The organism is Leyella stercorea (assembly GCF_021531655.1).
In genome coordinates, this window is record NZ_JADYUF010000018.1 from 1 (window position 1) to 57,671 (window position 57,671).

The following is a 57,671-nucleotide window of genomic DNA, read 5'->3' on the forward strand; positions in this document are numbered from 1 at the left end:
TGTTCTGGGATTCCAGAAGAGCGAAGAATCTCTTATGGGTGTCTGCCTGATGAAAACGCACATTCGTGTTGCCTATGAAGAACTTAGTGAAGACAGGGATGAACTTTTGGAAAGTGATCCATTTAGAAAAGAAGCTATCCCTTTATATCAGGTTATAACAAATTATTTAAAAGAAAATGACGTAACATTTGTCAATATCTAACATTAGTTAAGGGAACTTTGTCTTGTCCTGACCGAAATATGGAGGTTTTTTTATCAACTTCGTCACCATGAGGGATTACGTCTACTACCCTCTGTCTGTGGCCAGAAATTAATTCTGCAGACCCTAATTGATGTTGTAATGTCACCTTTTCATCCAGTGACCTTGCCTCGGCAAATCCCCCACAATCCCTTCCAACTCCCTGTCCACCTTGGATAGTTCATCCTTGGACAAAGCATAGATGCAGTCAATCGCCAGTCGGTTGGCTGCTATTTTTCTGTGTGCGAGAATGGTCTCTTTGCCACCGATGGAGGGGCGGTTAGCATCGCTCGCCTCCAGATAGTCGTTTACTGCGTCACGCATGGTGAACTGTCTCATACCTGTCTTTGCCCAGTAGATAAGGGCATCGACAGCTGCTTTTCTTGTCTTGCTATAATCGTGTTCTGTCATAATTCTGATGTTTTGAGTTTGCTAAAAAAGTTTGATACATATCCAAATGGTGATTTCAACAAAGATGATAGCCCAACTTAGAAAAGCCAAGCCAAACATCCAGGCATAGGTGCGACCGTTGAAGTATGCACCCTCCTCGATATTGCGGATTCGTTTAAGCTCTTTCAGCTGGTGAGTGAACATGTCGTTTATCCTCTTCTCGTGCTCGTCAAGGGCTTGCTTGAAGGCAGAAATGGCGGTGCTGTTCCGCTCATCCAACAGGGCAAGTCCTTCATCGTTGATGCCAACTTTGAGGTTGCTCTGCTCTGCCTTGACAATGGCATGGCAGATTCCGTCAACGATGTTGTCCGTACTCCTGTGGGCAGCCACAAGTGCCACTTTCGCTGATTCCAACCTCCTATAGGCATTGCCCAGTTCCTCCTTTGCCTCATAGAGAGCTTTCTTGGCTGATTCAATCTCTTCCAGGGTCACTTTGATTTCTTCCTTGCCACTCTCGATGTTCTCGTCCTCCTGCATCTGATTGTACAGGTTAAGCACATCCTGTGTGGCATCTTTCTTGTTTCTTCCCATACCGTTCTTGTTTGAAAAGTTATCGTTTCATGCCTCTCTTTATCGGCTTGCAGAGTGTGTTTGCTTGCATTGCGCAACGTCTTGCCCATTCACGGTCATCATCGTCCTTATCACGTCCCCAGCCACTGCCAGGACTGCCACCGCCACCACATGACTCAGACATCGATGTGGCAGCATCAAGGTAGTTCATGAAGAGCAGCATGGCTACATTCAGAATGTCAGTGTGGCTTGCGGATCCATTCTCGGGAACTTCGATACAACTGTTCATCGTGTCGTAAGCAGTTCTCGGCATGACTATGCTGAAACGCTCACCATCGACTTCAATAATCTTTCTCAATCCGTCAGGCAGGTCAGGTTTGGCAACATTGCTTGTACGAGACAGACCACCTTGCGATGCCGTATTTCTGCTGTCCAATGTGGTAGCGTTTGAAACAGAAGGAGAAGGTCTTTGACCAACTGCAACAGGTGTTGGCTGAGGGTGCAGCTTGCGGAAGGTATTCCCGATTGTCGATGCGGTGAGATTCCTTCCTACACCCAGTTCGGAAGCCTTGATGGTAGTTTTTCCGAACTTGAAGCGGTAGCCATGCACCCTGCCTTGACCATTCTTGTCACGGATAAGCTCGATGTCATATCCCTTTGCCCTCAATCGGTCGGCATATTCATTCCAATCAAAGAACGGCATTGAACGCAGCACATCCATACAGGCTTTGGTCACCTCTGCAATGCGTTCCTGACGAATATCCATGGCATCCTTCCAACCATGACGCTGATTGATGGCTTTCGCAGCCATCACGGCACGCTCACCGATGAACTTCACATCATTGAGATTACCGTCCATGTCGATGCGGTTCACCACCAGATGCAGGTGGGGAATGCCACTCTTGGAGTCACGGTGAAGGGCGGCAAAATATTGTGAGTTGGCTATGTTGGTCGGCTTGACCGAAGTTGCAGCCTTGCCCTTCTTCTTCCCGATATGGTTCACCTTGGAGATACCATCCATCTCACGAATGAATTCGTCAAGGAATCTTCTCCAGTCCTCCATAGTCCAGTTACGTGCCTCCTCCTCAGATGGGGAAAGCTCAAAGCGGATGGACGTCAGTTCGATGGGCTTCTTGGCATACCTCTGCTTGAACATGGACTGATGCAGCACCATCTCGTCCCACATGCCCATCGGCGGCAGACCCTCGCTGAGATGGTTGGTCTTGACGATGTCCGCGCGGTTGTTTTTGGTTGCGTAATTGGTCATTGCCTGACCATGCTGAATTGCTGATGCTTTTGCTATCATAACATATCCAAGAATTTGTCTCTAATGCGGCTCAATTCCTCTATCAGGGTGTTTATGCCTTGAAGCCAACGTTCCATGAAGTCGGCTCTCTTGAAGAGTTTTAGTCTCTCGGTCTGTGGCAGGGCATGAAGCGCATTGCGCACATAAACCAGTTCAGACCTTGCCCCGATTAAGCCCTTCAAGGCTTCCTCCTGTTCTGCGGTCATGGGGAGGGATGGCTTGTGTCCGATGCCTAAGTCATGAAGATAGGTGCTCTTACTCCTGCCTGACAGTCGGGCATTATGTACTACCAGGTTGTATTCTTCTTCTGTGAAACGAACGTCAATGTGTCTTATCTTCGGAGGTCTCTTCCTTGAGGTCTTCTCCGTGTTGTTATTCTTGTCTTTTGTCATTGTAGATGGGGTTTATATAGTTTATACTTGATATAACAGGACAGCCAATGTGAGCCTGCGAACATTCAAGAATGCCAGTAGGAAGCGGTGGGCGAAGCGAAACCGTCTGACACTGGTACTTCTTGTTTAGACCTCCGAAAAAAAACTACGGCTAATAGAGGTAGCGGCTTCTGGATAGCTTGCCTGTCGGGAACGTCAATAGTCGAAATAAGGGAAAAGTAGAGATGACATCATGAGTGACTTGGGGTGATATGCGCGCCATGTCTCTCCGTGTGATCCTCGCATCGTCCTTCATGGGGCGGTGGCTGCAAGAGGTTGCCCTCGTCATCATAGACAGGAGACGGCAGCAACTCAATGGGTGATGCCCCTTCTCCTTGATTGCAGTCATCTTCTGACGGCTGTCCAACCTCATACTCAAAATGGTCATCACCTTCCTTTTCCCTTTGTTTGAAGTCTTGTGGTATCGGAGAAGGATCTGAAAGTCCATCCCCGATAACATGAGAATTAACGAAAGGGGAAGAGGTATTATAAGAGGCAGGAACATGGGGCTGCAGAATGTCAGTAGTGGCAGGATTGACGCTGCTGTCTTTCTGCTGACCTATGCCATTGGAAAGATTGCCTTCCGAAGAGCAAGCGGTATCGGATGGGACATTGGACACCGATTCCTCTTGGGTGGCGGAAGTCACGGATTGACGGTTGTAGAAGGGGTTCTTGATGGCTTCCTTGATGCCGTCAACGTACCAGAAGGCGATGCATAGTATCGTATGTATGGAGGTGCGGTTGTTCCTCTCGGTTGAGAGGATGCCCACCTGATTGAACAGTTCCACCACCTTTGCCGCTGTCTTGCGGTCACACTTCCAAAGGGCAGACAGCTCAACGGTAGAGATGGCAAACTGCCCGATGGAGAGAGAAGCGGAGAAGCCTGTCTTCAGATAAACACTTGGCTTGGTGGATGCCATTGATACAAAAGTGCCGAAGGCGGTCATGCGGTGGAAGCCCTGCCTGTCATCCTTCAAGAAATCGAGCTGTTCCTTGGTCAGCAGGATTCCGTATTTTATGCTTTGGTTACTCATCTTGAAAAACTGATTATTAGTGAAACGGATTACTCAGCAAAGAAAGAATGAATAGTTTCTCTTTCCCCTTTCGTAAAAAGTAGATTACATGATTCTCTTATCCGTCATGCCATTCTTCCCCATCAGGATTTTTCTCGCCCTTGACCCTCTTCATGGAGGCAGGCTTGTTCTTCTTGCTTTTCTGCAACATTGCCAGATGAGCCTCGAAGTCTGCCTGTTCCTCCTGGGTCGATTCGTAAGGCTTGTCCCATGAGCCACCTGCCTCAATCCATTTTATCAGCTGGTCTTTGAAGAAGTAGAGCGTGTTCCCTCTCTTGTAGAAAGGAATGCGCCTTTCAGATGTGTAAGCATAAAGCGATGAGACTTTCTTTCGGACGAAGGCACTTGCCTCTCTGATGTCCATAAGAACATGGTCATTCTCGCTCGGAGCATTGCCTATTCTCTGACCAATGTCATCAAGACGAGTCATCATCGTATTGACCTTTGTCAGAAGTTCGCCAACTGCACTGGGCAGTTGGTCGAACGATAATGATTTGTTTTCTTCCATTTGTTATCCTGATTATGTTTTTCACTTATGTCTGGTCACTCTCTTCCTTTGTTGGTATTTTGAGCGAGATACGTTCTGCCGCATCACGTTTGAGTTCGTCCACCACATCGGCATACACCTGAGTAGTGGCAAGATTGCTATGGGTAAGCAGCTTGCTCACGGTGTAGATGTCCGTTCCCTCTGCCAACTGCAAGGTGGCAAAGGTATGACGGAAGCAGTGGAAGGTGATGTGTTTCTCGATGCCGGAAGCCTTTATCCACGGTTTGAGATACAATGCCACTGTACTGTTCGTGAGATTCTTGAACACCTGTCCAGTGCTTCGCTCGCCACAGAGCTGCAAAGCCTCTTCGCTGATAGGCAGGATTGCAGCGGTGGAAGTCTTCTTTGTGATAATGTCCATTCCCCAGCCGCCATCAGCCAACTTGACGATATTCTCCCACTGGAGTCTGATGCAGTCAGAAAGGCGAAGACCTGTAAGGCAGGAGAAGAGACCTGCACGGCGAAGGACATCACTCTTGCAAGGAGTCTGAGACAACTGCAACAACTCTTCCTTGGTGAGGAACTGCCGCTTGTTGCCATGAGCCTTGGCACGCACAAGTTTCTTGGCGATATTCTCTTTGAGCAGTCCGTCCTCGTATGCGATGGCAAGGATGCACTTCAACTTGGTAAGGTTGTTGTTGGCTGTTGTTCCCATCATGCGCTTGCCGTTGTGCATACAGGCATCCGACAACAGGTAGTCGAGGAATCCCTGGCAGTACGGAACGGTAAGGTCGCAGAAGCGGCACTCGCCATGCGTGTAATTGTGGAAGTGCATGTAGGCGGTTGCCCAGTTCTGGCTGCTGCCACGCTCAATCATGAGGTTCTTGAAATATTCCAAGAAGCTCTCCTTGCCCTTGTTGCGGTCGAGGAAGCCATACTCCTCATTGATGATGGACTCAGTCCTGCGGCACTTGATGATTTCCGCTTTCTGAATCATACTTTTGTTGTACTCCTGCTGAAAGCGTTCAACAGGGTTGGTGTAGATGTAAAGACCAAGGTACTCCCTGCGTGAGAGCTTGCCTGTCTTCGGGTTGCGGATTGGAGGATAGAAATCCAGATAGAGGGAAGTCTGTCCGTTCTTGATAGGTCGTTTCCGCACGGTGACCTTTGTACAAATGTTCGTCATATTGTTATTCTTTTATTATTCTTACCGATGTGTATCTGTGGATGCGAATAGCCATGGTCGCAACGCTTTAACTCTCAAATCCGATGCAAAGTTAGATTGCCGTGAAAAGAGAAAAGCAAAGATGGCTTCAAATACAGCCAGAATTTAACCTGAATTTGCTTTTGAGTATGATTTTACGCTCAAAATCAGACTAAAAGCAGGTATTGGATGCGTTTTTTGTCTTATATCCGTTACTCTGCGTTGTGGGTTTGTTTCGACCGACATGGATGGGTGCTGCATAGCAATTGCAACGGCATGGGTCGTATATGAGTTTGTTTGAACCATCTCTTGACTTGTGTCTCACTTCCGTTTTGCCTTGGTCGTAGTACTGCTTTTCTCTGCCTTCTTGCGTGCAGCCTCCCAGTCTGCTTTCAGATAGTAGTTGGCTCTTCCGCCTTTGAACTTTCGGATTCTCACTCCATGGGTCTCCGCAAATCTGCGTACCTGTGTCTTGCCTAATCCGTAGAGTTTCATGATGTCGAAGCAGGTGTACCAGTCATCGGAAATGTTCTTACCCTGTTCTTCATTATAAAGCCCGATAACCCTTTCCACGTCTTCTTTCTTGAAGCAGGTCGTTCCCCATGCGTGAACTGACTGGAGTTGGTAACGATTGCGGACTTCATAGAATCTTCCATACTTGATATTAAAGGTGCTCAACACCTCTGCCATTGTGTAATGGGTGTCGTGGGTTACTCCATCAGGTGCTCTTTCACCAGCCCTGGGAGTCTTGCGACACTTTGCCAACTTGTTGACTGAGCCAGTCTCGGCATCTTTTAGCCTCTGTGCTTTCTTGGACGTTGCTCCTTCTAACGATAGGGAAGAAGGGAGAACCACCTGATAACCTTGTCCCTTGGCTATTTCAAGAAGGTCTTGCAAATAGATCCTGGTCATGCGTGTACCGAAATTTACGGCTCTTAGCCTGCCTTGACGAATAAGACTGCGTACTGTCTTGACGCTGATGCTTACTGCCTGCGCTGTTTCCTCTACGGACATCAGCACGATTGGAATGCGAGTTGTAGTATTCATTTTTACCGTTATTTTTGAATTTTGCAGTGACTCATGGGGGATGGTCCTTGACGGAAACTTTTAAGAGGAAACAAGGGGAAATAAGAGGAAATAAGAACCCTCATTAAGAACCGTGTGTCCCTCTGCCCATGGTACAACCGTGGTACAAAATTACTATAAACGGATGAAACTCGCAATAGGCGGTTGGAGCGTTATGTTAACGAATATGTATTGAAAATGAGCTATTTATGACGTTTCTCTAAGTTTTGTTTGGAGTTCTTTTCGATGCGTTTTAGTCCATATGACATGCATGTGGAACGACTTGCCGCTGCCCGAAGGACCCAAACAAAAAAAGTTCGAGTTGTCGGTCAGCTTCTCCTTTCCCTCCTTTCCTGTGATGTCGATGGCTACGGGCACACCTTGGCGGTCGGTATAGTATATCTTCAGCGGGGTGTCCTCATTATGCACGATGCGCTCCTTGTACATCAGACAGGTGGCGGCATCGCCGAGGGTGAGGAATCGGTCGTAGTCGGCATTCATGCCATAGCAGTTGCCGGGGAAAGAGTTGACGAACAGCTCCAACTGGTTGTAGGCCCGCTTGCTGATGTGGATGCCCATGCGCGAGAAGGAGTTTTCGAGATGGTTGGTGCATTTCTGTATGTCGGTGTCGCCGCTCACTGCCACCACGAGGTTGTAGTGGGTATAGACGAGCTGCTTGCTCTCACGGGCTATCACCTCCTGCACACGCTTGATGTCCTCTACAGCCATCAGGTTGCTGGGGTTGGGCATGGAGGCATGGCGGTTTTTCTTCTTGTCGAGTAGGGCAAGCTCACGCTTCTGGTTGGGCACGAACACCATCTGGTTGAACACCACGCAGTCGGCTCCGGGCACGCTATCGACGATGCTCACGAGATCAACGGGCATACTGGTGTTGTTCACCTCGATATTTGCGTAGGGACGGATGACCGACGGCAAGTTGGCATAATCCACATCCACAAGGCTATACACCTTGCAGCTACGGTCCCCCATGCCGATGGTCTCGTCATCGACCTTGAAGTTGGTCATCGACACCACCTTGTCACGGAAGTTCATGGAGAAGAAACGGTCCACATACTCGCAGGCTTCCGTTTTGCCGAGGAATCGGGACTTCACGCCGGCATCCCTCAGCTGGTCGTGCACCTTGCGTATCTTCACCAAGAAGTCACGCCATTTCTTGTTGTCGAACGACATCAGACGGCTCTTCTTGTTCTCCTGTGTGATGGTGAGGTAGCAGACGCTGTCGGTAAAGGGTCTGCCGTTGAAATAGCGGAAGTAACTCTCGCTCAGGAACTCATGATTTCCACCGTTCTCTTCCTTGAATGCCTTCCTCACAAACACGTCCTGCTTGTGCAGCGCATAGCCTTCGCCCAAGGTCTGGGCAAGGGCGGCGAAGAGGTGGGTGAACTCATAGTAGGCCTCGATGTTGGCGGAATACTTCTGCACAGGGTTCTCCATCTTCAGAACAGCGGAGTATTCGCCCGTCTTGGTATAGAGCACGCCGATGCCATCCACTTCCTCGATGGAGAAGTAGATGTCCTGGAAGATGCGCTTGCGCTTCCCTCCCGTGCCGAATGCCTTGACACTGATGGCCATGCCCACGCAGATGGCTGAGAATATGAGTATGATGTATAGGGTCATTGTTCTTTTTCTTTTTTAATCGCAAAAAGGCGGGCGCACCCTCATGCGTGATGCCCCCACCTCCATTCACTTACAATCATTGATAGCTTTCCACTTGGACATAATGGATTCTCTTTTTTGTTTTACACTTTCTTTGAATAGGCATAGATGAATATGCCGTTGTCACTCTTCTTGCTGTGCAAGCCCTTGCGCTGCTTCATGACGATGAGAACGCCACCGACAGCTACGGCGAGGACTAGCAGCACGAGTCCTGCCACGAAACCGAAGATGCAGTAGCCGAGGATGAAACCCGCAACGGCTCCTCCTGCGGTGGCTGCCGCCCAGTAGATGTAGCGTCCCTGCAACCCGAAGAACTCCAATGGACGTTGCAGTCCCTTGAAAATGGGATAATCCGGAAAACGCTCTTGCTTTGTATCTGCCATAACTGTCAGTGTTTTAACGTTCTACATACTCACAATCTCACGCTGCGTTTAACCTCCAATGCCGAAGAACAGAGGCAGTGCCTGGGCTGCTGCAATGAGGAAAATACATGCGCCGACGACCATCATGATCTTCTTCTTGACGTCCTGTTCCTCGTTGTTCATGGCGATGTAAACGCTTATGGCTCCGACAATTGCAACGACACCTGCAATGGCATAGCAGAGCTTCACCACGATAGGTACATACTTGGCAATCTCCTCCGTCACTGTGGTAAGCGCGGTCGTTCCTGCCGAGTAGTCGCCGGCTGCGTTCTGTGCCATTGCTGCGGTGGTGCCGACAAGCAACATCAGGGCGAGCGTTTTCATGCGCTGTGAAGAGAAGAATCCCTTCACCTTCTTGTTAATCCTTTCAAACATTCTTTTTACCTTTTAATTTGTTACACTTTGAGTTATCTTATCTCGTATCACCTGTATCTCAAATCTGATAACCGAAGAAAGCGGGGAAGACGATGGTCGCTCCTATGAGGAACAGGCAGGCTCCCACCAGCATCATGATGTTCTTCTGCACTCCTTCTTCGCCCGTATTCATCTTTATATATATCTGCAAGGCGCTGACTATGACCACGATGCCCGCCACTGCATAGCACAGATAAACGATATAGAGCATCATCGTCACGGCATAGTCATGGGCACTCGCAAGTGCGTCCGCTCCCCAGCTGTAGTCCACGTTGCCACACTTAGCACTGGCCAGAGCTGGGGTTAAAGCGGCATATAATGATAGAAATGCACTTCTTGTTTTTGACATCATATCTCATTATTGAGTGATTCCACCTTGACCATGTCACGTCCATTGTGACGAAGACCGCGGGCGATGATGGTGTTGTTCAATTCTTCCGAATACATGGGGTCGGAATAGGTGGTATTCACTTCCTCCATCTTCTTCTCGATTGCGCTTTGTATCTTTTCAAGCACATGAGGCTTGCTCTCTTCCGCAGTGGCGGCTGCCTCCTCTGTAGGCTCTGCAAGCTGCTTCTCCTCGTAGGCTGTCTCATATTGGTTGTCGCCTACGCTGAAACCACCGTCGCTCTCGCTGACCGCTATCGACTCTTCCTCGTCGGTCATGTCACTGACATCAAACGACTCGCCCTGTGACTTCTCGTCCTTGGGCTTTCCGTACAGATCCTGCACGATGATGACCGTATAGTAGATGACATAGATTATGGTCACGACAATGGCGAATATTACAAATGACTTCATATTTTCAAGTTTGATTTTACTATGGTTTGGCTTATTGCCGATGCAAAGGAACTACCTTTTCTTCAATCTTAAACCGAAATGACTTTCCGCGGAGCCAAATCTTAACTCTAATTTTGATTACACTCGCAATCATACTCAAAAATCAAACTCGAAAGGCACAAAAAAAGCCCTTCCGATAGGGAAGAGCTTGTAAAGAGGGTGGATGAAAAAAATGTGGATGGCTATATGGTCAGGTACTTGCCATGGGAGAAGTCCTGATGTTCGTTAGAGAAAACATAGCCCAACTGGTTGGACAAGCATTGGGTGTTGCCTATCCTGGCATCGATGTTGGTGTGCGAATGTCCGTATATCCAATAGTCTATGCCGCTATCGGTGATATAGTCCTCCAACTCTACGGTGAACGCCACGTTTGCCTTGCTGCCTTGAAACTTTGGGTGGAGCATACGGAACGATGGTACATGATGGGTGACAACAATCTTATGGGCTGCTTGCGAATATGCCACTGCATCCTTGATAAAGGTGAGGCAACGTTCATGCTCAGCATTGAATTGGGCATGGGTCATCAGCTCACCTTTATATAATATACGGCGGAAGTCGCTTATCACTTGCTCGGTGAAGTAAGCGTCCTCCAAAGGAATCCTCGACCAAAGGGTGGAGAGGATGATGTCGGTGTCGCCAATCCTCGCAATACCGTTGTAGTGGCTGAATACATTGGGACGTACCTCCAAGAGATAGCCGTCGGGCAGTGTCGCCACATCATAATATTTGTAGAACTCATGGTTGCCCATGCAGCAATGCACCTCCTTGTAGTTCTCCGATGCCCAGTCCCAAAAGGGATGCTTGGAGTAGTTGTCATCGCCGAGATAGCCGATGTCGCCGGCAAGCAGCAGTATGTCGCCCGTCACCTCCAAGGGGTGGGCTTTCAGATACCGCCAATTGTCGGCAAACTCCAGATGCAGGTCGGATGCGTATTGTATCTTCATATTGGTCATGCTTCTATAAACAATTCATCCAGTTGATCTAACAGTCCGGTCACAAATGCCTCGTCTTGACCGAGTGACTTTGACAATGGTTCTGCGAGAGTTGACCAGTCGGCTCTGATGGAGGCGACAAACTCCCTTATACATGCCACTATTGAAGCAGGAGCCTCAATGTTGTCCTCAGTCATTATGACCACATTTTTCAGGATGTCCGAACGGTGCTTCTTGATGTCTTTGGTGTTCACATGCTTGCCGTCCCGCTTGTCTGCCATGAGATTTAGGTAGGCTCTTGCCTTCAGTGCTATCAAGGCAGCGGAATTGGCATGGCGTATGCCATCAGTCAGTTGGCTGTGTGCGATAGTAAAGTGATAGTAATCATCGTCCATGATGATGGCACTAAGACTCGACACATCTTCATCGGTCGGGATAGGTTCTATGACAAATCCCTTTGGCTCTCCAAGCACGTCGGGGTGGCGTGACAGCAGTTCTATCATCTCGGGATAGCCGTCTTTACCATCAAGGAAACGATACATTTCATACCTTGGTGGCTCACCAGCCTCCTGTTTCCTCTTTTCAGGTCGATAGCCAGCCTCCCGCACAAACTGCCAGAAGCGATTGGCGAAAGCCTCGGTCATGTTCTCTACGATGACTATCATGTCGATGTCGTGTGTGGCGCGTGGACGCACCACGGTATTGGTCATGGTGATGTCACAGGCTGCTCCGCCTATCACCACATAGTTTTCTGAGTATTCCGCAAATGCTTCACGGAACTTGACTAATCCTTCCATTTCTGTTCACTGATTATTCGTTCTACTTCTTTTTCTACTCTCGGATCATCATCATCTCTCAACGAAAGGACAAGGGAAAGGCGATCAACCCACTGGCTTTTGTCGCCCATTTTGCTGACAACAGGGTATTTCCATACCTCTATGATATAGTTGCCGTCATAGATGTTGGGATTCTCCATGACATCAGCCGACTTGACGGCACGATATTCCTTGCTTGTCATCATTATCATCTCTTCCCGGTCACGATTAAGCATGGAATAATGTGCCAGGGCATTGATGCCGCATACGGGGTATTCCGCATCCAAGCGTATGTCATCGCAAAAGATGCGGTTCTCCACAGGTGACAGCAAGACGTTCTGAGCCTTGTCCCACAGTTCCTTGCCCTTCAACTCGAAGTGTACCACCTTGCTGCGCTGTCCGTTCTGAATCTTTTGACACAGTCCTACATCTTCAAGACAGGTGACACCCAACGTGACGCTTTCGTAAGAATATGGAAGCAACGGTGCAATATCCCTTGGCGACATTCCTTCAATACTGCCCACCTGTAGGTGATAGAGTAGTATGTATTGCGCCACAGGGGTCAATACTTCGGCAATCTTCCTGTTGCTTGTCTTCTCCAATGCTATGATGTCTGGCAGATGGGCATATTCCTCGGACATGACAAAGAAGACTCCTTTGTCTGCCAGTCTGTGTCGCTCGTAGGTGGGTCCGGGCGCAAGGATAAACACCGCAGGCAGTCCCAGGGCTTCGGTCAACCGCTTGCCCGTGATGGCGCAAGTCCGTGGAGAGGGATTGCCCTTCTTGGGCTCAACGAACAGCAGGGGCGTGCCTTGGTATGTGCCATCATAGAAACGGTATGAGAGTTTCTCGCCAACCGTGATGCCTTTCAGGCTTTCCTTGGCACGAGGTTCCACCTCAAAGCGTCTGCCCAATATCCTTATTTCTTTTTTCAATTCCATTCTGCTACATTTTAATAATGTATTAAAACGATGCAAAAATAAGGATAATAATTGAGAATCAAGCATGTTTGGGCGAAAAAGTGCAGATTTGATATGTAATTTCAATGCATTTGAGCCATTTTTGCATCAAATGATGGTGTTTTCGTCTTTATAATGTCATTCAGATGCCGTTCGTTTCTTCCTCATCAGATAGTCGTTGACATCCTTGTAGTCGGCATATCTGAAGGACTCGTCCGTCACCCTGTACTCGAATACATTGCTGATGCTCTCAACCGTCTTGCGTCCTGCCTGGTCGTTGTCGAGGAAGCAATGGATGTGGGTGTAACGGTCAAGGTAATGCAATGCCTGTTTGAGGTTGGCGACTGAGTTCAGTATCATATAGTCGCAAGGGCTTTCAACGACAAACCATCGGTCTTGCTGTTTAACGAGGGTCATATAAGCAAGGAAGTCCATGAAGCCCTCAAAGACCAGACAACCGTTTTGCCACTCGTTGAACGTATGGGCAAGCAGGGTGATGTCCTTATGCCCGATGCAGCCCTTGAAATAGGGATTGCGCACCTCATGTCCTTCACTCAGATTGCCAAAGGCAATGCCATAGTAATGTTTTTGCTCAACCTTGTAGTGTATCTCCCTGCAATACATCCTGCCAATGGTGATGTCTATCCGTCGGCTACTGAAATAGGACAGCAGAGAATGGTTGCTCAGTGGGAGCAGCTTCACATCGTTCATCTTGGTTGTCGTGTATTCCTTGGCTGCGATAGCGGTCTCGATTGCCTTATCCACAGTGGCAATACTCTTGGACGCAAGGTAGGCAAGGGCATCGGAAACGGATTGTTTGTTATACATACGCTTTACCAGCTCCACAAGGTCACCGCCCTCCTTAATGGCGTAGTCGTACCACAGGTTCTCCTTCTTGCTGACCTTGAACGATGCGGTCTTCTCGTCCCTGAAGGGTGACAGATACCAGTAGGCATTGCCCTTCTTCTTTTTCAGCGTTACATTCTCCTTGTCTAAGAAGTCTATAATGCTCAGTTTCTTCGATTGTTCAATATTCATTGTACTTTCATTTGTTCGGTTTTACTTTGTCCATGGAAACAGTTTACTTTACCCTTTCTCCTATATAGGCACACCCGTAAACTAAACCATTTGCTAAACTACTTTTCCGCTTCCCAATTCAGCCTCCGATTTCGGTTTACTTTGGCCTTATTTCTTATATATAGGTACGGACGTAAACTAAACTGGTTTCTGAACTGTTTTTATTCCTCTTCATGGAACAGGTCAATCTCGGCAGGTGTATATCCGAAATAGTAATGATTATCCCGCTTCACTATGAGCTTTTGCTCGTTAATCAGGTATTTCAGCATTTTGATGATGACGCTTCTGCCACGCTTAAAGCCAATGTCTGCATAGGCTTGCGTTAATTCCTCCACCATGCGATCGAATCCTTTGATAGGTTTCTCCTTGAATGCAGCCGTCAGCGCCTCGTTATGCTGTTCGGATGTCAAGTCTTGGTAAGTAAACCTTGACGGTTGCTTGTCACCTTCTTCCTTCTCCGGCGTGTGCTCGACAATCTCTGGCAACCCTTCCTCATTGACTGTAAAGGCAAACGGCTTGAACTCCTTCTCACGGATGTGCATCGCCTTCACCTCGCTGATGTCGGGATTGGTGGTGCTCTTGGTGATGACAAGCACCGTCTCTGCCTTGTTGTTCATCTCCGTACCGATATGCCCGCGCACGTTATTGTCGCCCTTGTTCTGATGCAATACGCAATGGATGTGCAGGTCATACTTTGATGACCATTCCATCATCTTGTTGATGACCTCGACCGATTCTCCCGCATTGTTGATGTCGAGAAGCAGGTCTCTGATTCCGTCGATGATGACCAGTCCATAGCTTTGGTCTTGGGCAAGCGCATAGTCTATGACCTCTATCCTGACGGAGGGCGTGTACTCTCTCAGACAGATAAAGTCAAGGTTCTCGTTGTCGATGCTTGTAGGTAGACCAGCGAGCTTCAGGATGCGCTCCAGCACATTATGGCAGTGATAGCGGCTCTGCTCCGTATCTACATACAGTATCTTGCGTTTCCCCTCTGGCAGACTGGCGCGATAGTTCAGTACCTTGCCGTTGGCGAGGGAAGCGGCTACCAAGGCAGACACGTTGAAGGTCTTTTTCGCCTTTGCCTTACCAGTAGAAGCACTGAAGTTGCCCAATGTGGCTATGCTGGAATTATCAACCCATATAATCTGAGGAGGTGTTTTATAAGTATCTGTTGCCTTTATCAACGATTCGCTCAATATGCGATTGAGACGCTGTACTCCTTCCTCTTTTGAGTTAGGCTGTACATGTTTGTTATTTTCTTCCATTTTCATTCTTTCGGATTATCAATTTCTATTTTCGTTACCATTCCAATGACCTCTTGTTTGTTTTGGAGCAGCCACTTGTCGATTTCTTCTCTATTAAAATACAGCATTTTTCCCCTTGGCTTATAGTGTGGAACTTCTTTTGCGGCTGTAAGTTTGTATAGCAGGCTTTCAGAAACACCAATATACTTACATGCTTCGTCAAACCCCAAGACGGTTTTGGTCTGCTTGACCATCTTCTCCAATTCCTCGATTCGCTCTATTAGTTTGTCAATAGGTCCCAAAGCCTCCAAACTGTCTTCTATTGCGACAATTCGCTCATAGAGTCTAAAATGTCTTTCATTCATGTGTCACGTACCTTAATTAAATTGTTTACAGACAGTAGCACGGTTATATTAGCCGTCTATTCTTTCTTTGTGTAGATAGTACATATTCCTCTGCTTCTCTTTGAATCTCGTTCTTCGATTTGCCCTTGGTTCCTTGAAGCCATTCATCTATCTCAGATTTGAGGAACATGATGCGTTTGCCTCTCTTGTGAAACGGTATTTCCCGATTGCTTGTCCAGCAATATATGGTATGCTCTACCGGATGTGTTGGGAGATAAGCACATAATTCAGCAACCGTAAACCATGTTTCTTCTTTTTCTGATTGAACAAGTTCATATATACCATCAATCTTGTCTTCTAATGATGACAGCTTTTTCAGTACCCCCGTTATAGCGTTGGGAATATCTTCAAATCTTATACTATTTTCTTCCATGCTAATTATTTTTTATGATTTTTGATGCAAAGTTATGGGGAGACTGTCACTAAATAGAAAAAGTAACGTGATAGTAAGGCAGTATCAACCAAACTATCACGTTTTTACTTTCATTTAGCAGAATTATTGTGATTTATTCCTCTCTTAATATCTGTTCGATGGATTTGCAGATGGCATATTGACTTGCTGTCATGGAAACGTTTCTTCTTATCCTTGAAAGAGAAGAGGAAAGACAACTTGAAGTTATGAATTTCTCTGTTCCATCCTTTTTGATACTGGTTAAGAAGCGACCTTCTCCCATGACATATTGCCAATTATTGTTTATCAAATGGTATTGAGCCATAGCGTCAAACAGTACGGCTACATTACGTACATTCTTTACACGGATAGATGCGTCCAAGTCGCACTTGAATAGGCGACACAACTCGCTACGCACATCACTGTTGTCGGCAAAATCAAATATGTCGTGACTTTGGACAAGTTCTACCAACAAATCCATCTGTCTGTCTGACAATTGGCATCCCAAAGTGAGGATGGACGATTTCTTTCGGGTAAGGATTGGCAGACCAGTACCCACATGTTGAAGAAACAACTCAATAAGTTCCTGCTTGGAATAATCTTCTTTTTTCTTGATTATTGACACACACTTAGAGTCTCTAAACAAAGTACCAATAATGCCAATTGCCATCTGTCGCGAGTTCTTACAACGTGCACAATCACAGTCAATATATTGGTGACTGCGCTCAAATAGTTCTATGAAGTACTCTGTCTTCATATGATTCTTTTCAGCTTGAAGATACCAACTTCTTGCGATCTCAAACAACTCATACAGTTCTCTGTAGAAGTCTTCTGTACACTCCACATGTTTGTGGACACGCTTGCTCTCTTCAAAAAGAGAGAAGCCAAAAAAGGCTGTCTTTTTTCATTTTTATCTGTTTATTGTTATAAATGTTTGGTTTCCACGAAAGGTTAAAGTGCCAAAACAATAGCATCATTACATAGAATGTTGAAAATGAAAGGCACTAAAAACCACCTGTACAATAAAGGACTTATTGATACAAGTGGTCTTCTATACTAAGTGCTTACAAATGATAATCACTATTCATCTATGTCCAACTTAAAAGCTTCTGTAGCTTCATCTTTCTTCTTGTCAATTACTTTTGCGTAGATTTGCGTGGTTTTTACATTGGTATGCCCTAACATTTTGCTTACGGTATATATGTCTGTACCGTTAGCCAATTGTAACGTTGCATAGGTGTGGCGGAAGCAATGAAAGGTGATGTGCTTGGTAATCCCTGATGCTTTTACCCACCGTTCCAAAGGCCTAGATATCCATGAAGGGTCAGGCAGTCCGGCAAACACCAACAGTTCTCCGTCTTTCTTGCGCTCACCGCAAAGCTTGTATGCCTGTGGCGATATAGGCATGTATTCAACGCCCTTAGTCTTCTGCTGAGTGAAATTGAGACGGTACCCACCATTGTATTCTTCAACCTCTGACCATTTAAGCTTTTGAATATCGCTATGTCGCATTCCTGTCAGTGCAGAGAACAAGGCTGCCCGTTTTAGTATATCATCACACGGAGTCTTTGCCAATATATTAAGTTCTTCCAGTGACAGATACTCTCTTCGAGCACTCTGAAACATGATATTTTTAGCCTTGGCAGCAATATCACAATTCAGATAGCCATCCACGAAAGCTTGTTTGAGTGCCGCCTTGAAGATAGAGAAGTACGTCGATGCCGTATTCCTTGAAATAGTTCCTTTCTTAGAACCACCCTGCGGTGCCTTTATCAAGAAGGAACGGAATGCCTCAATATACTTCATGTCAATCTGCGAGAACTGTATGTAGTCACACTTGGCAAACATTGACAACAGTGTGTGCAATCTGCGCCAGTTGACAACTATCGATTCTGACGCAGTTTCCTCTCTTTCTTTGATTAACTTCTCAATATACTCCAGAACATTGCATTTTGAGCGTTCGCTTTGTTCTGCCATTTCCATTTGCTGGTCAGTAAAGAGAGCCATGTTGTCGTACTCTTTTTGACGCAGGACTCGAACGCCATCCGCATAAAGGCAAGTTTCCATATCTTGCTTGGATTTACACTGAATAACGCCATTGTCATCTCGCTTGGGCTTGTACTTTATTCTACCAGCAACGGCTCGCTCGCTTCGTCGTTTATCCCATATAGGGGTAGTAATAGACCTCCTGAGATATTCACGCACTCGTTTGGGTTTGTCATTTCCCGTCTCATAAACAGGATAAGCTTCAAGATAGATGAACCACTCATCTCTCCACTCACTTTTCTTTAATTTGACGGAGACTTTAGTATAATCTAATCTTTTCATAATGGTTTTATATCTTTATAAAGTTTGTCTATTGATTCCTTGTGAGCATACACATAATTACCGATTTGCCGGGTCGGTATTGAGTATTTTCGTATATGAGCATACACGGTGCTGTCATCCAGATGAAATTTCTTGGAAATCTCACCTATTGTATAGCAATCCTCTGGTTCCATGCGGTACATGGTAACTGGTTTCCTTGGCTTGGTGTCAAGCGGAGACTGTCTTAACGGAAACAGATTCATTAGTTCTCCTTTGCATACAAGTCGTATTCCTTTCTCTGGCTCAATGAAGGAAATCTTTTTCATGTAGATGAGCCTATAAATGGTTGAGCGGCTTGCACCAAACATAGCATACGCTTCCGTTATGCTGATATACTCTTTAGACTTGGGCATATTGCTTACAATCTTGTCCAGTTCAAGTTGGCGTTTTTCTTCATCATGCTTACGCTTCCACGCCACCTTGGAGCATTTGGGTGAACAATACCAGGACTCCAAAGTCCTTGCGAAGAACTCTTCTCCGCACACAGGACATTTCCGTACTATCTTATACTTTGCTACTGCCATAATTCATTCATTTTGTAGTTCTTAATATCTATTCTTCTCATCATATCTACTTTTTCTTACAGGTACAAATAAGGTACAGATGTTTATAATAATAACGCAAAGATAGCAATATTATTGTGTACGGCCAAAAACAAGAAAAGCGTGTAACTCATTGAGCTACACGCTTTCCATTTGATATTGTATTCTTATTTCTCTATGTGCTTATTTCACCTCCTCGAATCTAAGCACTATTGTGTATCAATGAGTTACGAATGCACGTTAACGATAAGAGGATGTAATAAGGGCGGTTGTGATAAACAAACATAGGAATCGATAAGAACGCTATTGGTGATTCTTGCCAAGTACTTTTTCTTCCAACTGAGGCAGATGGTCTATGATGTTCGCGTCGATTTCGATTGTAAACGTGCCCGCAGTGTTGCGCAGCGTCTTTTGTATGCTTGAAGGTTCGGTGTTGCTGAACCAGGCATAAAACAGATTGAGTGCAAACAGAGCCGTGGTCTTTGGATCAATTCCATATTGGTTTGCAATGTTCCAACAAAAGTTCTTCAGGTCTGCTTGCTTCAGCCACTTCTTCTTGCCGATAGAAAGAACCTCCATTCGTGTAACGCCATTGAGTTCCACAAGAAGTTTGACAGCTTCCTCTATCTGGTACAGTTCTTCATCCGTAAAGCCATAAGGCATGAGTGTATAACGAGTATATTTGAGGATGGCTTCAAGCTTCTTGGCCTCGCGAGCAACCTTTGCTTCATTCATCTGCTTGCGGTCAATCTGCACTTGGTTGATAAATATCTCCAACTCGGCATGTGCTTTCTGAATATCACGTTTGAGTTGTAGCTTTGCCAATGCCTCAGGAGTAACGGATACTTCTTCTGGACTATGAGATTCTACATTGCTTTCTCTCTTGTGAGTATCATCAGCAATAGGTGCAGCATTCATTGTATTGGTGATAGTTGCCGTCTTCTCTTGCACCTTCTTCTGTATCTGACCAAGGTTTTGAGTGATGTGCTCCTCCATCTCTTCGCGGTCTGCTATGTTGTTCCATTCCTTGCGATGAGACTTGAAGAAAACATAGAGTCCCTTCTTGATGCAATGACAGACAAGTACAAACATGGCGTAATAACCTATGAATATCGGTATTGTGAGCAGGAAGCACATGAACTCCTTTTCTGCATCATTCCCCACAATATACTGAGCCGTTTTGAAAGCCGCTACGACGTAGGTGATGATGAGAATGCCAAGGAGCCCCCTGTCAAAGTTTCTAGCAAGCCCTTCCTTCTGATGGGGTATAGGGAAAATGTCAATCTCCATACTTTTACAGTTCTTTTATTTGTTTTTGGGCAATTTCAATGGCTTGCGAACTGAGTTCTTGCTCGCCATCTACCGCATCAAGCACCTTGTCTGCCAACCATAAGGTAAGCATTTCATTCTCGTCCTGATGAAAGTACTCTGCAAGTTTGATAACCTGCTCCCGTTTTGCACGTCTGTCGCCACGCTCAATTTTACTGAACATCGGGGTATCTATCTCCAATAGCGCAGCCAACTGGCGTTGCAGTACACCATTCTCATCTCTTAGTTCTCTAATCTTATTTCCGAATAACATATTTATTTCTATTCTTTTGAATTATCAAGTAATAGATCCAATTGAGCCTGAAGCTCCTCTCGATTGGGTAGATAAAGTTGATAACGCGCTGCAAAAAGTTGGTTGTCGATACCCTGGAGCGCGTATTCCATCAATAGCTCATCTTTCTTTGCACCCAATACAATACCAATTGGGGGATTATCGTCTGGTTGGCAAATTTCATTTTTGAAGTAATTCAGATAGAGATTCATTTGACCGATATCTCCATGCTTAATTTCTCCTCGCTTCAAGTCAATCAAAACATGACATTTCAATATGGCATTGTAGAATACCAAATCAACCTTGAAACGTCTGCTCCCTATTGGTATGACATACTGACGTCCCATGAATGCGAAGCCTCTGCCCAATTCCAATAAGAACTGTTCCATATTGGTCTTCAGAGCTTTCTCCAAATCGGATTCCTTATACCGCTTTTGCTGCGGTATTCCTGTAAACTCTAAAACGTATGGGTCTCTGATGATATCAGCAGGAGACATGACCTGATGCCCTTCATTTGCAAGCGCAAGCACTCCTTCTTTATCTGTACTGAGTGCAAGTCTTTGGAAAAGAGATGAATTAATTTGTCGTTTTAACTCCCTGACTTTCCATCCTTCTTTGATGCATTCTTTCATGTAGAACTTCATCTCTAAGGGATCATCACATTTCAGTAGTTCAAAATAATGGCTCCATGTTAATTTGTGAGACAGTGTTTCACAAATTGGGAAAGCCAAGTATAACTTACGCATGTAGTTGAGATTGGAGCGACTGAATCCGCGCCCTTTCAATCGAGTCAAGTCTTTGGACAGATTAACTAATAGTTTGTCTCCATACTTCGCCTTAGCATTGCCACCTTGTTCAAACTCAACGATATACTGACCAGTCTGCCAATTCGCATTGATCAGTTCAGCATTGACTGCATATACAGCCTTGTTCTTTGCCCCATCCCAAAGGTCTGAGATATGTGAGACAAGTCTCACATATTCGGGATCATTGGCCAGAAGTTGACCAGAAGTCTCTTTTGTTATGTCAATGTTTTCTATCATATTATCATCCTTTATAAATGAGCCTTTTACCCTCATGCTCAGGAGGTCCTTATTACAGAAACATTATTAGCCCCACTAAGGCAAGTAGCCACACAAGGTCAGCAAAGCGCTTTCCTAGTTGGGTCTAAAACGAATCCCAAAAAGGAGATGACTTTTTCAAATCAGCCCCTTTGTTTTCGGACTGATTCAACTACAAGTCACCATTTACTAGAATAATATTAAAATTATCCATAATGACTTTTTGAATTATGTTACGCATCACATGTTATCATCCCTGTTCGCTTCCGGGCTGGCACCGACCTACTCTCCCGCATTTGCAGTACCATCGGCATTAACGCATTTCACTTCTCTGTTCGGAATGGTAAGAGGTGGAACAACGTTGTCATAAGCACCTAATTCTATATCGATACTCACTCATTACTCTTTTGTAGTATTTAAATCAAATGACCTTTCAAGTTCCAACTCTGGACGAGTTAGAAGGATTGGCATTTCTTCTTGTTTTGTCGTAACTGGAACATTGGAAGCATTTTTGGCTCTTTTTACAGCCCAATTTCTTAATGTAGAAATTTGTTCTTTCATAGTTGTTGAAAGCGGAACTGTAGCATTTATAGCATTTAGGATATGTATCATTTCAAGTTTGGGGGATGATGGATTCTCAATATATGCAGAAAACATAGCTTCCTTGATACATTCCTCTATTTCTGCACCATTAAAATTGTTTGCTTGTTCAGCTAACACATCTAAGGCGTAAAGAGACGGGTCTTTGCCATTTTTTTTCAGGTGAATAGAAAAGATTTTTTCTCTTTCCGCTTTTTCTGGTAAATCAACAAAAAAGATTTCGTCGAATCGCCCCTTCCTTAGTAATTCAGGAGGAAGTTGATTGATATTGTTCGCTGTAGCAACAACAAATACAGGTGCTGTTTTCTCCTGCATCCAAGTTAATATTGTAGAAAATATTCTGGATGTCACACCTCCGTCTGTTGCCCCACTTGATTGAACTCCACTTAATCCTTTTTCAATTTCATCAATCCAAAGAACACAGGGAGCTACAGCTTCAGCTGTGGCGATAGCTTTTCTTATATTGTCTTCACTACTTCCTACAATTCCTTGAAAAACTTTACCTACATCCAGTCTAAGCAAAGGCATGTTCCAATTTGAAGCAATACTTTTTGCAATCAAGCTTTTGCCACATCCTGGAACACCAAGCAAAAGTAGACCCTTTGGTTCTTTTAATCCCCATTCTCTTGCATTTTTTTCATATGCTAATTGTCTTTTTTGGAGCCAGTCTTTAAGATTTTCCATACCACCGACATCCAATAAACTTTCATTTTTCGGGAAATAATCTAAGATACCAGATTTTCGAATGATTTGCTCTTTCTCGGAGGAAACTGTAAAAGGTGAATTCTTATCAAAACTGTCCTTAACAGAGGCTAAACAATATGCTAAATCTGCTTCCATTGATGTCATTCCCAAAGCAGCATCGATCAACTTGTCTCTTAAAGATGTGCTAAGTTCTATTTTTGATTGTCTTGCAACAACATCCAAGACTTCTCCTATTTCATTTCTTTTGGGGAGAGGTATCTGCAAAACCGTTACATATTTTTCGAGTTCAGCTGGTAAATTGTAACTAGAGGATAAAATTATGGCATGTGTATTATTATTTGTTGCTTCCGCTATTTTCCTAATTAACAATTTGACTTCATCCCTTTCAAAATAGTTGTTAATGTCATCAAGGATAAAAATGTTTTTTTCTCCGGCCTTTTTAGCATTTAGAATATACCCTAACAATTCTATGGGATTCAGCATCCTTTCGATTTTTTTTTCAGTTTTATCAGGCATTATTTGTACTAGACCATAAACACAATCCCACTGAAAAAGGTTTACGGTCTTACCCTCTCTACGCAAAATATCAACAATACCCTTAATCTTTTGTTTGGTACGATAATACTCAAAACTATGAAGATACAAGACTGGATAGTATGCTCGTATCATTAAAATCAATTTTTGAAAAATGTCTTCCATATTATTTGTTTCTTAAATCAACATTATTAATTCTCCTTGGTTTCATTTTGCCAATGTATTTTGCAGGTACAGGCTTCTTCGTCATTACTCTTTTGTTACCAAGAAGATGCTCCAAAATATCCATTGCTTCATGAGCTTTTTCGTTAATGTCATTTGGCAAATAATCAGAATCTGTTACAATAGTTCCATCATAAAGTATTGTAAATTTAATAGAGGCAAATGGCTCGTCTTCTGAAGGATCATACGATTTCGCCTCCATAAAGAAGCAATACTTTTCTTCTTTAGTTGGAATAAAAGTGAAATTCGAGCGGTATGTAAAACCAGCTTTTTCAAATTCTGAAATCAAAGCATTCTTTGAGTATTCTGCATTTAACTCTTGAAATTTTACTTTTAGTTCTTCTACTTTTTCTTGCGCATTTGGCATATAATAAGTATTGTAAGTAACTTCATTGGTTGACATATTGAGTTTTAATGCAAACTCGCCATAGAAGTTGGAACCAATACCAACCTCAGTAACCAATAGTATATTATTCTGTATAGAATACTTCCATCCCAAAGCTTCACACGCTGCTTTCAAGACATTAGCATTCATAACTTGTGGATTCCGAGCGAATCTAGATGACTCAAATCTTGACATATTTATAATGAATGTAATAATTTACCAATAATTTTAGATGGATCTTGGTAATCGTTTTTATCTAAAAATGTTTTGCCAGGGAATAACTGTCTAACTAATTTATTGCCCAATTTTACATTATAAAATGAAAACAACTTACCATCAATAGCAATAAACACTCTAGAAGTGCCCTCCTCTTTATCCCTCAAAATATTATATTTAAATAACTTAAGTAGGTTTGAGTCACTTAATAATGTTACCAATTTCTCTTTCCATTTATCGCCCACATTTGCTTTTGACGCATTGTTATATAACGACAAGTAAAACAAACCTGTCAGATGCTTTAATATGGATGCAGAATCTGTGGGATTTAGTTCATAGAAGGACAATGCTAAAGTTTGATTTACATCCACGCTTTGAGCATTTGCTGTAGATTGGTTGCTAGATTCACTGTCATTGAACTTTGGTTTCTTTATAGACGCATTGATTATGTCCTGTAATTGTAGAATTACATTTTGAATATCATCGTTTATGAGCGAGGTATCACAAAAAGACGATAACTTAAACAGTTTTGCTCTATATGAGTTTACTTCTTTCTGAGACAATCCATCGTTAATCTTGCTTTCAATTTCGCTCTTTAAGGACTCTAATTCTTTCGCTAATATGTCTGATTTCGCTTGTGCTTTGCGCTCCTCTAGCATATTGTCGTAATCAATAAACAATTCCTCCAGCTTATCATCCTTTCTAAAATACTCAATTTTATCGTTATAATAGTTTTGTATTTCATTAGATGACAATGTAGAAATCTCTTGCAATGCTTTTTCAATATACTTTTCTGCAAATAGTTTCTTTGATAAATGATATTGATTTATTGCTGCTTGATAATGTGCAAGGCACATTTCTTCAGCTCTGACATGAGTGATGTTTTTAGATGTCACAGAGAAAGACAAAACGTTAAAGCTACCAGTGAAAAGAACACATTGTCCATTTTTTACTTCAATAACATTCTTTTTATGGAATGCAGGAAGTTCCACATGGAAGAATTGTTTAACATATTCGAATTCTAAAGATTCAAGGGCTTTTTGAGATTGATCTCCCACCATTTTATCTTTGTGGCTGTCAAGTCCCCCATCAGGAGCTGAGTAAGAGATAAACACCTTACCTCCTTGTTTAAGATAGTTCTTAATCAAAGGAAGACGATTACGTATGAATGTGCTATCTCCCACCCAAGGGCTAGATAACCAGATTTCATCAGGTTTGTCTGTTTGGAAAATATTATGCAATTCTGACTCAAATGCAATAGAGTCGTACAATGCTCGCTTATGAAGTCTTTCTGATAGGTCATCTGGGTTTATTTCTTCTTTATTCTCTTCACCTACTGCAGCTTGCTTATCCTCTTGTTCTATAAGTTTTTTCTCTGCGGAAATAATATTTTTTATATCTTCCTTAACCAAAGGATCCGACTTCGCAAGTTCTAAGTCATCATATATAGCAAGGTCTTCACTCTCACTAGCAACTTGCAGCATTTGTGAGAACAATGCCTGCTTTAAATCTTCATCTTCCTCAATTAATTGAGATAATGGATGTAAAACAGCCTGTGTCGTATCATCATAGACAATTGTCCTTACTTGTTTCGTTCTGATACTCTGAACAAAACATACTGTTAAATCGTACTTATAAAAATTATGATTTTGTGGCGTAGCTTCCTGAAGAATAAATCTTTCTTTTGAACTTTGCATATTAGATGCTTGGATCTCCGAAAGTTCCTTGACTTCCTCAAAAGTAAGAGGCAATAACGATTCGTTCTCTTTGAAAAAATCGGTTTCGTCAACAAGCTGAATATCGTCAGCAGAAATACAATCTCGCAATCCGGTAAAAGAATGATTATTATTCAAATACCAAAGTTCAAAATCAGAACTAAATGATTTCATTCTCTCACCATGAGCCGCGAACTCCTTGCCTTGTTCCGTTATAAAATATGCAGACTCATCACCTCGCACAAGGTTGTATCGGATCATAGTGTCGATGGCACTACGAATCATTTTTTGTTCAGCAATGTCATGCTCAATATCCAATCCCAATATTTTGCCAATATTGGAAAGGGATGTTTGTCCATCAATACTGATTATGCCAACAACAGCCTTTTCGAACGCAGAAATCTTCTCTGGCTTGTTAGTTACGCCCTTATACGACTGAGCAATGAACTTTATAGTATATGGAATATATCCGATAATAAGCTCGGATATAGCCTTGTTATTTTCAATGACTCTATTGAGGCGCTGATCTAACGTCTCTTCAATTATTTCCTTTTTATCAACACCTTTCTTTTGAGGTTTTGACTTCAAATTCTTAATCCTTGGGTTGAAATTTTTGTTTCGGCCCTTGTTATACGTATTTTGTTTCATCTTACCAAGTCTTGAAGTTGTTTAATGTCAAAATGTTCCATCTCATCAATTGATCTTTGATAGTGAGCATTCTGTCTAAAGAACTGTCTGTTTCCGACCACGATTAACAGTCTTCTTGCACGGGAGAAACCTACGTTAATACGTCGAATATCTTCTGCGAAGCCATAGCGATGCTCTTTATTGCTTCTCACCGTTGAAATAATGATTATGTTACGTTCCATTCCTTGGAACTTGTCGACAACATTAATTCGGAATGGAAGCGACTTGTCAATTTTCCCATCCTTATACATTTCTTTAATCTTGCCGTATTGAGCTCCATAGAACGTTATAATGCCAATCTCCTTATCTTCTGGTTTCTCTTGTGAATCCATAAACTTTTGGAATCCGTCTGCTTTCTGTAAAGCCTTAATAACAGTTCTAATAGCATTAAGTTCACCGTTATTTACGTAAGAAGTAGAACCACTTGGCTGACTCTCATATGAATCTACATCAACCCAGATTGCGTGTGTCTGAGGATCGATGAATCCTGGAAGGGTAAGACCGTGATATCGACTTCCTCTTGCATTGTATTCTTCATTATCCATGTCTTCATCTGAAAGACCACACTTCAATCCTTCTTCAAGTTCTTCACTGTAGAAATGACTTACCGTATTCATTATCTGCTTATGCATACGGTATTGCGTATCAAGGGTAGCAACTATTGAAGGTTTTAGTTTAAATGCAGACCTAAACAATAATTCAAATTGCGACTCTTGGAAACTTTCTATGGTTTCCGCCAACACCTTCTGATTAGCTTTCTTCAATGATAATACAATGTTGTCTTCATTCATCATTGGAGGCAGCTGCTTGTGATCACCTATGATTATAATTTTCTTTCCCCAAACCATAGGTACAGACATCTCCAATGGTGTAGCTTTACTTGCCTCATCCATTATTACAACGTCAAAAGCATTCTCATTGTTACCAAACAATAGTGCATATATTTCCTGTAGTTGCTTAGAACCACAGATACTACATGTAGCAGCTACAAGGTTTACATTACCCTTATAGGCTTCGTAGAATTGTTCTCTCGTGTTTCGGTCACGAACAATAAGATCTTTCTTCCATTGATCAATAACGGACGCATACTTCTCATCTTCTGTCATATCTCGAAGAATTGAGTCTATCCAAATGTTTACTCCATTGTCTTCATTATCAGCATTTGTTTTTTTACACCAATCTTCCATGAAGTCAAGCATGTACCTTTTAGCTTCTATTCCAACTTCTTTTTCTGTTGAAGCATTTTGAATTCGAACAGGTCTAATACCTCTACGTCCCTGCAATCGTTCAAGTGCGTTGTCAACGGCAAGATTTGTTTGGGATGTTAGAAGAATCTTCGAATCAGGTTTCTTAAGAATTTGTTGCCATATAATCTCAGCAATAACAGTTGTTTTACCAGTGCCTGGAGGACCTTGAATAATGGCTATATCAGGAGCAGAGACAGCTTTTGCTACTGCCTCTAATTGTTTCTCATTAAGATAATTCTCTATCTTAGTTTCTGTTATTCGTTTCTTTACCTCTTCAAGATCTTCGTCAAACTCACCTGCATACCTGGGGTCGAATAGGAAGTCACATAACCTTGGATTGGCAGGAGCGGGAATTCTTTTTGTTTTAGAACGAGGATAGAATTGGTTGGGATTGGTAATACGCAACATAGAATCGCTCAATCTTCTTAACTCTGAAGATTTGCCAACCATTGGGAATTGCAAGTAGTCACCGACATGAATAAATTTCGCAACTTGCCCTTTGGCATTGCGATCTTCCATGTAATCTATAAAATCTGAACTGATTTCTAGCTTTATACTATTGAGCTTCCTGCCAATACATCTGCCTAATGTTAAAGCATTTCTTAGCATTTGAGACCTATTCCTTCTCAATTCATTGATTTCGTCGTAATCCTGATATTCTTCCTCATATGCCATGTCTATGGCTTCACTAATAGCATCATATTCATTCGCCTTAATAAGATTAACATCTTCATTTACATAACCATTTCTAAGATTCTTTTCAAATCTTATATTGAGTTGGTGATCAAACTCAAAAGATAATATGGTTTTGCCTTCATCATTAGTCTCAAATTCATTAGTAAGCAAAGATGGATATAAACTTATACAAGAGTTTATAGCATTATGGAAAGAGCTTAACTCTTCCATATCTGAATATTCTATAGTGTAATTAAGAATCTTACATGTCTCATCGTTTTCAAATGAGGCAGTAAAAGACGGTGTTATCTCTGTGATTTTCTCCGCTACTTCTTTATATACCTTTTTACAATAATTAACATCGTCACTCAAGAGCTTGATGACAACAGAAGGATGATATTCCTGTCCTTGAATGCTAAGAGACTCACCACAATATTGACGAACCTCAGAAAGTAATTCAACATAATTATCGTAATCAGTTGGATAAAACTCAACTAAGCCTGATGCTGCTTTGATTTTGATCTGCTTTTTTGAAACAAAATGTAGCTGCATATCACGCAGTAAACCTTTATTTGGAATCACAAAACACCCATAATCATATTCTTTTCTTATGAAAGTCTTATTGTCATAAGCAGCTATGACCTTCTGATGCATTTCATACGCAGTATTGAAAAAAGAATAAGAATCATTTGTACTGAAAATATAAGAGGTACCATTTACAGAAAGGCCCTCAATTTGTACATCTGGTCTGAATTCTGTTGGAGTAAAAATTGCTCTACACGCTGCAATTCTTATACTTTGGAGTGCTGGTTCATTTAAGTTTAGATATGTTTTACCTTGGGTCTTGATGAGTAGTTGACCACTAACAGAATCCAAGACATCTATTACACCTGTCATTTTCTTTATAGCAGACGTAATAGAAGAAATATCCTGATTACTCTTAAAAGAAGTAGTGATAACCGTTTGACGCTCTGTTGTTAAAGTTTCTGGATATTTTGATTGCACTAATCTGTCAAGATATAATGCTTCGCTATCATCCTTAAAGGTATAAACACCTTCGGCATAATCAAATTTTGCATCAAAATCTTTTAAAGATAAATTTATATCTTCCAACAATTCGTCAAGATTTTCAGATGACTGAAGTGTTAGACTACCAGAAAGTACATGCTTTACATCTTCAGCTAACTTATAGCAGTTATCAGCTGCAGCACTTGACAATTCATCCAATATCTCTTCAGTTATATCAACATATCCTGCAAAAGATATTTCGCCCTTCTTGTTTGTTACAAATTCAACATTAGGATTGCGGTATTTTGTTGATTGAACACCTTTAATAGCAGAAACTAGTCTTTGTTGCAGAGTAGGTGCCTTAACCTTTAAAGTCAATGTACTATAAGTTCGGTTATTAAAATGTTCCTTTTCTATAGTACCTACTTCTTCAACAATAAACAATTCTTTTTTGTCTGTATTTAGAGCTCTTTCGCCATCAATATATGCTTTCCACATTCTTCGAGATTGCTCTCTGTTAATTTCTCGTATTGGTTCTTTTAAAGATGTTAGGCTTGTGCAGAAATCCTTTATCTCGCGATAGGATGTCATAAGGTCATTACGATCAAGGAAATCCATGAGGTTGTGGTTAATGTATTCTTCTGCCATGAATTTTAGATTCATGCTTTTGTATTCAGAAGGATCCGTAGGCACAACAATCTCTTCATCTGAAATGTAACTTAAGGAAAATTCAGTTAAATTTTGTCTTGCTGTCACATAGATAGACAACTTCAATTCTTCAATAATGAATTGATACTTTCGAAAATCTTTTTTATCCTTTCCCTTATACACGATTTTACACTCATGAACGCCAAGAATGCTATCAAAGATTTCTTTTGCTGTCTGAGTAATAGATTTTATATAGTTTTTGCTATACTCAAAGGCTTGTTGGGAATATACAATAATACAGGGTGTAGACTCCAGCACCTCTGTAAATAGTTCCTCCGTAATGGTTCTATCTAATTCTGCCATATTTGTTCATTTTAAATATACGATGCTAATATTTCTATCGTACATATTAAGTTGTATTCTTCTTATTTCCGCGTTTTCTATTAAGAGCACAATACCATAACTATCGAATGATGCATCCGCTAAGGGTGCACCTAATGCCAAAGCATTTTCGTCATACCCATAGCCGCGAAACTCCACAATATTCTCATTTGAAGAGACTATGCGCATACGCTTGGGTGCCATCTGAATATTATTCTTCCAAATGGGGTGAAGTCCATCAAGATTGTACACGGTAACCGTATATCCTTCGCCTCCTTGAATGTTTTTCTCAATCACAAAGCGTCTATTGCACCCGTAATTGTGACCTGATACATCCTTTCCATTTTGGAAACGGATGTGGTCGGAAGTATCAAAAGAAACGTACCCATCGGGTGGATAATTGTTCCCCTCAATTATGTAATTGATGAAGTCTTTTTCCATATGCTGGCTGATATTAAACTTTTCTTTATGAGAATTGTCATATTTTGACCACAAAGATAATCACAATTTTTGAAATACGGCCAATTTTGCAAAAGATTCTTCGTTTTTTAGCTACATTTTAACAGATGAGAGCGACCTGCAGGTACAATTTGCTGCAAATCGCTCTAGCTTATATGCCTTGTGTGCCTCAATAGGACTGACCTTTCTTTTTGGATGGTGAGCCGAGGCCAAGTTTCTTCGTGCCATCCCAATTCGTCAGTTGGTCGGCACAGCCATTGGAGCCTCCAAGTGAAGAGTATGTTTCTGCACTGAATGACATATAGTCAACGAAAGAGATAAAGTTGTCTATGATAGATGGCTCGTAGGTTACATCCCGTTCTGCAAATAGATGTGTCCAGCTAGTGACACACTCTTTATTGAATTTTGAGCAATCACTCCATGACACACCACTAAGGAAGTTGTTGACGGCCGAGGTAACACCTTCCTTTGTGCCAAGGTTCAATTCCATCTTATGGGCAACTGCCATGATGCCGTAGTAGATGGATGCAGCCTCTTTGTCGTTGAAGTTAGTTCTTGTAGTAAGTGCGAATGCCCTGAGGGCAACACGTCCTTCTGCGATGAAACGATTGAGAATGTTCTGGTATCGATCTTGCTTCTCTGCAGCAAGTCGAGCTTCGCGCTCCTTGCGCTCCTTTACCTTCCTTGCAGCCTCGTTGTACTCAGGTTCATTCCAAAGGGCATTCCACTTTCCCAAGAGCTTCTGGTAAGTTGACCGAAGCGAGTGCAGTTCGCTCTCAACCTTGTCGGCACGAGCAGTTTCGGCATTCTTGGCGCTTCGCAGTCGCTCTACGGCGTTTTCATCAATGAGTGTCAAGCGGTATTTGAGTCCATTCACCTCTTCTGTGAGAGTGGTTACTTTAGCACGAAGTCCACGGATTTCAACATCCTTTGATGAGATGATTCCTTCCTTGGTATTCAACTCATTGGAAAGATTCTTATTCGTGTCCCAAGACATGCGGTACTGCCGTCCCAGGCTCTCAGCATTGGGCTCGCTCTTCCATTTTAGTCCAGCTGCCTTGATGAAACTGCCAATGGTTTCCCTAACCCCAGCATCATACGACTCTTTGAGCTTTGCAGTTTCCTCCTTCTTGTACTTGCCTGGCTGGAAGATCTTGGCAAGAAAGCCAGACTGGGCGTTCTTCAGTTCTTTCTGTGCTTCCTCTTTCTGTTGAGTGGCAATAGATGCTTCTGCTTCAATCTCTGCTTTCAGCTTCTCTGCCTCTGCAATGGCCAGTTTTGCTTGACGCTCAGCCTCCAGTACCACCTTGCTCTTGTGTCTACGTTCCCGTTTCTCTTCTTCGGAGAGTTCATGATACGGGATGCCTCGTTCCAAACCATACTTTTTGCCCACCTCATTATAGTACTTGGTGTGGAGGTCGGAGAGATATTCGGACTTGTCCTTGGCAGTCTCTCCCCATACCTTGGCATACGATACACGCTCGACCATTCCCTTGCTTGCCTCAGTCTTGATGTAGTTGCTGCGTTCCTCCTTGGGCAATGCCTTCCACTCTTTCGTTGACAGTATCTTGTCGGGATTGTCCTTACTTATATACTGGCTGCCGATGCGTCCACGTTTCTTGACTTGCTCTACAGGAACGGTCAAGGCATGGGCATGGACACCCGTCTCATCACAATGCACGTCGAAGCCAATGATGTTTTCCTCGCCCCACATACTGCAGCAGAACTGATAGGTGTCCTTGGCCCACTCGTAGATAGCAGGCATCAGTTTGATGTGGCTATTGTCTGCGTATGGGTCAGAGGTATCTATCTGTTGTTCGCCAAAGGCCAGTCGTTTCATCACTTCGTGGTCACCACCAAAGATAATATTCACCAATCCGTTTGGACTGTTCTTCGCTATCTGGTCGGGATGATTGGCATCCATGTATGGTTTGAACCCCAATTCATCGTGACGCTGCTGGAGGCGTTGATGAAGTGGAGTAGGATTGGAGCCAAGGGGCATGACCTTGCACCCCTTGGTGATTTCAAAGTTGAGGTGCTTGCGTGAGAAGTTGTAGTGGTTGTTCTTCTCCGTCTCGGCATTCTTGGACTGGTAACGTTTCTCGTCCCAGCCTCTGCGCTCTGCCTCGCTACCCATCTGTGCAGAGAACGATTTCTTGTCGGTGCCAACATGGATAGACGCGCGTGGTATATGCATTTCCATTGAAACTTTTGTATTAGTGTTATACATCGTTTATAATGTCTGTAAGTGGAGGATGCCAGGTCTCGGGCGGTGCCTGAGCATAATAGGAGGACTTTTTAAGTGAGCGGCTATAGCCTGTGAATCTAAAAGTCCCTATTATGTTTAGGACTTTTACAAAAGTCCGTCACGCCACACGGGGCGAGGCTTCTCCATTGTCATAATTTCCGATAGCAGTTTTGACTGGTATGTACCAAATGACCTTGACGGATGTAGTCATTAATCCACTTGGCCGTGGTACTCTCAGGATAGCCTTGCTTCTTTGATATAGCCCGATAGGTCTCTCTGTCAAATGTGTCTGGTAGGGCAGCCAACAGTTGTTCCATCTTTCCTTTCTTCGTGACAATCTCCCCCTGCCCATTAGTAGTGACCTTGCTCTGTGGCAAATGGGCATAGCAATAGACTGTATGGTAGATGAGAACATCACCTATCGCCATAGCGATGTCGAAATCATCTTTTGAGCATCGCAACAAGATCCGGCTACCGTCCTTTGGAGTCAGTGCAGAAGGATTGGACGTTTCGTCCATAAACCTGATAGAGGTCAGTACCATCATAATGCGAAACACGGTGAAGGCCAAGCGGCGTACTACACTCTGCATATCATGCGAGATGTCATCGACCGCCGCTTGATTCATCTGCCTGAAATGCTCATTGAATACCTTGCAGTATTCTTGAGGGATGACAATGCGGTAACTGCCACCACGGAAGAATGACTCGCGACGTTGCTTGTATAGCTTACCCAACTGGAAGAATCTCTCACGCAAAGTGTAGTTATCAGAATTGTGGCTGACACTCTCGACAAGGACATCACGGAACTCTGCCTTGAATGGCATGTGATAACAGGTGATGCGTGAGAAGGTGCCATCCTCAGCCTGAGGTGTCAAAGTGTAGAGCTGTCCAGGCGTTCCAGAAAGACATATGGCAAGCATCGGTCTCTCAATGACACGATATTCGTCATCCTTTCTGCGGCTCAGGTCTATGGGTTCATGGTGATAGCTCTTGCGGATGATGGTGCTGTAGTCACCATACTCCGATTTCAGTATGGCGCTCAGTGTATCACATTCCGTATCGAATATCAGACCTATGCCGTCGTTGTTGTCCAACTGCTGTATGACGGATGCCGCACTACTGTTGGTAGGAATGAAGAGTGTACGACGGTGTGGTGCTTCATCAACATTGGAAGTATCTTTCTCGCCAGACTTTGACTCGCTTTTACTCTCCTTATATTCTCTCATCAGCCGCTCGGAAGCTTCACGCAGTTCGTTGTGGATGGGAGCCACAATCTCGCGACAATATTTCAGCGAGCCTTTGCCCATACCGGCATCGGCCATAACAAAGAAGTATAGCATAGGGTACCAATCATCGTAATTGTACTCACCGACCACATTGTGAAGTGTGGCTGAGATGCAAGTCAATGTGCCCATCAGCATCATTTCTCGGTCATCTTCGGAGATGCAGTTGCCCAACACTTCCTTCAAGAAAGGTGGAAGCATGTCGTATATGAAGGCAGGGAAATGTGGAAGGGATTCTTCATCCAAAATCCATTTGGAGTCCACTTCGATAGGCTGGATATTTGGTTTTTTGGATATTTGGTTGTCAGAACCAGAAGTCCAAATATCCAAAGTTCCAACGGATGACTTTTGGATTTCTTTGGGATTGGAAATGTCTATACCAGCATCTTTCGCCATCTGAAAAAATGTGGCAATAGATATGCCATCCCCATGTGCAGACATTTGTTGTATTGTTTGTCTGTATCACTTGCCTTATACTCGGTGTTCTGCCGACTGACACGGTGGAAGAATCCTCTTCCTGCCTCTTGGAACTCACTTGTAAGAGCAAACCCAACTTTCAGCCAGTTGGCATAGCCATTCGTAATATCTATTCCCTTCTGTTCAATAAGAGAAAGGACACGCTCTACCTTGGCTCGGGTGTCTTCGATTGTGTTGGAATCTGCAAACGGCACATTACTTGTGTTACAGTCCTTTGTATTATTCTTAGAAGGGACATTCTCCCATTCTTCTGGTGAAAAAGTTTTCATTTTTAACGTTGTTGTACTTAGGGTTAATATAAGCTTCTGGATCATGTGGAATGAAACAGGAGCGAGAAACATCACTGCCAGATTTGTCTGGCTCAGGATAGCCATTGGCCACGAGATAGTTGTACACTGCATTGAAGAAACGGCTATGCTCCCATCCTATGCGGAATACTTGGATTATCCACTTCAACCCATCGCCAGAAGGAGAGCGAAAAAGGAGTTCTGTCTCAAAGCAAGGGTCATTGAGCAGTTTCTCATGCAACAAAGGAATGTCGGTCACATGGTCGAAGTCGATACAAAGCAGATCGGACTGTTGCAACAGGCCGTCCCTGTTTCGAGTATGAAAGATACCAGAGAATGTGCAGAAGTCAAAGTTCTCAGCTTTGTACTTCCGTGCCTGGTCTTTGCCCGTAATGGAGCGCAGCATCTCTGTTTGCTTCTTTGCATACGGGCCAACGATGTAGCGGTAAATGTCAGGAATGCCGATGCAGCGCAGTGGCTCCGTGTTGCGGATGGGCTTTCGGAAGAAGGAGAAAGACAGCAGGTCTCCCTCTTTGACTCCGAAAAACTCCTCATAGACAGAAAGGTGGTTATACATGGTTGCGTCTCACCTCCTTTCTTCCTTTGGGATTATTGGCTACATACGCACGTGCTTCATCGTAAATGTCATTGACAGACTTACGATTCGTCTGCATTAGCCAATTGTCGATTTCCGACTTACGGAAGATGATGCTCTTTCCATTCTTGTGGAAGGGAATGGTACGGCTGCTTGTCCAGCCATAGACGGTCTGCTCGGCTGGATGGTTGGGGAGGTAGTTACAAAGGTCTTGTAGCGAGAACCAGGCATCAGCCTCTACGTTGTTGTTAGACTGCAGAGCGTCGAACTTCTGTTCAAGCGTCTCCAACTTTTCTAAAATGCTTGCCATAAGCTGCGGCATCGCATCGAATGATGGTACTGTTGTACACATATAAATGATGTTTTAAGTTGGCTGCAGCTTATGCTACAGTCACTCTCTTTGGGAAGAAAGCGACTGCAAAAGTATCGTGAAAAGCAATGGTGATTTCGGTATGATTCGAGGCATAAAAGGAACATACTCAGCATGGTCTTATCTTATCTGTATCAAGCTGATAATCAGCGATTATAAAAATAATAAAGCTGAAAAATAATATTATTATGGCATCGTTATGATTGGTAACATATCCCTATCATAACGAAATTGACATCAAAAGACCAAATACACAAAAGCCACTCACGTATGAACGTGAATGGCTAAAAGGAGAAAACAGCATAAATATTGCTGTATGACGAAGATTAAGATTGCGGAATTGGACTATTCGTTTTTGGGGCTACCGGAAGTTCCAATCATATCATCAGAGAGATTGATTTGAATGGCATCAGCGGCAGCATCCTTCTTTGCATCAACTATCTTGGCATAGATTTGAGTTGTTGTTACCTTCTTATGACCGAGCATTTTGCTGACGGTATAGATGTCCGTACCATTAGTCAACTGCAAGGTTGCATAGGTGTGGCGAAAACAGTGAAAGGTGATGTGTTTGGTGATACCAGAGGCTTCTATCCATCGTTTCACAGGTCGGTTAATCCATGATGGGTCTTGTAGCCCTTCAAAGACAAGGCGGTCTGCATCCCCTCGTTCACCACATAAGGAATATGCTTGGTCAGAAATTGGCATATACTCTACACCCTTGGTTTTCTGTTGGGTAAAATGGAGCTGGTAATGTTCCTTGTCTTTCACAATATCGCGCCACTTTAGCTGTTTGATGTCACTATGACGTAATCCTGTCAAGGCAGAAAATAAGGCTGCTCTTTTGAGAATTTCGCTATCGCATGGTGTTGCTGCCAGTTGGTTGAGTTCCTCCAATGTCAGATACTCGCGCTGGCTTTCCTCGTAGTAGATGTTCTTAACTTTGGCTGCAAGGTCGATGGTCAAGTAACCATCGATGAAGGCTTGATGAAGACCTGCCTTGAATATCGAGAAATAGGTCGAGGCGGTATTGGCTGATATGGTTCCTGTCTTACTGCCTCCTTGGGGCGCATTGATAAGGTAATCCTTGTAGTCTTCGATGAGATTCAGGTCTATGCTACCAAATAGAAGCGGCTTCCCATCTGTATATAACTTCAGAAGTGCAAGTTCACGATTCCAATTGACTTGAATGGATTTGGAACTATTCTTGTGACGCTTCTCCTTCAACTCTTCAAAGTACTTGATAAAGTCGCACTTTGACCTTTCGTTTTGTGCTGCTTGTTCAGCCTCTCTATCTGTGTACAATGACTGATTATCGTATTCGTGCTGACGGAGGTCACGTACCTTATCAGCAAAGATGCATGCTTCTTGGTCCTTTTGTGAACGGCACAGGATGATTCCATTGGCATCACGCTTGGGGCGATAGTAGGCTTTGCCATCGGCCAATGTCCTACCAGAACTATTCTTATCAAAGATAGGAGTAGTTATAAACCGCCCAAGTGGTTCATGCTTACGGAGAGGCTTATCCTTGCCAGGCTCAAAGACAGGAAAACTTTCAATGAGCAATGACCACTGCTCCTTGTATTCAGATTTGCGGAGTATTACTTTGAATACCGTGCGCTTCATAGGAGTCTTCATAGTTTGATGGATTTGTAGAGTTTGTCGATTTCTGATTTTGGAGCGTAAACATAGTTACCTATCTGTCGGGTAGGGATGGAGAACTTGCGGATATGAGCCCATACGGATGAATCATGAATCCTGAACTTCTTCGAGATTTCTCCTATGGTATAGCAATTCTCTGGTTCCATGTTGTATGTTTTTGGTATAGGCTTCTTGGCAGCCTTCCGCACTTTCTTCCTCAGTTCGTAACGCTCATCCAAATCAGAACGTTTCAGCCTTAGCTGACGTTGGCCGAGATTAACGGCCGGAAGTTTCTTTAATCGAATGTCACGATACAATGTACTACGTTCAACGCAGTACATTGCTATTGCCTCTGCTGCTGTTAGATACTCCTTGATGTCTGGAATTTCCTTCGCCATCTGCTCATACTTCTTTTCCTTCTCTTCCTGAGCCTTTTTCCTCTTAGAGGCTACAGCGGAACAGTTGTGAGAACAATACACAGCATCAATGGTGCGAATCTCAAAGATGGTTCCGCATATAGGGCACTTCCTTCGGATATGATAATTTGCCTTTGCCATTTCTTACATATAATAAGGTATATGTCTTTAAGTTTAACTTCGTCAACCTTTAAGTCGCGTGAACGATTTGGCGCAAATTTACGATAAAAATCCGAAATCAGAGCCAAATACACAAAGTTTAACAAAATAAAAATCGGTGCAACTCAATGAGTTACACCGATTCGCTTATTATTGTTTATTGCTGTTTATCAAACTTACTTCACCTCCTCGAAGTCTGCATCCTGGATTGTCTCGTCGCTCTTAGCGTCGTTGCCAGCCTGCTGAGCACCTGCCTGAGCATTTGCACCCGGCTGTGCGCCACCCTGATACATCTGTGCAGAAGCAGCCTGCATTACATTATTGAGGTTGGCGATGGCTGAGTCGATGGCTGCAACGTCGGCTGCCTTGTGAGCGTCCTTGAGCTGCTGGAGAGCCTGTTCGATGCCCGGCTTCTTGTCAGCAGGAATCTTGTCACCGTTGTCCTTGAGGAAGTTCTCGGTGGTGAAGATCATAGAGTCAGCCTGATTGAGCTTGTCGATCTTCTCGCGCTCAGCCTTATCAGAAGCAGCGTTCTGCTCTGCCTCAGCCTTCATGCGGTCGATTTCCTCCTTGCTGAGGCCTGAAGAAGCCTCGATACGGATGGCCTGCTCCTTGCCTGTAGCCTTATCCTTAGCCGATACGTTGAGGATACCGTTGGCGTCGATATCGAACGTAACCTCAATCTGAGGAACACCACGGCGAGCCGGAGCGATGCCTTCGAGGTTGAACTGACCGATTGACTTGTTCTGTGCAGCCATCGGACGCTCGCCCTGGAGTACGTGGATAGTTACGGCTGTCTGGTTGTCAACGGCTGTTGAGAATACCTCGCTCTTCTTAGCAGGGATAGTTGTGTTAGCGTCGATGAGCTTTGTCATTACGCCACCCATTGTCTCGATACCGAGAGTAAGCGGAGTAACGTCGAGCAATACGATGTCGCCCACACCGCTCTCCTTGTTCAGGATAGCACCCTGGATAGAAGCACCAACGGCTACAACCTCATCAGGGTTAACACCCTTTGAAGGCTCCTTGCCGAAGTAGTTCTTAACGAGAGTCTGAACGGCAGGTATACGGCTTGAACCACCTACGAGTATAACCTCGTCGATATCTGAAGTCTGGAGCTTTGCGTCGCGCATAGCGTTCTGGCAAGGTACAAGACAAGCCTGGATGAGGTTGTGGGCAAGCTGCTCGAACTGTGAACGGGTCAGAGTCTTAACCAAGTGCTTGGGCACACCGCCCTCGGCTGAGATATACGGAAGGTTGATTTCGGTAGAAGTTGTGCTTGACAACTCGATCTTAGCCTTCTCGGCAGCCTCCTTAAGGCGCTGCATAGCCATCGGATCCTTAGAAAGATCGATGCCTTCATCGGCCTTGAAGCCCTGTACGAGCCAGTCGATGATTACCTGGTCGAAGTCGTCGCCACCGAGGTGAGTATCACCGTTGGTAGAGAGAACCTCAAACACACCACCACCGAACTCGAGGATTGAGATATCGAATGTACCGCCACCGAGGTCGAATACGGCAATCTTCATATCCTTGTTGGCCTTGTCTACGCCGTAAGCAAGAGCTGCTGCTGTAGGCTCGTTCACGATACGGCGAACGTTAAGACCTGCAATCTGACCAGCTTCCTTAGTAGCCTGACGCTGAGAGTCAGAGAAGTAAGCCGGAACTGTGATGACTGCGTCTGTCACTTCCTGTCCGAGATAGTCCTCAGCGGTCTTCTTCATCTTCTGAAGCACCATTGCCGAGATTTCCTGCGGAGTATACTTGCGGCCGTCAATGTCAACGCGTGGGTAGCCACCTTCGTTAACTACAGAGAACGGAACGCGTGTAACCTCCTTAGCGCACTGCTCATAGGTCTCACCCATGAAGCGCTTGATAGAATATACGGTGTTCTTCGGGTTGGTGATAGCCTGACGCTTTGCAGGGTCGCCTACCTTACGCTCACCGTCCTTTACGAATCCAACGATTGAAGGAGTTGTACGCTTGCCTTCGCTGTTGGCGATTACTACAGGTTCGTTGCCCTCAAATACGGCAACACATGAGTTTGTAGTACCTAAGTCGATTCCAATGATCTTTCCCATAATTGTATCTTTTTTTATTTTTATTCTGATTTATAAATTTGTTGATTGATTGAACTTGCGTTCGCCGTATAATATACAAATGCTGTGCCAAAAACCTTGATGCTGAGTTTTGGCTGACATTTTAGTAGACAGAACTTCTGTCAATATGGCACAGAAAAGTAAAAAGGAAAGATTTATATGACATTTTTTGCAAAACGATATAAATTAAGTACTTTTGCAAAACTATTATTCACGTGCGAATGGAAAACCTTATCACAATATGAGATTTACACCTTATTATATATTATATGCTCTGCTTGCCTTCCTGACATTGCCCATGTCGGTGCAAGCGGAGGTGCAATCTTCCGACTCGTCAGCCACCCGTCACTTCGTACATCAATTGATGTTCGACTATCGTCCGGGCGCAATTCTTCACACCAACGACTTTCTGCGTGGCAAGAACCCCGAAGTTCGCACCATGAACCACGATATGGGTTATTATCTGAAGTATGCCTTCTCCGCCCCCGAGGACAGCGAGCAGGCAAGCATTTATCGTGATGCCTATCAAGGAGTGGGCATCGGATGGAACGAGTTCAACCCCCAGTTGGGCAATCCCGTGTCTGTTTTTATACTGCAAGGAGCGCGCATAGCGAGCCTTAGCGACAGGCTTTCGCTCAACTACGAGTGGAATCTTGGACTCACCTTCGGTTGGAATCCGTACGATGCCGAATCTAATCCCGACAACAAGCTGATCGGTTCGCGCGTGACGGCATACATCGGTCTCGACATGTATATGCGATGGATAGCGTCGCGCCATGTCGACATCAACCTCGGATTCAACGTTACGCACTACTCCAACGGCAACACCCAGTTTCCCAACCTTGGACTTAACACCGTGGCTTTGCGTATAGGTGCAGCCTATTACATCAACCGTCACACGCCGCGCCTGCTCTATCGCCACACGCACGTGCCACCGGTGCGCCACGACATCACCTACGACCTCATCCTATACGGCGCCTGGCATCAGCGGGGATTCTACGACTACGACGGCAACGCATACATATTTCCCGAGAAGTTTGCCGTGGCTGGATTCAACTTCAATCCGATGTACCGCTTCAACCACTGGCTCAAGGCGGGCATCTCGCTCGACGGCACCTACGACCGCAGCTCCAACATCGTCATAGGTGACAATCCTACTGACGAAACTATCGTTCCGCTATACTCCCGACCGCGTTCGGCGTGGCGCCAGATGGCACTCGGAGCGTCGGCACGTGTGGAATTCTGCATGCCCTATTTTGCCATCAACTTCGGCATGGGCAGCAACTTTCTCAACGCCACCGACGACTTTCACGGAATATACGAGCTGCTGGCGCTTAAGCTGAACATCACCCGACGCTTGCTGTTGCACGTAGGCTACACGCTCAACGACTTCCACAGGCCCCGCCACCTTATGCTTGGCGTGGGCTGGCGTTTCGGATGTCTCGGTCGGTCATAGCCGCAACGCACGAGTCCGACCATACATTCTCAGCAGTCTCAATCATGTCGAGCACGGTGAATACGGGCAGGATGATGCCCATGATGGCTATCGGTGCGCCCACACCCGACATGAGCGAGAGCGTAAGGAAGTAGCATCCCATAGGCACACCGGCGTTGCCGATAGCCGCAACCACTGATATGAAGAGCCACATGATCATCGTGCCCCACGTAATCTCCACTCCGCCGTTCTGCATCACGAACAGCGACGTGACGAAGATGAACGCCGCGCAGCCGTTCATGTTTATAGTTGTGCAGATGGGCAGCACGAATCGTGCCACACGACTGTCTACGCCCAGACGCTCCTCGGCGCTCTGAATGGTGACGGGCAGCGTAGCCGCCGAACTCTTGGTGAACAATGCCATGAGCACAGCCGGAGTCATGGCGCGAGCCACGCGTATAGGGTTCAGTCCGCGAGCCATGAGGAACAGTGGTAGCACCACGCAGAACTGCAGCAGATTGCCGCCCAATATCACAGCCACATACTTGCCTATCGACGTTACTACAGTGCCTGCCGTAATCTCAGCCGATAGCTGTGCTGCAAACGCCACGATGCCAATCGGCAGTATGTCGATGAGCCAATGAATGAGCGTAGACACAAGATTCTGCAGTCCGTTGAGTCCGTTCATCAGCGTGCGCTTGCTGTCCGTCTCGGGCATACGTGCCAAGGCGATGCCCACAGCCACAGCAATGAGCAGCAGCGAGAGCACATTGCCCTCAACCAGCGGGCGCAGCACATTGTCGGGCACAATGCCTATGATGTAGTCCATGTACGAAGCGTCGCCCAGTTCCTGCTTCACCGAGTCGATGCCCGTGTCGCCCTGGATGGCGTCAAGCGGCAGATTGTCGGGCGCGATGAACCTATAGAGCAGCATGCCCACAGCCGCAGCAGCCACCGTAGTGAGCAGCGTGTATGTAAGCGTGTGGCGGAATATGCGGCCCGTATCCTTCTGTGTGCCGAACCGTGCGAGCGTAGTAGTGACGGCAAGGGCTATGGTAGGTATTGCCACAAACTGAAAAAGGCGTGTGTAAATGGTAGCCACGAAGTTGGTGACGCTGTCGATCCATCCCACACCAAGCATTCCGAGCACCGTACCCACGACAAGCGCTCCGAGCCACAACCAGAAGTTCTGCGACTCAGCGCAACTGTGCTGAGCCATCTCTTTTTTATTATCCATTTTCAATTCTTTTTACTGCTTTAATGGGTATAAGATCCCGTCCGTTTCCAAATGTAGTCCTTTTGGCTTCCAAAAGGAGTCCTTTTACCGTGCAAAAGGAGTCCTTTTACACCTCAAAAGGGACCCTTTTACAATGCAAAAGGAGTCCTTTTGCAAGGCGGTGACACCACGTCAGGAATTTCCAAGGATTTATATCCCTTGCGTTATGTTAGCATTATTGCTGAGAATGGATGCAAAATTACAAAACTGTCGTCATTCTTGCAATAGTCTGAATTTGGTATTTTCGCTACGAAACCTATGATTTTTCATCGGAAAAGGCTAACTTTGTAAGCGAAAGTACATTGAGCGTGCTTGCATCAGATTAACCGACAATAACTGACATTTACTAAAACCCAATCAATAATGAATAAAAACAGACTAACTGTCGCATTGTGCGCACTCGCCATGACCGCCCTCACCGCCAGCGCACAGAAGACAAAGAAAGCCGACCTTTTCCCACTCGGCAATTACGAAGAACTTACCGACACCAAGCCGCACGACTCCGACGCTGCATGGGCTAAGCTCGTTCAGCCCACCCAACTGAGCTGGGCGTCGATCGACACACGCTACCGCCGCCTCGACATTCCGAAGGTGAAGCAGCAGAACATGGTAAGCCTGAAGGCGTGGCGTGGCGAACGTGTCAACGCACAGGCCCTCTTATGGACCAATGTCGACCTCGACGACGTGCAGATAACGGTCAGCGACCTGCGCTCGGGCAATTCCGTCATACCCTCGTCGGTACTCCGCACCAACTTCGTGCGCTACGTCATGACCGACGAACTCAACAAGGACGGTAGCGGATGCGGCTATCGCAATCCTGCCGACTGGGACTCGTCGGTAGTGGCAGACGTGCTCGACATCAACAAGACATTGCCCGTGCGCCGCAACACTACGCAGCCTATATGGGCTAATGTATGGGTGCCGCAGGACGCAAAGCCCGGTAATTACACAGCACAGATTACCGTGAGCGGCAAGAACATGAAGCCTATGTCGCTGCAGCTCAAGTTGCAGGTCATCAACCGCACGCTGCCCGCACCGCAGCAGTGGACCACCAATCTCGACCTCTGGCAGAACCCTTACTCAGTGGCACGATACTATAAGGTGCCCCTCTGGAGCAAGGCGCACTTCGACGCAATGCGCCCCATCATGAAGATGCTTGCCGATGCCGGACAGTACAGCATCACCACCAGCATCATGCACAAGCCCTGGAACGGACAGACCGAGGACCATTACGACTCAATGGTGACACGCATCAAGCACATCGACGGCTCGTGGACGTTCGACTATGCCGTCTTCGACCGCTACGTGGAGTTCATGATGAACGATGTCGGCATCAACCGGCTCATCGCCTGCTACACCATGATACCCTGGGACCTGCGCTTCGACTACTACGACGAGGCTACCAACCGCATGAAGTTTGTCAAGGCAAAGCCCGGCGACAATGCTTACACCGAATACTGGGGCACATTCCTGCGCGACTTTGCCCGTCATCTGCGCCAGAAGGGATGGTTTGACAAGACCTGCATAGCCATGGACGAACGCCCGATGAAGGACATGCAGGCTGCAATAAAGGTGATAAAGGATGCCGACAAGGACTATAAAATCTCGCTCGCCGGCATATATCACGATGAGATTGAGCGCGACCTGTATTATTATTGCATAGCCTACGGCAACGATTTTCCGTCCGAAGTGCTGGCTCGCAGACGTGCCGAAGGCAAGATAAGCACCTACTACACATGCTGCACCGAGGGATTTCCCAATACATTCACGTTCTCGCCACCTGCCGAGGCGGCATGGATGGCTGTGCACGCATTGGGCGGCAACTACGACGGCTACCTGCGTTGGTCGTACAACAGTTGGACACGCGACCCGCTGCGCGACTCACGTTTCCGCTCATGGGCAGCCGGCGACACCTATTGTGTCTATCCCGGTCCGCGTTCGAGCATACGTTTTGAACGACTGATTCAGGGTCTGCAGATTTGCGAAAAAATCGTTCAGCTGCGCAAGGAATATACACGCACCGGACAAAAGGCAAAGTTGCAGAAGCTGAACAAAATGGTCAAGAAGTTCACACCGCAAGTTGTGCCCGCCAGCAAGCGTGCCTTGGCAGCGCCGATGGTGGAGGAAATTGAGCAATTGCTCAATTAATTAAAAAATGAGAGTTGAAAGTTGAGAATTGAGAGTTATGATTACCTTTTTAAAACATCGTAATTACGATGATATTGTATATAACATTGTATATAGCATATCATAACTCTCAACTTTCAACTTTCAACTCTCAACTATTGAGATTCTCAACTTTTTATTAGATGAAAATGTACTTCATCACAAACAGCACCGCAAGTATATAGAGCGTGATGTTGAGCTTCTTGAAGTTGCCGCAAATGACATTGATGGCAACATAAGAGATAACACCGCACAGAATACCGTCAGATATGCTGTATGCCAGAGGCATCATGACGATTGTAATGAATGCCGGGATAGACTCAGCCAAGTCGTCGAGGTCGATATCCTTGATTGGCGACAGCATGAACAGACCCACGATGACGAGCACCGGTGTAGTAGCAGCAGCCGGAATCGAAAGGAATACCGGAGCGAAGAACAATGCTATGACAAAGCACATAGCCGTTGCAAAGGCTGTAAGACCCGTACGGCCGCCCTGGGCAACGCCCGATGCACTCTCAACATATGTAGTCGTGGTGCTGGCACCGAGACAAGCGCCGGTCATAGTGGCAATGGCGTCTGCCATGAATGCCTTGTTCAGTCCCGGTATGCGGCCGTCCTTCTGCATCATTCCCGCCTTGGTGCATACGCCTACGAGCGTGCCCATGGTGTCGAACATGTCGATGAAGAGGAATGTGAACACCACAATAAGCATATCAATAGTAAAGATATGGTGGAATTCAAACTTACAGAATATAGGCGCAATCGACGGAGGTATGTCGATGATGCCGTTGAAATTCGTTATGCCCATAGGTATACCGATGAGCGCAGTGGCAAGAATGCCGATGAGCAGCGAGCCCGGCACCTTCTTGATTACAAGTACTGAGGTGATGATAATACCAATTACACCGAGTAGGGCAGAGCCGCCTGTCAGCTTGCCGATGGTCACGAATGTGGCTGAATTCTCAACGATGATGCCGGCGTTCTTGAGTCCGATGAAGGCGATGAAGAGTCCGATGCCCGCACCGATGGCTCGCTTGAGCGTTGTGGGGATAGCGTCGACGATGAGTGTACGTATCTTCGTCACGGTCATCAGCACAAAGAGGAATCCCTCAATGAGTATGGCTGTAAGCGCAAACTGCCACGAGTAGCCCATAGTGAGGCACACGGTGAACACGAAGAAGGCGTTCAGTCCCATGCCCGGAGCAAGTCCGAAAGGCTTCTTGGCGTATATCGACATTATGAGTGTGCCGACAATGGCAGCCAAGGCTGTTGATGTGAACACGGCATTGGTGTCCATGCCCTGCGATGCAAGGTTGGAGAAGATGCTCGGATTGACAGCGAGAATATACGCCATGGTGAGGAATGTGGTCACGCCGGCCATTATCTCGGTGCGGATGTTGTGCTTCTTGGGGTCGAAGCCAAAGAGTTTTGAAAGCATAGTCTTATCGTTATTAAAAACCTTTTTACTCTTTTACCTTTTTACTTTTTTACCTTTTTCCCTTTTTACTTTTAGGTTCAGGCTTAGAAGTCCCACTTCACGCCAAGGCAGGGACGGCACTTGAATCCGCCGGTAGAACCGAAGTTGTTAGACAGCTCAATCTCTGTACCGAGGCTGAGGTTGTCTACACCGAAGTGCTGGCCTACGTTATACCACAGCTGAGGCTCTGTAATGAATACGGTAGACTTCTTGTCTGCAGTGCCGTCTTCGCGGAAATCAACGAGATGGTCTTCCCACCAGAAATCGGCAAAACCGTCAAACTTCAATCCCTTGACACCGAAGAGGTCGTTCATAGCCCATACTGCTGTGAACTGCATAGGAACGTTAGAGTCCTTCTCCTTGATGTTCTTGTAGAGAGCCTTGAGGTTGAGCGTGTTCTTGAAGTCCTTGGTGTGCATGAAGTAGTCGACACCTGCGAGCCACGCATTGTTGATAGGATAAGAAGCAGTGATACCACCGTTGTACTCTACTTGGAGCGAAAGGTTCTTGATAGCTGAGTTCTGCCAGAAGTTAAGGCAGCGTGCTATCTCGAAGTAAGTGCCACCAGGAGCCAAGTTCGGACCTGCAACGTGCTGGTCGTAGTTGAAGTCGTGGTCGATGAAGAAGTAGGTGTTGCCCCACTTGTCCTGCTTGAACATCTCAAGCGTGAGGGTTACGAACTTGCGGTCAGAGCCGAAATCATAAAACAACTGTGCGTTTACCTGTGCTTTGGCCTTGGCCGGTGCAATGAACATGATGGCAAGAATGGCCATCACGAGAGTCAATTTGTTGGCTTTCATTGAATTGTTATTTAAAATTGTTGTTGCAAAATTAGACATAATTTTTGAAATATTAAGCCTTCAACGTCCTAATAATGTACATTAATATACAATTATACGTGGCTCGGGATAAATTTCGGGTAAAAATGTGTAATTTTGCAATTAGAAACCAAACAAACGAATGAAATTATACACTGATGCCGAACTGGCACAAATCCTTGACAAGAACATATTTCACCGCATAGGCGAGGTGGCTGACGAATTGGGCGTAGAGTGCTATCTCGTAGGCGGATATGTGCGCGACATTTTCCTCGAACGTCCCACCAACGACATTGATGTAGTGGTGGTGGGAAGCGGTATCGATGTGGCAACAGCACTGCAGCACAAATTGGGAAAGAACCCGAAGACGGGCAGATGGCGCGCCCATCTGGCTGTATATCGCAACTTCGGCACGGCGCAGGTGAAGTATCACGACACCGAAGTGGAGTTTGTAGGCGCACGACGCGAGAGCTATGACCGCTCGTCGCGCAAACCTATCGTCGAAGACGGAACCCTGGAAGACGACCAGAACCGCCGCGACTTCACCATCAACGCTATGGCTGTATGCCTCAATCACGACCGTTTCGGCGAATTGGTCGACCCCTTCGACGGCATTTACGACCTTGAGGACGGCATAATACGCACTCCGCTCGACCCCGACATCACCTTCTCCGACGATCCGCTACGCATGATGCGCTGCGTAAGGTTCTCCGCCCAGCTGCGGTTCTACATCGACGACGAGACGTTTGAGGCTCTCGGACGCAACGCCGAACGCATAAAGATAGTGAGCGGCGAGCGTATTGCCGACGAACTCAACAAGATAATGCGCACCCCACAACCCAGTCGTGGATTCGTGGAGTTGCAGCGTTGCGGACTGTTGCAGCTCATCATTCCCGAACTCTCGGCTCTCGACGTGGTGGAGACACGCAACGGACGCGCCCACAAGAACAACTTCTACCATACGCTTGAGGTTGTAGACAATGTGGCAAAGCATAGCGACAACCTTTGGCTCAGATGGGCAGCGCTGTTTCACGACATAGGCAAACCCAAGTCAAAGCGCTGGGAACCCGCCATCGGATGGACGTTCCACAATCACAACTATCTTGGTGCTAAGATGATACCGGGCATTTTCCGCCGTATGAAACTGCCCATGGATGCCAAGATGAAGTATGTGGAGAAGATGGTAGACCTGCACATGCGCCCCATCGCAATAGCTGATGAGGAGGTGACGGATTCTGCCGTTCGCCGACTGATGAACGATGCCGGCGACGACATCGACGACCTTATGACGCTTTGCGAGGCTGACATCACGTCGAAGAACGAGGTGCGCAAGAAGCAGTTTGCTGAAAACTTCCGTATGGTACGCGTGAAACTTGCCGACCTGAAGGAGCGCGACTACAAGCGATTGCTGCAACCCGTAATCGACGGCAACGAAATAATGCAGCTCTTCAATATGCAGCCCTGCCGCGAGGTGGGACTCCTTAAGCAATATCTTAAGGATGCGGTGCTCGACAATAGGGTGCCCAACGAGCGCGAACCGCTTATGCAACTGCTCGTGGCGAAAGCCAAGGAAATGGGGCTTGAATTGAGATAATCCAAAACGAAAAGTAGGAGGCTATGGCGTCCCCGTCATAGTCTGAGCAGTTGGTTGGCGCATTACTAAATTAGTAATATAATGTGCTTTTTTGATTGCTCAGGCTATGGCGGGGACGCCATAGCCTCCTACGGTTTTTGACTGTTATATATTATAATGTGTCACTCTACATCATTTATGTGTCACTCCATATCATTTATGTGTCACTCCATATAATCGTTGCTACCAAATTCATGGACAATTCGTGATAATTCGTGACCCGAAAAAGCCTACAAATTATTCTTCTTCTTCATGCTCTGCTGCCTACGGTATTCTGTAGGCGACACTCCGAGATGACTCTTTGTGAACTTTCCGAAGAACGAGAGGTTGGGGAATTCCAATATGTCTGCAATCTCCTTTATCGACATATTCGAGTGACTCAGATAACGTTCGATGCTCTTCACCGTCGACTGGTGAATCCATTCCAGTGCCGTCTTGCCCGTCACCGTCTTCGACACGAACGACAGATACTTTGGCGTTATGCACAGTTCGTCGGCATAACGTTTCACCGAGCGCACCTTGCCTTCATTAGCCGAGAGCAGATCGGCAAACTTACGGAACAGCAGATTGGCCTGCTTTGTCTCGCCGCCGTCGTGCGAATACTGCACATGCGGAGCAATGATGGCAAACAGCTCGTACATAGCACACTGGAATAGGCTGTGCATTATCTCCTTGTGGAAGTAGCCGTGGGGCGACTTTATCTTATGCGCAATAATCGAGTAATACTTCGTGATGAGAGCCTGGCGCTCGTTGTCGAGACTGATAACGGGATTTGTGGCAACATATCCTATAAGGTCGAGCACGTCGCGGTTGATGCGCATGTTGCGTTCGGCAGCCGCATACGACAGTCCGAATATCCTCGACTCAAAGTCGGGCGAAATCATATAGTTGCTATACACATTGTTGGGCAGTCCTATCATCACCTCGCCAGCCTTGGCGGTGTATGTCTTTCCGTTGACGTCGCACTGCATACGACCCTTGACACAGTAAACCATCATAATCATGTCAAGCTTTACTGAGCCGTCTACCGACTTGCCTCCGAGATGCTCGAATATGACAATGTCGCCGTCGGAATAGTCAGCCACACCCCTTTCGAGGATGTAGTCGAGGTCGATTTTCTGTGCAGAGTTGTTGTTGATGTCCATATATGTTCCTCCTACATGTTTCTGTTATAACTATCGTTCCATTTTTTTCAACTACAAAGTTACTTGTTTTTACGTAAAAAAGAATAATATAGATGTGGGTTTTTATGTTATAATTTTCCTTTTGTGGAAAATATTATGTGTCACGATTATACAATTCGACCTATTAGACAATCTTTGTCGGAAGCAGAAAGAAATACGCAAAATACTCGAAAATAACATTTTAACGCCATTTTTGTTGACAAAAGACTCACAAATGTAAGTTGTTTATAATAAAAATTGTAACTTTGCAACCAAATTTCAGGAATAAGTTAACAAACAAATAAACATACAAGACATGAATGTAGCAATTGTTGGAGCGAGCGGAGCAGTAGGACAGGAGTTCCTTCGCATACTCGCAGAGAGAGAATTTCCAATTGACAACCTTGTGCTGTTCGGCTCAAAACGTTCTGCCGGAAAGAAATATACCTTCAAGGGCAAGGAGTATGAAGTGAAGCTCCTTCAGCACAACGACGACTTCAAGGACATCGACGTAGCCTTCACATCGGCTGGCGGTGGCACATCTAAGGAATTTGCCGACACCATCACCAAGTACGGTGCAGTCATGATTGACAACTCGTCGGCATTCCGTATGTGCGACGATGTGCCTCTGGTAGTGCCCGAGTGCAACGCCGAGGATGCCCTCAACCGTCCGCGCAACATCATTGCCAACCCAAACTGTACTACTATCATGATGGTAGTGGTGCTCAAGCCGCTTGAGGCTATTAGCCATATCAAGCGCATCCACATCGCAAGCTATCAGAGCGCAAGCGGTGCCGGCGCAGCTGCCATGGCCGAATTGCAGCAGGAATACAAGGAACTCGTCAACAACGAGCCTGTTACTGTAAGCAAGTTCCCCCACCAGCTCGCCTACAACGTGATTCCTCAGATTGACGTGTTCACCGACAACGGCTACACCAAGGAGGAGATGAAGATGTTCAACGAGACCCGCAAGATTATGCACAGCGACGTGCGCTGCTCGGCTATGTGCGTTCGCGTAAGCTCATTGCGCTCACATTCTGAGTCGGTATGGATTGAGACCGAAAGCCCCATCAGCGTCGAGGAGGCTCAGAAGGCTATCGCTGCCGCTCCTGGCTGTACGCTGAAGGACGATCCAGCCAACCTCGTTTATCCTATGCCGCTTGAAACAGCCGGCAAGGACGACGTATACGTTGGACGCATACGCAAGGACCTCGCCGACGACTGCGGACTCACATTCTGGCTCTCAGGCGACCAGATTCGCAAGGGTGCTGCACTCAATGCAGTACAGATTGCCGAGTATCTGCACAGCGTAGGACAAATCTAAACAGGGCGGCTGGAGTCGCTCTTGGAGTACGATATTTGTATTTCTAACCGCCCAAAACTGCGAGTTGAACGCACAAAGAAGTCTTTAGCCCGAAATTCGTGAGTTTTGCGCGTGCAGCATTATGTCGTTATGACACAGCGCGTTACGTGCCGTATGGGTGCGGATGTGCAATTTCAATAAACATAAAAGGAGTCCTTTTCGTAGCAAAAGGGCTCCTTTTTCGTTATAATTAAGCCTTCGTTGCATATCAAAAGTTGTCCTTTTGCCATGCAAAACGACCCCTTCTGCCATGCAAAAGGGGCTTTGTTGGTTGAAAACGGGGCTGCCGCCACCCTCAAAACCGATAAAACCGACTCTCGTAAACTCTAGAATCGATTTTTTGTTTGTAACGATTTTTTACTGCATGTACAATATTTGCATCATGCATGATGGCACTCGAAGCCTGCTGTATGCGCTGTTTAAAAATAGCAAAAAAAAGTTGACAGCATATCTGCATTCGCCAAATTATATGTATCTTTATGCTGACAAAACAAACAGGTTCGTTGAATCAATTTTAAACTAATATATAATATGTATACTTTTGCGTTGCTAAAAACAACCAAGATGAACTATCGCAAGGAACATATCATATACACTATGATGTGGATAGCATTGTACCTTTCGCCGCTTATGAGTATTTACATACGCATGTCGGTCAATCCTCATATAGTTTTTTCATGGGATGAGATAATAAACGCATGGGTATTCAATACCGTGTGGATTATACTGTTTGCCATACACAACTTTCTGCTTGTGCCTTTGCTTATCATCAAGCGTCGCACAGGACTCTACGCGGCATTGGTAGTGGCGCTGCTCGTTGCCACAATGTTTACACTCAGCGCCATTCGACCCTCACACAGAAAGATGCGCCATGCTACCCAAAGCTATGAATGTTGCGAGTACGGCTGCATGGATGCCCAGATGATTCCGCCTAAGCAGCAAACATTCTCAATGAGAGAAGACGCTCCGCTTGTAATGTTCGGACCGGGTGAGGTGGTGGCTTTCTTCGGCGGACTGCTGCTTATGGGCATGAATCTCGGCGTGAAGCTCTACTTCAGGTCGCAGGAAGCTACAAAGGCTATAGCGCAGATAGAGAAGCACGCCCTCGAACGGCAGTTGCAATACCTTAAGTATCAGGTCAATCCGCACTTCCTGATGAATACGCTCAACAACATACACGCTCTTGTCGACATCGACCCCGAGCGTGCCAAGGCTTCGATAGTCGAACTCTCGAAGCTGATGCGCTATGTACTGTACGAGGGAAACAACAAGCTCACGTCGCTCTCGCGCGAGGTTCAGTTCCTGCACAACTATGTCAGGCTTATGTCGATGCGCTATTCGGGCAATGTACGCATCTCGCTCGACGTGCCGGAGACATTGCCCGACAGCATGCTGCCGCCGCTACTGCTTGTCATCTTCGTCGAGAATGCCTTCAAGCATGGCATAAGCTATCGCAACAAGTCGTTCGTTGAGATAAGCCTGAAGCCCCAAGCCGACCGCCTGCTGTTCGACTGCCGCAACAGCCGTCAGCAAAATACGCAAGACGAAAACATGAAGGGAGGCGTCGGGCTGAGCAACGTGCGCCGCCGACTCGACCTGCTCTTCCCCGGTAATTACACATTAGACATAAAGGAACAAGAAGATACGTACGCCGTACATCTGGACATACCGCTTACCAATTGACAAGCTTATAGCCAAACAGGCAAATTCATAACAATGATCAAGACTCTCGTTATCGACGACGAGCCGCTCGCATTGCAGCAGCTCGCAGCTTACGTCAGGAAGATACCTTTTCTCGACCTTGTAGCCGAATGTCAAAGCGCCATCGAGGCACGCGACATAATAAACAATGAAAGAATTGACGCCATCTTTGTCGATATCAATATGCCCGACATGAATGGCATGGACTTTGTGCGCTCGCTGGCAGCGCCGCCGCTTGTGGTTTTCACCACGGCTTATTCGGAATATGCGGTGGACGGATTCAAGGTTGATGCCGTCGACTATCTGCTCAAGCCTTTCGGACTCGACGACTTCAAGCGTGCTGCCATGCGTGTGAAGCACCGCTTCGAACTCGAAAATCCTACTACTGCCGAGCCTACCGACTATAATGCAGCTGTCAATGCAGCCCCGTCGGTATCTGACGCAAGTTCTGCCGTTCACAGTGGAGTATCTTCCGACGACGAGTCGATATTCCTCAAGACCGAGCATCGAATCGTAAGGGTCGACATTGCCGACATACGCTACATCGAGGGAATGTCCGAGTATCTGAAGGTTCACATCGAGGGCCAGCACCCCATAGTCATGCTGTTCAGCATGAAGAAGATGGAAGAGCGGTTGCCCAGCCACTTCCTGCGCATACACCGGTCATATATTGTCAATATGAGGCATGTACAGGAAGTGACCAAGAACCGCATCGTGATGGATCCGGACACCTATCTGCCCATAGGAGATATGTATAAGGAACCGCTTTCGGCTTATCTCGCCGACAAATACTTCGGACGCTAAGGCCTCAGTACGGCACCCTCCTGGCGCTTTCCGTCCATCATTATCTTCAGCGGGCGGGCAAAACGCACTACGCGCACATGTTCGGTCTCCATCACCGAGGGCATTGCGTCGAGCTCGCTCTTGCAGAAGAATCCTTCACCACGGTTCTCGTCGATGGTGAAGTAGCCCACGCCAAACGACGTGAGGTTCTGGAAGAAGTGCGTACCTTGGCTCGGGTCGACACGATAGTTCTTCAGAGCCACTTCCACTATTACGCGTGCTGCCGATATGTGGGGCCACTTTACGGGTATTCCGAGCCATGAGTCGCTCGAACCCCAGCGTCCCGGTCCTACAAGCACGTAGTTTGTGCCGCTGTCAAGATACGTTTTGTTTATCTTTTCTATTTCGCGTGCTATCATTGGATTGTCCGATGCCGTGAAGCGGTCGTCGGTTTTCACATACACTATATCCGTAACGTCTTCCGTAACGCCGTGTCCCAGCGAGTTGTGCGAGCGCAGAATGCAGTCGGCATCGGGCACGGCCGCCACGTCTTCGTCAAGCATTTGCTTGGAGTCGACGATGGGTCGTATCTGCAGCAGATACAGCGCTCCCTTGCGGTCGGAGTTGATGTTGCACGCAAACTCTATTTCTACGGGGCGTCGCATCGACTCAGCTCCATACTTCATCGACAACTGTAGCAGCTGTGGCAGAGGAAAAACGCCGTGCTGCAACACCGAGGCGAAGGTTATAACCTTGCGCCCGCCGTCGTATATTCCGTCGCGTATCACCTGGTCGTATGGGTCGTAGGTCGAGGCAATGTAGTTGAGCGAATTGTCGCGCTCAGCCTCCTTCACCTTCAGGTTGAGTATGTTGAATCCGTCGTCCACCTTGAAGTCGTTGCCCACGTGGCGAGTGTCCAGGGCGTAGAAGCGTGTCTGTGTCTCGCGCAGAGCCGTGTCCAGCTCGCTGGTCTGCAATATCTGGTTGGGATGATAGGGCGAAACGCGCAGCGTCTGACCTCCGTCCACAATGTATTTGCCCAGTCCCAGTGCCAGCGATGCTATGCCGTCTTCGGCACGTTCGTCACCGATAGGGTAGTAGTTGAGCGATCGCAGCACACCCGATATGTTGGGATAGTAGCGTCCGTCATACTGCTTGCCCACCACTTCTTGCAGAATCACAGCCATCTTCTCCTGGTCTATCACGTTGCTCGTAGCCGTCATGTACGCCTTCGAGTCCTTATAGTATACCGATGCGTACACACCCTTGATGGCACATGCCAGCATTTCGAGCATGGCATACTTGTCCTCAAGATACGGAATCATATATGTGGAGTATATTCCGGCAAAAGGCTGATAGTGGGCATCTTCGAGCAGCGAGCTCGAACGTATGGCTATAGGACACTTCACCGCCTCAAAGAAGGTGAAGAAGTCGGCTATCAGCGAGTCGGGCAACTGTGCGTGCAGGAAGTGGCGCAGTATCTCGTCGTCCGAAGCGTCGCTCAGGGCTATCTGATACAGGTTGTTCTGATCCATGAATTGGTCGAACACGTCGGTGCAGAGCACTACGGTCTTGGGTATCTGCACGCTCGCTCCAGCAAACGTATTGAAGTCGGGATGAGTCTTGATGATGTTGTCGAGGAATGCCAGACCGCGTCCCTTGCCTCCCAACGAACCTTCGCCTATGCGTGCAAAGTGCGAGTAAGCGTCAAATTTCATGCGGTCGAACACAGCCACTACGCCCAGATTCTTCATGTGGCGATACTGCACGATGGCGTCGAATATGATTTCGCGGTGGGCGGTGATGTCCTTCAGACGGTCCCACGTTATCTTCTTCAGATACTCCGATACGGGGAAAATGGCTCTTGCCGAAAGCCAACGGCTCATGTGATTGCGCGAAATGTGATACAGCATCGAGTCGTCGGGTATCTTGAAGATGTTGTCCTGCAGCTCCTTCAGCGAGTGTATGCGCATTATCTCGGCCTTGGTCTTGGGGTCGCGGAATATGAAGTCGCCGAATCCCATGTGCTCCTCCATGATTGCACGCAGGTCGATCGACATCTTCTTCGAGTTCTTGTCGACAAAACGGAAGCCCTCTGCCTCTGCCTTTTCGCGATTGGCACTCTCCGTACTTTCCACTATCAGCGGCAGATAAGGGTTGTCCTTGTGTATATTGCGCAGCAGTTTGAGTCCAGCCTCGCTGTCCTTAACGCCGTCAATGGGGAATCGCACGTCGCTGATGACGCCCAGTACGTTGTCCGAATACTTGGTGTAGAGAGCCATTGCCTCCTCATAGTTGCGCGCAAGCACCACTTTGGGGCGTCCGCGCATTCGAAGTGTGGCGGCATGGCGGTTGAGCGCCTCGGTAGAGAAGCGTTTGCTCTGAGCCAGGATGTAATTATAGAGGTTGGGAAGTATGGAGCTGTAGAAGCGTATGCTGTCCTCCACAAGCAGCAACATCTGCACATTGCCCTCCTGAATGTCGTGGTCGAGGTTCATTTTGTCCTCAATGAGTTTTATAATCGACAATATCAGGTTGGTATTTCCAAGCCAGCAGAACACGTAGTCGAATATCGACAGGTCCTCGTTCTCCATTCGTTTCGTGATGCCGTGCGAGAATGGCGTCAGCACCACGCAATGAATCTTGGGAAAACCAGCCTTGATGTCGCGCGCCACCGAGAATGCGTCGTTGTCGGCATTGCCCGGCATACATATCACAAGGTCGATATTCATGGTGCGCAGCACCTGATAGGCTTCCTCCGACGTGCTCACCTGCGTGAACGTAGGCGGATAGCGCAGTCCCAACTCAACGTATTCGTTGTATATTTTCTCCTCAACACGTCCGTCGTCTTCAAGCATGAAGGCGTCGTAGGGATTGGCTACGATGAGCACGTTGTATATGCGTCGCATCATAAGATTCACGAACGTCACGTCTTTCAGGATAAACTTGCTGTATTCTTGCGGTATCATAGATTTAGTTTCCTCCTATGTCTTTTTTAGGTGTTTAACAATACAAATTTACACATTTAATTATAAAATCAGTAATTTTGCACTGACAAACATTTAATTAGCTTTACACTTATAGGTTTATGACACGTATATTGATTGTTGAGGACGACATTGCCTTCGGAACAATGATGCAGACATGGCTTAAGAAGAAGGGATTTGATGTGGACAAAGCCACGTCGGTAGGCGCTGCCGTGCGCCTCATCGGGGACAAGCCGGCATACGATCTTGTGCTCAGCGACCTCCGTCTGCCCGACCGCGACGGCTTGGAACTGCTCGCATGGA

Annotated in this window: 51 protein-coding genes, 1 rRNA gene and 1 pseudogene (1 of these 53 running past the window's edge); 8 read left to right on the top strand and 45 right to left on the bottom strand. The window is 45.8% G+C overall.

Features of this window, described 5'->3' with window-relative positions; translation table 11 throughout:
• A partial coding sequence (locus I6E49_RS06705) for a hypothetical protein (protein WP_235401212.1) occupies positions 1-202 on the top strand: 202 nt, incomplete at its 5' end.
• Between the two features lie 141 nt (positions 203-343).
• Here I6E49_RS06705 and I6E49_RS06710 read toward each other — a convergent pair.
• The 40 genes and pseudogenes from I6E49_RS06710 to dnaK form a co-directional block, all read right to left on the bottom strand.
• Entirely contained in the window at positions 344-649 is a 306-nt protein-coding gene (locus tag I6E49_RS06710; protein ID WP_118407888.1) for a hypothetical protein, read from the bottom strand.
• 21 nt (positions 650-670) lie between these two features.
• Positions 671-1,219: a hypothetical protein gene (locus I6E49_RS06715; protein WP_234129128.1), complete on the bottom strand. Its 549-nt coding sequence runs from the start codon at positions 1,217-1,219 to the stop codon at positions 671-673.
• Between the two features lie 19 nt (positions 1,220-1,238).
• Complete coding sequence (locus I6E49_RS06720; protein WP_234129127.1) at positions 1,239-2,504, bottom strand: relaxase/mobilization nuclease domain-containing protein; 1,266 nt, start codon at positions 2,502-2,504, stop codon at positions 1,239-1,241.
• Entirely contained in the window at positions 2,501-2,896 is a 396-nt protein-coding gene (locus I6E49_RS06725; RefSeq protein ID WP_234129126.1) for a plasmid mobilization protein, read from the bottom strand. Before I6E49_RS06725 ends, I6E49_RS06720 begins: the two co-directional genes overlap by 4 nt.
• Positions 2,897-3,126: 230 nt before the next feature.
• Entirely contained in the window at positions 3,127-3,969 is an 843-nt protein-coding gene (locus I6E49_RS06730; protein ID WP_048317554.1) for a hypothetical protein, read from the bottom strand.
• A gap of 97 nt (positions 3,970-4,066) precedes the next feature.
• Complete coding sequence (locus I6E49_RS06735; protein ID WP_048317556.1) at positions 4,067-4,516, bottom strand: helix-turn-helix domain-containing protein; 450 nt, start codon at positions 4,514-4,516, stop codon at positions 4,067-4,069.
• 25 nt (positions 4,517-4,541) lie between these two features.
• Complete coding sequence (locus tag I6E49_RS06740) at positions 4,542-5,681, bottom strand: site-specific integrase (RefSeq protein WP_048317558.1); 1,140 nt, start codon at positions 5,679-5,681, stop codon at positions 4,542-4,544.
• 339 nt (positions 5,682-6,020) lie between these two features.
• Positions 6,021-6,746 carry a helix-turn-helix domain-containing protein gene (locus I6E49_RS06745; RefSeq protein ID WP_048317560.1) on the bottom strand — a complete coding sequence of 242 codons (726 nt, stop codon included), beginning with the start codon at positions 6,744-6,746 and terminating at the stop codon, positions 6,021-6,023.
• 231 nt (positions 6,747-6,977) lie between these two features.
• A pseudogene (locus I6E49_RS06750) lies at positions 6,978-8,402 on the bottom strand (TraG/VirB4 family ATPase); the annotation flags it as partial.
• A 122-nt stretch (positions 8,403-8,524) separates the two neighbouring features.
• Positions 8,525-8,824, bottom strand: a complete 300-nt coding sequence (locus tag I6E49_RS06755; protein WP_005816074.1) for a DUF4133 domain-containing protein — start codon at positions 8,822-8,824, stop codon at positions 8,525-8,527.
• 48 nt (positions 8,825-8,872) lie between these two features.
• Positions 8,873-9,238 (bottom strand): DUF4134 domain-containing protein, encoded by a 366-nt coding sequence (locus I6E49_RS06760; RefSeq protein WP_007837354.1) that lies wholly within the window; start codon positions 9,236-9,238, stop codon positions 8,873-8,875.
• Positions 9,239-9,296: 58 nt separating this feature from the next.
• The gene (locus I6E49_RS06765; RefSeq protein WP_149192659.1) at positions 9,297-9,629 is read right to left on the bottom strand and encodes a DUF4134 domain-containing protein; all 333 of its coding nucleotides are present in this window, start codon (positions 9,627-9,629) and stop codon (positions 9,297-9,299) included.
• Complete coding sequence (locus I6E49_RS06770) at positions 9,626-10,078, bottom strand: hypothetical protein (protein WP_005812857.1); 453 nt, start codon at positions 10,076-10,078, stop codon at positions 9,626-9,628. Before I6E49_RS06770 ends, I6E49_RS06765 begins: the two co-directional genes overlap by 4 nt.
• 221 nt (positions 10,079-10,299) lie before the next feature.
• A complete protein-coding gene (locus I6E49_RS06775; RefSeq protein WP_007837351.1) occupies positions 10,300-11,070 on the bottom strand; it encodes a metallophosphoesterase in 771 nt (256 codons plus the stop codon).
• Entirely contained in the window at positions 11,067-11,846 is a 780-nt protein-coding gene (locus I6E49_RS06780; protein WP_005812861.1) for a hypothetical protein, read from the bottom strand. Before I6E49_RS06780 ends, I6E49_RS06775 begins: the two co-directional genes overlap by 4 nt.
• Positions 11,834-12,805: a hypothetical protein gene (locus I6E49_RS06785; protein WP_235401214.1), complete on the bottom strand. Its 972-nt coding sequence runs from the start codon at positions 12,803-12,805 to the stop codon at positions 11,834-11,836. The genes I6E49_RS06780 and I6E49_RS06785 overlap by 13 nt, the downstream gene beginning before the upstream one ends.
• A gap of 156 nt (positions 12,806-12,961) precedes the next feature.
• A complete protein-coding gene (locus I6E49_RS06790) occupies positions 12,962-13,861 on the bottom strand; it encodes a toprim domain-containing protein (protein ID WP_005812865.1) in 900 nt (299 codons plus the stop codon).
• A 200-nt stretch (positions 13,862-14,061) separates the two neighbouring features.
• Positions 14,062-15,168, bottom strand: a complete 1,107-nt coding sequence (locus I6E49_RS06795; RefSeq protein ID WP_005812867.1) for an AAA family ATPase — start codon at positions 15,166-15,168, stop codon at positions 14,062-14,064.
• A gap of 2 nt (positions 15,169-15,170) precedes the next feature.
• Positions 15,171-15,512, bottom strand: a complete 342-nt coding sequence (locus tag I6E49_RS06800) for a helix-turn-helix transcriptional regulator (protein ID WP_005812869.1) — start codon at positions 15,510-15,512, stop codon at positions 15,171-15,173.
• A 43-nt stretch (positions 15,513-15,555) separates the two neighbouring features.
• The gene (locus I6E49_RS06805; RefSeq protein ID WP_004320284.1) at positions 15,556-15,924 is read right to left on the bottom strand and encodes a helix-turn-helix domain-containing protein; all 369 of its coding nucleotides are present in this window, start codon (positions 15,922-15,924) and stop codon (positions 15,556-15,558) included.
• A gap of 133 nt (positions 15,925-16,057) precedes the next feature.
• Entirely contained in the window at positions 16,058-16,612 is a 555-nt protein-coding gene (locus I6E49_RS06810) for a hypothetical protein (RefSeq protein ID WP_021935591.1), read from the bottom strand.
• A gap of 410 nt (positions 16,613-17,022) precedes the next feature.
• Entirely contained in the window at positions 17,023-18,270 is a 1,248-nt protein-coding gene (locus tag I6E49_RS06815) for a site-specific integrase (protein ID WP_005812874.1), read from the bottom strand.
• Positions 18,267-18,833 carry a hypothetical protein gene (locus tag I6E49_RS06820; protein ID WP_005812876.1) on the bottom strand — a complete coding sequence of 189 codons (567 nt, stop codon included), beginning with the start codon at positions 18,831-18,833 and terminating at the stop codon, positions 18,267-18,269. Before I6E49_RS06820 ends, I6E49_RS06815 begins: the two co-directional genes overlap by 4 nt.
• 321 nt (positions 18,834-19,154) lie before the next feature.
• Positions 19,155-20,141, bottom strand: coding sequence for a hypothetical protein (locus tag I6E49_RS06825; protein ID WP_235401217.1), 987 nt, complete (start codon positions 20,139-20,141; stop codon positions 19,155-19,157).
• A gap of 4 nt (positions 20,142-20,145) precedes the next feature.
• Positions 20,146-20,433: a helix-turn-helix domain-containing protein gene (locus I6E49_RS06830; protein WP_235401221.1), complete on the bottom strand. Its 288-nt coding sequence runs from the start codon at positions 20,431-20,433 to the stop codon at positions 20,146-20,148.
• A gap of 8 nt (positions 20,434-20,441) precedes the next feature.
• Positions 20,442-21,494 (bottom strand): PDDEXK nuclease domain-containing protein, encoded by a 1,053-nt coding sequence (locus I6E49_RS06835; RefSeq protein ID WP_235401222.1) that lies wholly within the window; start codon positions 21,492-21,494, stop codon positions 20,442-20,444.
• A 287-nt stretch (positions 21,495-21,781) separates the two neighbouring features.
• A 5S ribosomal RNA gene (gene rrf, locus I6E49_RS06840) occupies positions 21,782-21,890 on the bottom strand.
• Between the two features lie 21 nt (positions 21,891-21,911).
• Positions 21,912-23,516 (bottom strand): AAA family ATPase, encoded by a 1,605-nt coding sequence (locus I6E49_RS06845; RefSeq protein ID WP_117666206.1) that lies wholly within the window; start codon positions 23,514-23,516, stop codon positions 21,912-21,914.
• Position 23,517: 1 nt separating this feature from the next.
• Entirely contained in the window at positions 23,518-24,153 is a 636-nt protein-coding gene (locus tag I6E49_RS06850) for a hypothetical protein (RefSeq protein ID WP_235401224.1), read from the bottom strand.
• Between the two features lie 2 nt (positions 24,154-24,155).
• Positions 24,156-26,537: a hypothetical protein gene (locus tag I6E49_RS06855; protein ID WP_235401226.1), complete on the bottom strand. Its 2,382-nt coding sequence runs from the start codon at positions 26,535-26,537 to the stop codon at positions 24,156-24,158.
• Positions 26,534-30,517 carry an AAA domain-containing protein gene (locus I6E49_RS06860; protein ID WP_235401228.1) on the bottom strand — a complete coding sequence of 1,328 codons (3,984 nt, stop codon included), beginning with the start codon at positions 30,515-30,517 and terminating at the stop codon, positions 26,534-26,536. The genes I6E49_RS06855 and I6E49_RS06860 overlap by 4 nt, the downstream gene beginning before the upstream one ends.
• A gap of 6 nt (positions 30,518-30,523) precedes the next feature.
• A complete protein-coding gene (locus I6E49_RS06865; protein WP_117666212.1) occupies positions 30,524-30,976 on the bottom strand; it encodes a hypothetical protein in 453 nt (150 codons plus the stop codon).
• Positions 30,977-31,163: 187 nt separating this feature from the next.
• Positions 31,164-33,197, bottom strand: coding sequence for a MobV family relaxase (gene mobV, locus I6E49_RS06870; protein WP_235401231.1), 2,034 nt, complete (start codon positions 33,195-33,197; stop codon positions 31,164-31,166).
• Positions 33,198-33,391: 194 nt separating this feature from the next.
• The gene (locus tag I6E49_RS06875; protein ID WP_235401233.1) at positions 33,392-34,921 is read right to left on the bottom strand and encodes a DUF3987 domain-containing protein; all 1,530 of its coding nucleotides are present in this window, start codon (positions 34,919-34,921) and stop codon (positions 33,392-33,394) included.
• Positions 34,900-35,271, bottom strand: coding sequence for a PriCT-2 domain-containing protein (locus tag I6E49_RS06880; protein ID WP_235401235.1), 372 nt, complete (start codon positions 35,269-35,271; stop codon positions 34,900-34,902). The genes I6E49_RS06875 and I6E49_RS06880 overlap by 22 nt, the downstream gene beginning before the upstream one ends.
• Positions 35,228-35,866 carry a BT4734/BF3469 family protein gene (locus I6E49_RS06885; protein ID WP_235401237.1) on the bottom strand — a complete coding sequence of 213 codons (639 nt, stop codon included), beginning with the start codon at positions 35,864-35,866 and terminating at the stop codon, positions 35,228-35,230. The genes I6E49_RS06880 and I6E49_RS06885 overlap by 44 nt, the downstream gene beginning before the upstream one ends.
• Positions 35,859-36,236 carry a helix-turn-helix domain-containing protein gene (locus I6E49_RS06890; protein ID WP_235401239.1) on the bottom strand — a complete coding sequence of 126 codons (378 nt, stop codon included), beginning with the start codon at positions 36,234-36,236 and terminating at the stop codon, positions 35,859-35,861. Before I6E49_RS06890 ends, I6E49_RS06885 begins: the two co-directional genes overlap by 8 nt.
• A 363-nt stretch (positions 36,237-36,599) precedes the next feature.
• Positions 36,600-37,889, bottom strand: a complete 1,290-nt coding sequence (locus I6E49_RS06895; protein WP_235401241.1) for a site-specific integrase — start codon at positions 37,887-37,889, stop codon at positions 36,600-36,602.
• Positions 37,886-38,449, bottom strand: a complete 564-nt coding sequence (locus tag I6E49_RS06900) for a helix-turn-helix transcriptional regulator (protein WP_044064329.1) — start codon at positions 38,447-38,449, stop codon at positions 37,886-37,888. The genes I6E49_RS06895 and I6E49_RS06900 overlap by 4 nt, the downstream gene beginning before the upstream one ends.
• A 194-nt stretch (positions 38,450-38,643) precedes the next feature.
• On the bottom strand, positions 38,644-40,548 hold the full coding sequence (gene dnaK / locus I6E49_RS06905) for a molecular chaperone DnaK (RefSeq protein ID WP_235401244.1): 1,905 nt from the start codon (positions 40,546-40,548) through the stop codon (positions 38,644-38,646).
• A gap of 259 nt (positions 40,549-40,807) precedes the next feature.
• Here dnaK and I6E49_RS06910 point away from each other — a divergent pair, with 259 nt between their 5' ends.
• Positions 40,808-42,022, top strand: coding sequence for an acyloxyacyl hydrolase (locus I6E49_RS06910; RefSeq protein ID WP_235401246.1), 1,215 nt, complete (start codon positions 40,808-40,810; stop codon positions 42,020-42,022).
• On the opposite strand, the gene I6E49_RS06915 is transcribed toward I6E49_RS06910, so the two are convergent.
• The gene (locus I6E49_RS06915) at positions 41,976-43,238 is read right to left on the bottom strand and encodes a dicarboxylate/amino acid:cation symporter (protein ID WP_235401248.1); all 1,263 of its coding nucleotides are present in this window, start codon (positions 43,236-43,238) and stop codon (positions 41,976-41,978) included. The genes I6E49_RS06910 and I6E49_RS06915 overlap by 47 nt on opposite strands.
• Before the next feature lie 402 nt (positions 43,239-43,640).
• Here I6E49_RS06915 and I6E49_RS06920 point away from each other — a divergent pair, with 402 nt between their 5' ends.
• A complete protein-coding gene (locus I6E49_RS06920; protein WP_441006965.1) occupies positions 43,641-45,425 on the top strand; it encodes a glycoside hydrolase domain-containing protein in 1,785 nt (594 codons plus the stop codon).
• A 157-nt stretch (positions 45,426-45,582) separates the two neighbouring features.
• On the opposite strand, the gene I6E49_RS06925 is transcribed toward I6E49_RS06920, so the two are convergent.
• Both I6E49_RS06925 and I6E49_RS06930 read right to left on the bottom strand, forming a co-directional pair.
• The gene (locus I6E49_RS06925; protein ID WP_235401250.1) at positions 45,583-46,881 is read right to left on the bottom strand and encodes an NCS2 family permease; all 1,299 of its coding nucleotides are present in this window, start codon (positions 46,879-46,881) and stop codon (positions 45,583-45,585) included.
• 83 nt (positions 46,882-46,964) lie between these two features.
• Positions 46,965-47,720 (bottom strand): DUF5020 family protein, encoded by a 756-nt coding sequence (locus I6E49_RS06930; protein WP_235401251.1) that lies wholly within the window; start codon positions 47,718-47,720, stop codon positions 46,965-46,967.
• A gap of 160 nt (positions 47,721-47,880) precedes the next feature.
• On the opposite strand from I6E49_RS06930, the gene I6E49_RS06935 reads away from it, so the two are divergent.
• Positions 47,881-49,332 (top strand): CCA tRNA nucleotidyltransferase, encoded by a 1,452-nt coding sequence (locus I6E49_RS06935; RefSeq protein ID WP_235401253.1) that lies wholly within the window; start codon positions 47,881-47,883, stop codon positions 49,330-49,332.
• A 269-nt stretch (positions 49,333-49,601) separates the two neighbouring features.
• Here I6E49_RS06935 and I6E49_RS06940 read toward each other — a convergent pair whose 3' ends face one another.
• On the bottom strand, positions 49,602-50,516 hold the full coding sequence (locus tag I6E49_RS06940) for a helix-turn-helix domain-containing protein (RefSeq protein WP_235401255.1): 915 nt from the start codon (positions 50,514-50,516) through the stop codon (positions 49,602-49,604).
• Positions 50,517-50,850: 334 nt separating this feature from the next.
• On the opposite strand from I6E49_RS06940, the gene I6E49_RS06945 reads away from it, so the two are divergent.
• The 3 genes from I6E49_RS06945 (at position 50,851) to I6E49_RS06955 (ending at position 54,402) form a co-directional block, all read left to right on the top strand.
• Positions 50,851-51,858 carry an aspartate-semialdehyde dehydrogenase gene (locus tag I6E49_RS06945; protein ID WP_235401257.1) on the top strand — a complete coding sequence of 336 codons (1,008 nt, stop codon included), beginning with the start codon at positions 50,851-50,853 and terminating at the stop codon, positions 51,856-51,858.
• 603 nt (positions 51,859-52,461) lie between these two features.
• Positions 52,462-53,580, top strand: coding sequence for a sensor histidine kinase (locus tag I6E49_RS06950; RefSeq protein WP_235401258.1), 1,119 nt, complete (start codon positions 52,462-52,464; stop codon positions 53,578-53,580).
• Between the two features lie 33 nt (positions 53,581-53,613).
• Positions 53,614-54,402, top strand: coding sequence for a LytR/AlgR family response regulator transcription factor (locus I6E49_RS06955; protein ID WP_235401259.1), 789 nt, complete (start codon positions 53,614-53,616; stop codon positions 54,400-54,402).
• Here the strand turns inward: I6E49_RS06955 and I6E49_RS06960 are convergent.
• A complete protein-coding gene (locus I6E49_RS06960; RefSeq protein ID WP_235401260.1) occupies positions 54,399-57,350 on the bottom strand; it encodes a PEP/pyruvate-binding domain-containing protein in 2,952 nt (983 codons plus the stop codon). The genes I6E49_RS06955 and I6E49_RS06960 overlap by 4 nt on opposite strands.
• A 119-nt stretch (positions 57,351-57,469) precedes the next feature.
• On the opposite strand from I6E49_RS06960, the gene I6E49_RS06965 reads away from it, so the two are divergent.
• Positions 57,470-57,671 carry the start of a sigma-54-dependent transcriptional regulator gene (locus tag I6E49_RS06965; protein ID WP_235401262.1) on the top strand. The gene runs 1,136 nt beyond the window's last position, so 202 of the gene's 1,338 nt are visible here — the first part of the coding sequence; it begins with the start codon at positions 57,470-57,472; the stop codon falls past the right edge of the window.

Excerpts from the sequence above, each read along its gene's own strand:
- I6E49_RS06710 (WP_118407888.1), bottom strand. The coding sequence starts at position 649 with ATGACAGAACACGATTATAGCAAGACAAGAAAAGCAGCTGTCGATGCC.
- I6E49_RS06715 (WP_234129128.1), bottom strand. The coding sequence starts at position 1,219 with ATGGGAAGAAACAAGAAAGATGCCACACAGGATGTGCTTAACCTGTAC.
- I6E49_RS06720 (WP_234129127.1), bottom strand. The coding sequence starts at position 2,504 with ATGATAGCAAAAGCATCAGCAATTCAGCATGGTCAGGCAATGACCAAT.
- I6E49_RS06725 (WP_234129126.1), bottom strand. The coding sequence starts at position 2,896 with ATGACAAAAGACAAGAATAACAACACGGAGAAGACCTCAAGGAAGAGA.
- I6E49_RS06730 (WP_048317554.1), bottom strand. The coding sequence starts at position 3,969 with ATGAGTAACCAAAGCATAAAATACGGAATCCTGCTGACCAAGGAACAG.
- I6E49_RS06735 (WP_048317556.1), bottom strand. The coding sequence starts at position 4,516 with ATGGAAGAAAACAAATCATTATCGTTCGACCAACTGCCCAGTGCAGTT.
- I6E49_RS06740 (WP_048317558.1), bottom strand. The coding sequence starts at position 5,681 with ATGACGAACATTTGTACAAAGGTCACCGTGCGGAAACGACCTATCAAG.
- I6E49_RS06745 (WP_048317560.1), bottom strand. The coding sequence starts at position 6,746 with ATGAATACTACAACTCGCATTCCAATCGTGCTGATGTCCGTAGAGGAA.
- I6E49_RS06755 (WP_005816074.1), bottom strand. The coding sequence starts at position 8,824 with ATGGCAGATACAAAGCAAGAGCGTTTTCCGGATTATCCCATTTTCAAG.
- I6E49_RS06760 (WP_007837354.1), bottom strand. The coding sequence starts at position 9,238 with ATGTTTGAAAGGATTAACAAGAAGGTGAAGGGATTCTTCTCTTCACAG.
- I6E49_RS06765 (WP_149192659.1), bottom strand. The coding sequence starts at position 9,629 with ATGATGTCAAAAACAAGAAGTGCATTTCTATCATTATATGCCGCTTTA.
- I6E49_RS06770 (WP_005812857.1), bottom strand. The coding sequence starts at position 10,078 with ATGAAGTCATTTGTAATATTCGCCATTGTCGTGACCATAATCTATGTC.
- I6E49_RS06775 (WP_007837351.1), bottom strand. The coding sequence starts at position 11,070 with ATGACCAATATGAAGATACAATACGCATCCGACCTGCATCTGGAGTTT.
- I6E49_RS06780 (WP_005812861.1), bottom strand. The coding sequence starts at position 11,846 with ATGGAAGGATTAGTCAAGTTCCGTGAAGCATTTGCGGAATACTCAGAA.
- I6E49_RS06785 (WP_235401214.1), bottom strand. The coding sequence starts at position 12,805 with ATGGAATTGAAAAAAGAAATAAGGATATTGGGCAGACGCTTTGAGGTG.
- I6E49_RS06790 (WP_005812865.1), bottom strand. The coding sequence starts at position 13,861 with ATGAATATTGAACAATCGAAGAAACTGAGCATTATAGACTTCTTAGAC.
- I6E49_RS06795 (WP_005812867.1), bottom strand. The coding sequence starts at position 15,168 with ATGGAAGAAAATAACAAACATGTACAGCCTAACTCAAAAGAGGAAGGA.
- I6E49_RS06800 (WP_005812869.1), bottom strand. The coding sequence starts at position 15,512 with ATGAATGAAAGACATTTTAGACTCTATGAGCGAATTGTCGCAATAGAA.
- I6E49_RS06805 (WP_004320284.1), bottom strand. The coding sequence starts at position 15,924 with ATGGAAGAAAATAGTATAAGATTTGAAGATATTCCCAACGCTATAACG.
- I6E49_RS06810 (WP_021935591.1), bottom strand. The coding sequence starts at position 16,612 with ATGGCAATTGGCATTATTGGTACTTTGTTTAGAGACTCTAAGTGTGTG.
- I6E49_RS06815 (WP_005812874.1), bottom strand. The coding sequence starts at position 18,270 with ATGAAAAGATTAGATTATACTAAAGTCTCCGTCAAATTAAAGAAAAGT.
- I6E49_RS06820 (WP_005812876.1), bottom strand. The coding sequence starts at position 18,833 with ATGGCAGTAGCAAAGTATAAGATAGTACGGAAATGTCCTGTGTGCGGA.
- I6E49_RS06825 (WP_235401217.1), bottom strand. The coding sequence starts at position 20,141 with ATGGAGATTGACATTTTCCCTATACCCCATCAGAAGGAAGGGCTTGCT.
- I6E49_RS06830 (WP_235401221.1), bottom strand. The coding sequence starts at position 20,433 with ATGTTATTCGGAAATAAGATTAGAGAACTAAGAGATGAGAATGGTGTA.
- I6E49_RS06835 (WP_235401222.1), bottom strand. The coding sequence starts at position 21,494 with ATGATAGAAAACATTGACATAACAAAAGAGACTTCTGGTCAACTTCTG.
- I6E49_RS06845 (WP_117666206.1), bottom strand. The coding sequence starts at position 23,516 with ATGGAAGACATTTTTCAAAAATTGATTTTAATGATACGAGCATACTAT.
- I6E49_RS06850 (WP_235401224.1), bottom strand. The coding sequence starts at position 24,153 with ATGTCAAGATTTGAGTCATCTAGATTCGCTCGGAATCCACAAGTTATG.
- I6E49_RS06855 (WP_235401226.1), bottom strand. The coding sequence starts at position 26,537 with ATGAAACAAAATACGTATAACAAGGGCCGAAACAAAAATTTCAACCCA.
- I6E49_RS06860 (WP_235401228.1), bottom strand. The coding sequence starts at position 30,517 with ATGGCAGAATTAGATAGAACCATTACGGAGGAACTATTTACAGAGGTG.
- I6E49_RS06865 (WP_117666212.1), bottom strand. The coding sequence starts at position 30,976 with ATGGAAAAAGACTTCATCAATTACATAATTGAGGGGAACAATTATCCA.
- mobV (WP_235401231.1), bottom strand. The coding sequence starts at position 33,197 with ATGGAAATGCATATACCACGCGCGTCTATCCATGTTGGCACCGACAAG.
- I6E49_RS06875 (WP_235401233.1), bottom strand. The coding sequence starts at position 34,921 with ATGGCGAAAGATGCTGGTATAGACATTTCCAATCCCAAAGAAATCCAA.
- I6E49_RS06880 (WP_235401235.1), bottom strand. The coding sequence starts at position 35,271 with ATGAAAACTTTTTCACCAGAAGAATGGGAGAATGTCCCTTCTAAGAAT.
- I6E49_RS06885 (WP_235401237.1), bottom strand. The coding sequence starts at position 35,866 with ATGTATAACCACCTTTCTGTCTATGAGGAGTTTTTCGGAGTCAAAGAG.
- I6E49_RS06890 (WP_235401239.1), bottom strand. The coding sequence starts at position 36,236 with ATGTGTACAACAGTACCATCATTCGATGCGATGCCGCAGCTTATGGCA.
- I6E49_RS06895 (WP_235401241.1), bottom strand. The coding sequence starts at position 37,889 with ATGAAGACTCCTATGAAGCGCACGGTATTCAAAGTAATACTCCGCAAA.
- I6E49_RS06900 (WP_044064329.1), bottom strand. The coding sequence starts at position 38,449 with ATGGCAAAGGCAAATTATCATATCCGAAGGAAGTGCCCTATATGCGGA.
- dnaK (WP_235401244.1), bottom strand. The coding sequence starts at position 40,548 with ATGGGAAAGATCATTGGAATCGACTTAGGTACTACAAACTCATGTGTT.
- I6E49_RS06910 (WP_235401246.1), top strand. The coding sequence starts at position 40,808 with ATGAGATTTACACCTTATTATATATTATATGCTCTGCTTGCCTTCCTG.
- I6E49_RS06915 (WP_235401248.1), bottom strand. The coding sequence starts at position 43,238 with ATGGATAATAAAAAAGAGATGGCTCAGCACAGTTGCGCTGAGTCGCAG.
- I6E49_RS06920 (WP_441006965.1), top strand. The coding sequence starts at position 43,641 with ATGAATAAAAACAGACTAACTGTCGCATTGTGCGCACTCGCCATGACC.
- I6E49_RS06925 (WP_235401250.1), bottom strand. The coding sequence starts at position 46,881 with ATGCTTTCAAAACTCTTTGGCTTCGACCCCAAGAAGCACAACATCCGC.
- I6E49_RS06930 (WP_235401251.1), bottom strand. The coding sequence starts at position 47,720 with ATGAAAGCCAACAAATTGACTCTCGTGATGGCCATTCTTGCCATCATG.
- I6E49_RS06935 (WP_235401253.1), top strand. The coding sequence starts at position 47,881 with ATGAAATTATACACTGATGCCGAACTGGCACAAATCCTTGACAAGAAC.
- I6E49_RS06940 (WP_235401255.1), bottom strand. The coding sequence starts at position 50,516 with ATGGACATCAACAACAACTCTGCACAGAAAATCGACCTCGACTACATC.
- I6E49_RS06945 (WP_235401257.1), top strand. The coding sequence starts at position 50,851 with ATGAATGTAGCAATTGTTGGAGCGAGCGGAGCAGTAGGACAGGAGTTC.
- I6E49_RS06950 (WP_235401258.1), top strand. The coding sequence starts at position 52,462 with ATGAACTATCGCAAGGAACATATCATATACACTATGATGTGGATAGCA.
- I6E49_RS06955 (WP_235401259.1), top strand. The coding sequence starts at position 53,614 with ATGATCAAGACTCTCGTTATCGACGACGAGCCGCTCGCATTGCAGCAG.
- I6E49_RS06960 (WP_235401260.1), bottom strand. The coding sequence starts at position 57,350 with ATGATACCGCAAGAATACAGCAAGTTTATCCTGAAAGACGTGACGTTC.